This window comes from Mycobacterium adipatum (assembly GCF_001644575.1).
Taxonomy (GTDB): domain Bacteria; phylum Actinomycetota; class Actinomycetes; order Mycobacteriales; family Mycobacteriaceae; genus Mycobacterium; species Mycobacterium adipatum.
The window spans coordinates 2335328-2390775 of sequence record NZ_CP015596.1; the positions used below are offsets into that span (position 1 = coordinate 2335328).

Below are 55448 nucleotides of genomic sequence, written 5' to 3' on the forward strand. Positions count from 1 at the left end.
GACGGCCGTTCCCGGTACCGAGGGCGGGCCGAGTCCCTTGACAGACGTCATCGCGAGAGTGATGCTCTATAGATAGTGCACATAGATGTCCGATATTAGCACACATGATTACGCAATAGCGAGAATGAGATTTCCGCAGTGCGGAATCGGTAAGGAGCGGGATGGCCGTCCACGAAAGCATCTGGAGTGATCTCCAGGGCGTTTCGTTTTCCCAGGGCTACCTCGACGCACGGGGTGTCCGCACCCGTTACCTGCACGCCGGTGACCCGGCCAACCCCGCGTTGGTGCTGTTGCACGGCTCCGGCGGGCACGCCGAGGCGTACGTGCGGAACCTGGAAGCGCACGCCGCGCACTTCTCCACCTGGTCGATCGACATGCTCGGCCACGGCTACACCGACAAGCCCGGTCGCCCGCTCGAAATCGCCCACTATGTCGACCATCTGCTGGCAGTCTTCGACACGATCGGCGCGCAGCGGGTGCACTTGTCGGGAGAGTCTCTGGGCGGGTGGGTGGCCGCGCGCGCGGCATCCGATCATCCCGATCGCATCGAGCGGCTGGTACTCAACACCGCCGGCGGTTCGCAGGCCGACCCGGAGGTGATGAAGCGCATCATCACGCTGTCGATGGCCGCCGCGCAGAATCCCGACTGGGACACGGTGCAGGCCCGCATCAAATGGCTGATGGCCGACAAGTCCAAGGGCTACGACGATATCGTCGCCAGCCGCCAGAAGGTCTATCAGCTACCAGGTTTCGCCGCCGCGATGAGCGACATCATGGCGCTGCAGGATCCGGTGATCCGCGCTCGCAACCTGCTCGGCCCCGCGGAATACGGTGCGATCACCGCGCCCACCCTGGTGCTGTGGACCAGTGACGATCCGACCGCGGATGTCAGCGAGGGCAGGCGTATCTCGGAGATGATTCCCGGCGCGCGTTTCGAAGTCATGCCCGGCTGCGGGCACTGGCCGCAGTACGAGGACGCCAAGAGCTTCGATCGGTTGCACATCGACTTCCTGCTGGACAGGTCATGACCGCCCGCCGCACCACCGACCAGGTCGACGTCCTCATCGTCGGTGCCGGTCCCGTCGGCTTGACACTGGCCAATATCCTCGGCTTGCAGGGTGTTCGGACCGTCATCGTGGAGGACCGCGATACCCTCATCGACTATCCGCGCGGGGTGGGGCTCGACGACGAGTCCCTGCGCACCTTCCAGTCGATCGGCCTGGTCGACCAGATCCTGCCGCACACCGTGCCCAACCAGATCCTGCGCTTCTTCGACGGTAAGCGTCGACTGCTCGCCGAGATGGCACCGCCGGACGCCCGATTCGGCTGGCCCAAGCGCAATGGGTTCGTGCAACCCCTCGTCGACGCCGAATTGTTGCGCGGGTTGGACCGCTTCGATCACGTCGAGGTGCGATGGGGCACCCGGATGGAGCACTGCGTCGCCGACGAGGCCGGGGTGAGCACCGAACTGGTGGCCGCCGGCGCCCCGCTGCGCCTGCGCGCGCAGTATGTGGTCGGTTGCGACGGCGGGCGCAGCACGGTTCGCCGTCTGATGGGCGTCTCGTTCGAGGGCACCACCTCGGCGACCCGCTGGCTGGTCGTCGACCTCGCCTCCGATCCGCTCGGGCACCCCAACAGTGAGGTCGGCGCCGACCCGCACCGGCCCTACGCCTCCATCTCGATCGCGCACGGAATCCGCCGCTTCGAGTTCATGATTCACGCCGACGAGACCGACGAGCAGGTGGAGAAGCCGGAGTTCATCGCGCGCATGCTGGCACCGTTCGTGCCGCACCCCGAGCGGGTCGAGATCATCCGGCACCGGGTCTACACGCATCACTCGCGCATCGCCGGCGCCTTCCGGCAGGGCCGCATGCTGCTCGGTGGCGACGCCGCCCACCTGATGCCGGTGTGGCAGGGCCAGGGATACAACAGTGGGATCCGGGATGCGGCGAATCTCGGGTGGAAGCTCGCCGCAGTGGTCAACGGAGACGCCGGTGACGGTCTGCTCGACAGCTACGATGCCGAGCGCCGTAAGCACGCACGGGCCATGATCGACCTCTCCACCCTGGTGGGCCGGGTCATCTCGCCGACCAATCCGCGTGTCGCGACGCTGCGGGACAGCGTGATCCGCGGGGCGTCGGTCGTGCCGACGTTGAAGCGCTACATCCTGGAGATGCGGTTCAAGCCCATGCCGCGTTATGACGCCGGCGCCGTGGTGCACACCGCGTCCACGTCGGCGATACCGCCCGCGGGCACGCTGTTCATCCAGCCGACCGTGGACACCCGCGATACCCAGAACGTTCTGCTCGACGAGGTTCTCGGCACCGGGTTCGCGGTGCTGGCGTGGAACAACAATCCGCGCGCGCTGCTCTCGGACAGCACCTTCGCCCGCTGGAAAAGTCTGGGCGCCAACCTCATCGAGGCCCGGCCGAACACCCAGCTGTATTGGACGGGACATGATGACCCCGATGTCACCGTCGTCGGTGACCGGACCGGGGCGCTGAAGAGGTTCTTCGACGCCCACGCCGAGTCGGTGCTGTTCGTGCGGCCCGACCGCTGCATCGCGGCGGCCTGTCTGGCCCAGTTGTCCGATGAGACGAGCACCGCGCTCTTCGACGTGCTCTGCCTCACCGAGGGAGGTGAAAGCCATGTCTCAGATCGCCCTGTGCTGCATGTCGCACAGCCCCCTGCTTAACTTGCCCGGGCCGTCGGACGAGCTGCTGGAGGACATCGGTACGCAGCTCGCCGCGGCGCGTGCGTTCGTCGCGGACTTCGACCCGCAACTGGTCGTCATATTCTCTCCGGACCACTACAACGGGTTCTTCTACCGGCTGATGCCCCCGTTTTGTATCGGTAGTGCTGCCAACGGTGTCGGAGACTATGGCAGCTATGCCGGGGCCCTGGATGTACCGGCGCGGCTCGCCGAGCAGATGGCCGCCGCGGCGTGGGAATCCGGGGTCGATGTGTCCCTGTCGGCCGCCATGGATGTCGACCACGGCACGGTGCAGCCGCTGGAAGCGCTCTTCGGCGACGCGGGTTCACGCCCGGTCATCCCGGTGTTCATCAATTCGGTGGCCACCCCGCTGGGTCCGCTGAAACGTGCCCGGGCGCTCGGCACGGCCATCGGGGCCCACCTGGGGACCCTCGATCGACGGGTGCTCGTGATCGGATCGGGCGGGCTGTCCCATGATCCGCCGGTTCCGACGCTGGCGACGGCACCGCCGGCGGCGCTGGCCCGGATCGTCGGCGGAGCCCCGATGACGCCGGAAGCCCGGGCGGCCCGGCAGGAAGCGGTGATCTCGGCCGCGCACGATTTCGCGCACGGCCAGAGCGCGCTGCAGCCGCTGAACCCGGACTGGGACCGGGCCCTGCTGGACCTGATCGACACCAACCGGCTGACCGAGGTGGACGGCTGGAGCAATGAGTGGATCGCGCGCGAGGCCGGCAGTTCGGCGCACGAGATCCGTACCTGGGTGGCGGCATTCGCCGCACTGGCGGCCCAGGGTCCCTACCAGACACGGCAGCGCTACTACCGCGCTGCTCCCGAGCTGATCGCGGGATTCGCGATCCGGACGGCGGTGCCGCAGTGAGCAGCCAGTTCGACCACACCGTCGACGTTCTCGTCATCGGCTCCGGGGGCGGCGGAATGACCGCCGCGCTGAAGGCCGAGGCGGCCGGGCTGTCCACCCTCATCGTGGAGAAGTCGGCCAAGTTCGGCGGTTCCACCGCCTTGTCCGGCGGCGGTATCTGGGTGCCCGGGGCGCCGGCGCAGCGACGCGCCGGATACACCCCAGACCCCGAAGGCGTCTTCGACTACCTCAAGAACATCACCGGCGGGCTCGTCAGCGACGCCCGACTGCGCGCCTACGTCGACGCCGCTCCCGAGATGATGGACTTCCTGGAGCACTGCAGCGACTGGTTCGAATTCGTGTGGAAACCCGGGTATGCCGACTATTACCCGGAGTTGCCCGGCGGATCCGAACGGGGCAGCACCATCAACGTTCCCGAGATCGACCTGCGCAAGCTCGGTGCCGAGGAACAGAATCTGCTGGCGCCGCTGGCGCTCGCACCGAAGGGAATCTGGTTCGCGCCCAAGGACCTACGACTGTTCTACCAGGTACGGCAGAACTGGCGGGGCAAGGCGGTGCTGGTGAAACTGATCTGGCGGATGTTCCGCGCCCGGGTATTCGGGGACCGAATGGCCGCCATCGGACAGTCGCTGATGGCGCGGATGCGGCTTGCCCTGCAGGAACACGACATCCCGCTGTGGCTGTCGGCCCCGATGACCGAACTCATCACCGACGTGGACGGGCGGGTGGTCGGCGCGGTGGTGGAACGCGACGGTGCGGCGATCCGGATCGCCGCCCGCGGCGGAGTGGTGTTGGCCACCGGCGGATTCGACCACGATATGCAGTGGCGACGTCGATATCTGCCGCTGCTGGAGCGGGATTGGAGTTTCGGTAATCCCGCGGCCACCGGGGACGGTATCCGGGCGGGGGAGAAGGTCGGCGCTGCGACCGACCTACTGGACGAGGCGTGGTGGTTTCCCGCGATGTGCTGGCCCGACGGGCGGCTGCAGTTCATGCTGAACGAGCGGATGATGCCCGCCCAGTTCGTTGTCAACGGTGCGGGCAAACGCTTCATCAACGAGGCCGCGCCCTATATGGATTTCGCGCACGCCATGATCGAGGGACAGCGGTCGGGGGTGGATCACGTCCCGTGCTGGCTGGTCACCGACATCGGCTCGTTCCATCGCTACGTGGTCGGCGGGCACCTGCCCATCCCGAAGGTACCGTTCGCTCCGGTGCCGACCGGTCGCAAGATCCCGCAGGCATGGCTGGATTCCGGCATCGTGGCCGCGGCGGCAAGCTTCGAGGAGCTGGCCGCCAAGATCGGGGTACCGGCGGGCGAATTATGCGATACTGCAGAGCGATTCAATGACCTGGCCCGGCGCGGACACGATGACGACTTCAACCGCGGCGACAGTGCGTATGACAACTACTACGGCGACCCGACCCTGCCCAACCCCAATCTGGCGCCGCTCGGCAAGCCACCCTACCTGGCCTTCCAGATCATCCTGGGTGACCTGGGCACCTCGGGCGGACTGCTGACCGACGAGCATGCCAGGGTGCTGCGCGAAGACGGCAGCGTCATCGCCGGCCTGTATGCGACCGGCAACACCTCGGCGGCGGTGATGGGGCGTAGCTATGCCGGTGCCGGCGCCACGATCGGACCTGCCATGACGTTTGGCTACGTTGCGGCACAACACATATCTGAGAACTCCCATAGAGAGGTAACCGCATGAAGATCTCGCTGTTCTACGAATTCCCGTTGCCGCGGCCGTGGTCGGAGGACGACGAGCACCAGCTGTTCCAGCACGGGCTGGACGAGGTCGAGGCAGCCGACAAGGCCGGGTTCTCCACGGTGTGGTTGACCGAGCACCACTTCCTGGAGGAGTACTGCCACTCGACCGCGCCGGAGATGTTCCTGGCCGCGGCAAGCCAGCGCACCAAGGACATCCGGCTCGGCTTCGGCGTGATGCACCTGCCCCCGCCGATCAACCACCCCGCACGCATCGCGGAACGGGTGGCCACCCTGGACCACCTGTCAGGAGGCCGCGTCGAATTCGGCACGGGTGAGGGCTCCTCGGTCGCCGAGCTCGGTGGATTCGATATCGATCCGGCCGACAAGCGCACCATGTGGGAGGAGGCCCTGGAGGTCTCCATCCGCTGCATGACGGAGGCGCCGTTCACCGGTTTCAAGGGCGAGCACGTCGAGATGCCGGCCCGCAATGTCATCCCCAAGCCGCTGCAGTCACCGCACCCGCCGGTCTGGGTGGCCTGCACCCGACCGTCCTCGGTGCAGATGGCCGCCCAGAAGGCGATCGGGGCTTTGAGTTTCGCCTACACCGGCCCGGAGGCCCTGAAGGACCGGGTCGATGGCTACTACAAGGAGTTCGAGGAGGCCGGCGCCCCGGTCACCCCGGCGGTCAACCCCAACATCCTGGCCATCGGCGGCGATCTGTCGATGATGGTGGCCAAGACCGATGACGAGGCACTCAAGCGGCTCGGAACCGGCGGCGGGTTCTTCTCGTTCGGCATCATGCACTATTACCTGACCGGAATGCACACCCCCGGCCGCACCGGGGTGTGGGACCTCTACCAGGACGCGGTCAAGGAGGATCCGACGCTGGCCTACGGCCCGGGTCGCGGGGCCATCGGTTCTCCGGACACGGTGCGCGAGTTCCTGCGCGGTTACGAGGCCAGCGGCGTCGACGAGATCATTCTGCTGCTCAACCCCCGCAGCCACGAGGGCACCATGGAATCGATCGAGATCATGGGCAGGGAGATCCTGCCTGAGTTCATCGAGCGGGATGCAAAGGCCGTGGCGGACAAGGCCAAGCGACTGGCCCCGGTGATCGAGAAGGTGGAGGGCCGCAGGCAGCCCTCGAACGCGCCGATGTTCGACGAGACGTACTCCTTCGGTGGTCTGCCCACCGGCCGCGGTGGCAAGTTCACCGCCGGTGAGATCCCCGAAGCGATGGCCGAAATCAACGAGGGCCGGGTCAAGGCCGCCCAGCTGGAGAAGGAACAGCGCGAGGCGGCGCGATAGGTATGTCGGCGCAGCGGTGGCGCTACGACGGGCGCCGAGTGGTGGTGACGGGGTGCGCGTCGGGGATCGGTGCGCATCTCAGCGCCCAGCTGGCCGACCTCGGTGCGCATGTCACCGGGCTCGATCTGCGCAGGCCCGATCGGCCTCCGGCGGCGTTCGTCGAGGTGGACTTCGCGGACGGCGCGTCGATCGACGCCGCGGTGGCCGCCATCGACGGTCCGGTGCACGCGCTGTTCAACGTGGCCGGGGTGTCCTCGGGAATCGGCAACCCACTGCTGGTGGTGACCGTCAACTTCCTCGGCATGCGGCACTTCACCGAGGCGTTGTTGCCGCAGATGCCTGCCGGGTCAGCGATCGCCAATGTGTCCTCGTTGGCGGCAGCCAACTACCTTGCCAACAGGTCTGTCACCGCCGGATTGTTGGCGACACACTCCATGTCGGAGGGCATCTCGTGGTGTGCGGGCCATCCGGAGGCGCTCGCCGACGGCGGCTACCGGTTGTCCAAGGAGGCCATCATTCTCTACGGCATGACCCGTGCGCTGGACCTTGGCGAGCGGGGCATCCGGATCAACTGCACCGGTCCGGGCGTCACCGAGACACCCATTCTGGACCAGTTGAAGTCGGCCTACGGCCAGAATTATCTCGACGCGTTCCCGACGCTGCTGGGCCATGTGTGCGGGCCCGATGAGCAGGCGTCGGTGCTGGCCTTCCTGAACAGCCCAGCGGCAAGCTACATTTCGGGACAGGTGATTTGGGTGGATGGCGGCAGCGTCGCGAACCGGATCGCGGAGGAACTGCTGTCGGCGCAGGCGGCACGGGAAGGAACCGACTAGATGTCCACCATGAAGGATTTTCGGCGGGTCGCCGACGACGTGCGCAACTGGGGCCGCTGGGGCGACGACGACGAACTCGGCACCCTCAATCTGATCACCGACGACAAGGTTGCGGAGGCCGCGTCGTTGGTCAAGCGCGGCAGGGTTATCTCGTTGGGCGGCGACTTCGGGTCCAACGGGCCGCAGGGGGCCTTCAAATTCCGCATCAACCCCATCCACGTCATGACGGTCGACGGTGGCGACGCCGAGACCCTGGTCAAGTATGCGCCGGAATGGGCGCGCAAATCCGTTGCTCAGGAGCTCAGTTCGTTCTTTGTCGACAACCCGTTCCGGTTCAACGACGACATGATCACCATGTCACTGCAGGCGGCAACGCAGTGGGATGCACTGTCGCATGTGTACTACGAGGACAAGCTCTACAACGGCTTCCCAGCCGATTCGGTCACCAGCTTCGGCGCCTACCGCTGCGGCATCGAGAAGGTGGACGGTAAGGGCATCGTGTCTCGCGGCGTGTTGCTCGACGTCGTGGCCCACCGCGGGGAGGAGGTCTTCTGCGAGCCCGGGCGGCCGATCACACCTGCCGAGCTCGACGACATCGCCGCGAAGCAGGGTGTTCGGATCGGGCGCGGCGACATCGTCGTCGTGCACACCGGGTGGTGGACGCGTTTCCTGTCCACCGGCGACGGGCACGAGGCCGGCTCCGGTTTGCACTGGACCTGCGCATCGTGGCTGCATGACCACGAGGTGGCTGCCGTTGCCTCTGACAATCTGATGGTGGAGGATCCCGACCCGGCGAACGGCGTGGAGGGGACCTTCCTGCCGATGCACATGATCTGTCTGCGCGACATGGGGCTGATGTTGGGCGAATACTGGGATTTGACCGGCCTGGCCGCGGACTGCGCCGCCGATGGTGTCTACGAGTTTCAACTCATCGCGCCACCGCTGAAGGTTGTCGGCGCGGTCGGTGCCCCGGTCAGTCCGATCGCGATCAAATGAGCTTCGAGCGCAGGACCATCCACGTCGACGGGCTGACAACCAGCTACCTGGAAGCCGGCACCGGCGAGCCGGTGGTGCTGCTGCACGGCGGTGAGTTCGGCGGTGGCGCCGAGATCGCCTGGGAGAACACCATCGGCTCGCTCGCCGAGCACTACCGGGTGCTCGCGCCGGACATGCTGGGATTCGGCGAGTCCGCGAAGGTCGTCGACTTCACCGACGGGCGCGGTATGCGGATCCGGCACATCGCCCGGTTCTGTGAGGTGCTGGGTGTGAGTTCGGCCCACTTCGTCGGCAACTCGATGGGGGCGATCAACCTGCTGGTGGATACCACCTCCGAACATCCGATGCTGCCGGTGCGGTCACTGGTGGCCATCTGTGGCGGCGGGGACATCCAGCGCAACGAGCACGTCGCCGCGCTGTACGACTACGACGCCACCTTCGACGCCATGCGTGCCATCGTGGCCGCCCTGTTCGCCGGCCCGGGCTACCCGGCCGACGATGCCTACGTGCAACGACGATACGAGTTCAGCATCGCGCCCGGGGCGTGGGAGTCGTTGGCGGCGGCGCGGTTCCGCCGGCCCGGCCTGGAGGCCCCGCCGACCCCATCCAGTGCGCGGGCCTACGACAGGATTTCGGTGCCGGTCTTGATCATCGAGGGCGCCGCCGACAAGCTACTGCCCCTGGGGTGGTCCGCCGACATCGCCGGCCGGATCCGGGGCGCGCGCTCGGCGGTGGTCGCGGACGCCGGCCACTGCCCGCACATCGAGTCGCCGGACGCCGTCAACGAACTGCTGTTGGACTTCCTGAAAGGTGTTTCATGAGCGACGAATTGGCCGGCAAGGTCGCCGTCATCACCGGAGGGGCATCCGGGCTCGGTGAAGGTCTGGTGCGGCGGTTCGCTGCCGAGGGGGCACAGGTCGTCTTCGGTGACGTGGACGCCGAACGCGGCAAGGCGGTGGCCGAAGAACTGGGCTCCGCGGCACGGTTTCTCCCCTGCGATGTGACCGATCTGAGCCAGATCACCGCGCTGGTGGGCACCGCGGTCGGCGAGTTCGGCGGTCTGCACGCGATGGTGAACAATGCGGGCATCTCGGGCACCATGCACCGACGCTTCCTCGACGATGACCTGGCCGACTTCGACGCGGTGCTGCGGATCAACCTGCGCGCGGTGATGGCAGGAACCCGAGATGCCGGCCGCCACATGGCCGAGAACGGCGGCGGATCGATCCTCAACCTCACCTCGATCGGCGGTATCCAGGCCGGTGCGGGAGTGCAGACCTATCGTGCGTCCAAGGCGGCCGTCATCCAGTTCACCAAGTCCGTCGCGATCGAGTTGGCTCACCACGAGATCCGGGTGAACGCGATCGCGCCGGGCAACATCCGCACGTCGATCGTGCGCAAGAGTGCGGCCGGTGAGGATCGCGAACGGCTCGAGGCGTTCGAGGCCAAGATCCGCACGCAGATGCGTGATGACCGGCCACTCAAACGCGAGGGCACGGTCGATGACGTCGCCGAGGCGGCACTGTACTTCGCTACCGACAGGTCACGTTATGTCACCGGAACCGTGCTTCCGGTCGACGGCGGCACGGTGGCCGGGAAGGTCATCGTCCGCAGGTCGTGACGGCGCCGGCGAGCGTCGCGTCCCGAGGCGTACGCGCAGAATGAAGTAAATCAACCGCTTGACTTAATTACAGAAGGGGCGTTGACTGTAACGATGACGGCTGCCAGACCCCTGCGGACCGACCGGGCGAGCACGACTCGCGAGGCAATCTTGACCGCGGCCGAACGGCTCTACGCCGAACATGGCGTCTTCGCGGTATCGAACCGTCAGGTCAGTGAGGCTGCCGGACAGGGGAACAACGCCGCCGTGGGTTATCACTTCGGCACCAAGACCGACCTGGTGCGTGCCATCGAGCAACGGCACCGGGAGCCGATCGAGGAATTGCGACAGCGACTCGTCGCCGATACCGACGAGCACACCGACTTGCGGGGGTGGGTGACGTGTCTGGTGCGCCCGCTGACCGACCACCTCGACGCGCTGGGCAACCCCACCTGGTACGCGCGATTCGCCGCGCAGGCGATGGCCGATCCCGCCTACCACGGGATCGTGGTCAAGGACGCGTTGAGCTCGGCCTCGCTGGTGCAGGTCATCGACGGTATCAACCGGTGCCTGCCCGAGCTGCCCGTCATCGTGCGCTACGAACGAAACATCATGGCCCGCAACCTCTTGATGCACAGCTGCGCCGACCGTGAACGTGCGCTGACCGCGGGTGGCACCGCTGTGGGACGGTCCTGGCGTGCGGCCGGAGCCGGGCTGATCGACGCGATCGTCGGACTCTGGTTGGCACCGGTGACGGGGGACGCCGCGTGAAAGTAACGGTGGATCAAGACAAGTGCGTGTCGTCAGGTCAATGCGTGCTGAACGCCATGGACCTGTTCGACCAGCGCGACGAGGACGGAGTCGTCGAACTGCTCGACGCGGAGCCCGGCCCGGACCAGTACGACAATGCCCGCGCCGCCGCCGCGGCCTGCCCAGCCCTAGCCATCGACATCCAAGACTGAGGACCCATGTCTGACACGCTGACCGAAACCGACACCCCGGAATATCCCATGGAGCGGGAGGCCTCTTGCCCGTTTTCGCCGCCGCGGCAGATGCTGGGCAACCCCAAAGGGCTTTCCCGGGTGCGTATCTGGAACGGCGACACACCGTGGTTGATCACCGGTCACGAAGAGGCCAAGGCGTTGTTCGCCGACGCGCGGATCAGCGTCGATGACCGACGCGTCGGGTTTCCGCACTGGAACGAGCATATGGCGGCCACCGTGGACAAACGCCCACGTTCGGTGTTCACCGCCGACGCCGAGGAACACACCCGGTTTCGTCGGATGCTGTCCAAGCCGTTCACCTTCCGCCGCGTCGAGGGCCTCCGGCCGGTGATCCAGAAGATCACCGACCAATGCATCGACGAGATCCTGGAAGGGCCGCAGCCCGCCGATATCGTCGACAAGCTCGCGCTCCCGGTGCCGACGGTCGTGATCAGCGAAATGCTCGGTGTCCCTTACGAAGACCACGAGTTCTTCCAGGAGCACGCCAACGCCGGGCTGGCCCGTTACGCCGCGGCGGACGCGATGCAGAAGGGTGCGATGAGCCTGCACCAGTATCTGATCAACCTGATCGAGAAGAAACAGGCCGAACCGGCCGAGGATGCGGTGTCCGACCTGGCCGAGCGGGTGACCGCCGGCGAGATCAGCGTCAAGGAGGCCGCGCAGCTGGGGACCGGTCTGCTCATCGCCGGGCACGAGACCACGGCCAACGTGATCGGCATCGGTGTGCTGGCGCTGCTGGAGAATCCCGAGCAGGCCGATTTCCTGCGTAATGCCGACGATCCCAAGGTGATCGCCAACGCCGTCGAGGAATTGATGCGCTACCTGTCGATCATCCAGAACGGACAGCGCCGCGTCGCCATCGAGGACATCGACATCAGCGGTGAGACCATTCGGGCCGGTGAGGGTGTGATCATCGACTTGGCTCCGGCCAACTGGGACCCGAAGGCCTACCCCGAGCCCGACAAGCTCGACCTCACCCGCAACGCAAGCCAGCAACTCGGCTTCGGTTACGGCCGGCACCAATGCGTCGGACAGCAGCTCGCGCGCGCCGAACTGCAGATCGTGTTCCACACGCTGCTGCGCCGCATTCCGACCATGCGCCTGGCGATTCCATTTGCTTCGGTGCCGTTCAAGCACGACCGTCTCGCCTATGGCGTCTACGAGCTTCCGGTGACCTGGTAGGTCGCTCGAACCACCCCTCAGTCCACCGCCCACCCGATCGGAGACATGAAATGTCCAGCGCCACTGCCCTCTACCCGCCGGAAGGATTCGGCGCTCCCAAAGACCGACGCGGCCACGCGTCGCCGGACGGACTGGCCGGATTGCCCCAGGGCACCGAGATCTTCTCGGCCGACAACCACATCTCCGTCGCCGATGACATCTTCTATGAACGTTTCCCCGACGAGTTGAAGGGCGCTGCGCCGCGCATCTGGTACGAGGACGGCGCCTATATGGTCGGGATGAAGGGCAAGGCCTGGACCGGTGGTGACTTCGGCCGGGTCCTCATGCAGTACGACGACCTCGCCGGCGCCGCGTCGAACAATATCGAGGCCCGTATCCGTGAGCTCAAGGAAGACGGTATCGACAAGGAACTGGCATTCCCCAACGCCGTGCTCGCGCTCTTCCACTACCCGGATAAATCGCTGCGCGAGCGGGTATTCCGGATCTACAACGAGCACATCGCCGATCTGCAGGAGCGCTCCAACGGACACTTCTACGGTGTCGGGCTGATCAACTGGTGGGACCCCAAGGGCACGAGAAGCACACTGGCCGAGTTGAAGGCTCTCGGACTCAAGACGTTTCTGCTGCCGCTGAATCCCGGCAAGGACGACGACGGCAATATCTACGATTACGGCGGCGCGACACTGGACGCGGTGTGGGACGAGATCGAGGACGCCGGCCTGCCGGTCAGCCACCACATCGGCGAGACCCCGCCCAAAACCCCGTGTGAGAACAACAGTGTCGTCGTGGGCATGATGGTCAACGTCGACTCGTTCCGGGAACAGTTCGCCAAGTACCTGTTCTCCGGCATCCTCGACCGCCACCCGAGGCTCAAGATCGGATGGTTCGAAGGTGGAATCGCTTGGGTGCCGACGGCGCTGCAGGACGGCGAGCACATGCTCGCTTCCTACCGTCACATGTTCAACCACGAACTGCAGCATGATATCCGGCACTACTGGGACAACCACATGAGCGCATCATTCATGGTGGATCCGCTGGGCCTGCGGCTGATCGACGATATCGGCGTGGACAACGTGATGTGGTCCAGCGACTACCCGCACAACGAGTCCACGTTCGGGTATTCCGAGAAGTCGCTGGCGACCGTCGTGGATGCGGTCGGCCCGGAGAACGCCGCCAAGATCGTGTCGACGAACATCCAGAAGTTCCTCGGTCTGCAGTCATGACGGCGGCGACAGTGTCCGGGGTCACTCAGATCGCCCGCACCGGGTACAGCCGGCTGGACATCCCGGACGAACCCGACCTGGACCGGATGCGCCGTGAGGTCTCGGCGCGCTTGCAGGCGGCGATGGCCGATCACGGCGTCGATGTCCTGGTGCTGTTGGGCAACAGCAACGTCATTTACGCGACGGGGATCAGCTGGCCGCTGGCCGACGCCGGGTTGTCGCATATCGAGCGGCCGGTCGCGGTCGTGGTGGCCGGCGACGAGCATCCGCATCTGTTCCTCCCGTTCCGCGAGGGGTCTGCCAGTGAGTCCGGCCTGCCCGCCGATCACCTCAACGGGCCGGTGTATCTCGAGTTCGAGGAGGGCGTCGGGGATTTCGCCCGGATTCTCGGCCGGTTGCTCCCGGCCGGTGCCACCATCGCGGTCGACGAGCTGACCGGCGCGATGCGCCGGGCCGGCAGCGCACTGTTCCCCACCGAGCCGGTGGATGCCGCGCCGGTGATCGGCGCGGCCAAACTGGTCAAGACCATTGACCAGATCTCCTGTATCCGCCGGGCCTGCCAGATCACCGAGCAGGCTGTCGCCGAGATCCAGAAATCACTGGTGCCGGGCGTGCGCCAGATCGACCTGTCCGCCGAATTCGTGCGTCGCACCTTCGAACTCGGCGCGACGACGAACATGTTCGATTCCATCTGGCAGGTCATGCCGACCTCCAAGGCGGCCGGCACCTGGACCACCACCGGCGATCTCGCCCTGCCACTGCTGACCACCGAGCGTGAAGTCGCCGAGGGTGACGTGTTGTGGACCGACGTCTCCATCGCCTACCGCGGATACTGCTCCGACCACGGTCGCACCTGGATCGTCGGTCAGGATCCGACCCCGGCGCAGCAGGCGCAGTTCGACAAGTGGCGCACGATCGTCGACGCCGTCCTGTCGGTGACCAAGGCCGGTGCCAGCTGCGGTGACCTCGGACGCGCCGCCACCGCGGCCGCCGGCGGGCAGAAGCCCTGGCTGCCGCACTTCTATCTGGGTCACGGGATCGGGACCAGCGCCGCCGAGATGCCGATGATCGGCACCGATCTCGGCCAGGAGTGGGATGACAATTTCGTCTTCCCCGCCGGGATGCTGCTGGTGTTCGAGCCGGTGGTCTGGGAGGACGGCACCGGCGGCTACCGCGGTGAGGAAATCGTGGTGGTCACCGACGACGGCTGGATGCCGCTGACCGCGTATCCGTACGACCCCTACGAGGTGTCCAATGGGAACTGAGATCGAGGCCGACGGCCGGGCGCTGCGACTCAGCCGCCGTGCGCGCGCCATCGCGCAGATGGAGGCGCACGACCTGGACATCCTGGTGCTGGGGCGGCAGGCCAATGTGCGCTACATCTCCGGTGCGCCACAGCTCTGGGTGGTGGGAACCCGGCCGTTCGGGCCCATCTGCTCGTATGTGCGGGCCACCGGGGAGATCCACCTGAACAGCACCTGGGATGAGGGCATCCCCGAGGAGATCCCGCACGAGAACCTCTACGGGTTCGCCTGGAACCCGATGACCCTGGTCGGCATCATGGCGAAGATGAAGGGTGCCGACACCGCGCGACGGGTCGGAACCGATGCGCTGACACCCATGTTCGCCAAACTGCTGCCGATGGTGTTCCCTCAAGCCGAACTCGTCGATGCCGAGCCCGCCATGCGGGCCGCCCGGCGGGTCAAGACCTCCGAGGAGATCGCCGCGCTGCGGCGGGCACTGACCGTCGCCGAGGAGGCCCTGGCCAAGGGGGCCGCCGAGCTGACGCCCGGCACGACCGAACAGCACCTTGCCGGGGTGATCCTGGAGGCCGAGGCGGCCGGCGGGGTCAGTACCCCCGCCACCCAGGACGCCGCGTGGGTGACCTCCAAGGATCACCCGTGGCGGCGCGAGCGCGGCGACGGCACCGTTCGCGCGGGCGATCTGGTGGCGCTGTCGGCCGGGGTGCTCGCCGACGGGTATGTCGCGGAGGTGGCGCGCACGTTCTACATCGGCGAACCGACCGATGCGGTCCGGTCGTTGTACCGACGCCGAGACCACCTGTGGGACAGGTTGATCGACGCCTGCCGGCCCGGAAACCCGGCCAGCGCCCTGCTCGATGCCTACGCACAGGCGGGTGAGCCGCTGCCGGCGATGCCGGTGGCGCACGGCCTCGGCCTCGGATTCGACCCGCCGGTGGTGTCACCGGCGCTGCGTGCCACGGCCGAACGCGACGTGCTGGCCGACGGCAACGTGCTGGCGGTGACCGGCTATGTCTGGGAACCCGGCGTCGGCGCGGTGTTCACCCGCGACGCCGTGGTGATCGGCGCGGACGGACCCACGGTGCTGACCCAGACGAGCAAAGGAGCGTGGTGATGGCCGATCGGCCCACCCCGGAGGAGATCATCCGCTACGAGAAGGACCGCAGCACCAAGATCGCGACCATCACGTTCGACCGGCCTGAGTTCCTCAATGCTCCGACGTCGATGGCCCGGCTGCGCTACGCCGACGTCCTGCGCGCCGCCAACGCCGACAACGACGTCAAGGTGGTGATCATCCGCGGTGTCGGGGACAACCTGGGAAGCGGTGCGGATCTGCCGGAGTTCATGGAAGGTAACGACAATCCGGCCGCCCGGTTGGCCGAATTGCGGCTGGAGGATGACGGAGTCGGTGAGGTCAGCTATCCGCCGAAGGGCACCTTCCGCAACGGGGCCACCATCAGTTCGTGGTACGCGAACTCGCAGGCGGGCAACCGTGCGCTGCAGGATTTCAAGAAGATCAGCATCGTCGAGGCCAAGGGCTACTGCTACGGCTGGCACTTCTATCAATGCGCCGACGCCGATCTGGTGATCTCCAGCGATGACGCGCTGTTCGGTCATCCGTCCTTCCGCTATCACGGTTGGGGTCCGCGGATGTGGACCTGGGTGCAGATGATGGGTCTGCGCAAGTTCCAGGAGATGGTGTTCACCGGGCGTCCGTTCACCGCCGCCGAGATGTATGACTGCAACTTTCTGAACAAGGTGGTGGCCCGCGATCGGCTGGAGGCCGAGACGCAGAAGTACGCACAGGCGTGCGCCCGGAACCGGCCGGTGGACACCGTGTTTCAGCAGAAGATGTTCTTCGAGATCTTCAAACAGCACCAGGGCGAGTACATGGGCAGCCTGCTGAGCGCCTTTTTCGAGTCGATGGGCAACGGCGTGGCCAACGACAGCGAGGACGACCTCGACATGTTCGATTCCATCGACTCCGGACTGTCGGCGGCGGTCAACGACAACGACAGCAAGTTCCCGCCCGACTTCCGGCTGTCGAAGAAGAACCGGAACAAGCCCGAGTAGACATGAGCGCACCGCTTTCCGGCTACACCGTCGTCGACCTGTCCACCGGCATTGCCGGTGCCTACTGCACCAGGATCCTGGCCGACGGGGGTGCCGACGTCATCAAGGTGGAATCACCCGGCGGAGACCCGCTACGGCAGTGGTCGGCCTCCGCAGCACCCATCGCGCCCGGCGACAGCGGTGCGTTGTTCACGTTCCTCGGCGGTGGTAAACGCAGCGTGGTGATCGATCCGGACAGCGGAACCGCCCTGCTCGACCGGCTGGTGGCTGCCGCAGATGCCGTGGTGTGGTCAGCGGGGTCTGCTGTCGCCGAGATGATCTCGCCAGAGGAGCTGCACCGCCGCCACCCCCATCTGATCGTCACCGCGATCAGCCCGTTCGGGTTGGACGGCCCCTGGCATGACCGGGCGGCCACCGAATTCACCCTGCAGGCCTGGTCCGGTGGCGCGATCGGGATCGGTCGCGGATCCCAGGACCGGGCGCCGGCCCACGTCGGCGGTCAGGTGGGGGAGTGGGTGACCGGCGCTTACGCCGCGGCCATGACGCAGGCGTTCCGGGTTCGTGCGCTGCGGGACGGGTACGGCGAGCTGATCGACCTGTCGGCGTTGGAGACGCAGATCCTGTGCCTGACCTACTATCCGGTCACCTACTTTCAGATGCTCGGCCGCCCGTGGCGCACCGAGCGGCGGCCCACTGTGCCAGGTGTCGCTGAGGCCGCCGACGGTCTGGTGGCGCTGGGGTGTGGCACGGCCCAGCAGTGGCATGATCTGTGCGTCATGTCAGGTCACAGCGAGTGGATCGACGAGGACACCAGCCTGACCATCACCGAGCAGGCCAACCTGCACGCCGAAGAGCTCTATACCTGGCTCCGCGACCAGAACGTCGACGATATCCGCGACCTGGCCTCGGCCTTCCGCATCCCGAACGCCCCGGTCGGCAACGGTGAGAATGTCACCGCGATGGATCATTTCGTCGAGCGGGCAGCGTTCGTCGACAACCCGCACGGCGGGTTCACTCAGCCCGCGCATCCCTACCGCATCGGTGGCGTATCACTGCGCCCGCCCAGCCCCGCCCCGGCTCTCGGCGAGCACACCGCAGAGGTGACCGCGCAGACTCCGACCGCACGCCCGGAACCGCAGCAACCGTGTGACCGGGACCGCCTGCCGTTCAGTGGCATGCGTGTCCTGGACATGACCACCTTCTGGGCCGGCCCGTCGTGCACCCACATCCTGGGCATGCTGGGCGCCGAGGTGATCCATCTCGAGTCGACCGCGCGCCCCGATGGCACCCGGCTGATCGCGGGCATTCCGGCCAGTGAGGAATTGTGGTGGGAGCGCTCGCCGATCTTCTCGGCCCTCAACACAAACAAGAAGGGGTTGACACTCGACTTCCAAACCGAGCAGGGCCGCGATCTGCTTCGCCGCCTGATCGGTACCTGCGATGTGGTGGTGGAGAACTTCACTCCTCGGGTCATCGACCAGATCGGTTTGGACTTCGAGGCCGTGCGCACCATGCGCGACGGCATCATCATGCTGCGGATGCCCGGTTTCGGCCTGGATGGTCCGTGGCGGGACAACCCGGCCTTCGCCTACATCATCGAGGACGCCACCGGTCTGAGTTGGCTGACCGGCTTCCCGGATCGCACCCCGTTCGAGCCGTATGCGGTGGGCGACCCGAACGCCGGGGTGCACGCCTTGAACGCGCTGCTGCTGGCACTCGAGCACCACCGCCGCACCGGCGAGGCGGTCCTGGTCGAGGCGGCGATGGCCGATGCCGCCCTCAACATCGCGGCCGAACAGGTGATCGAGTTCTCCGCGTACGGGGCTCTGTTGCAGCGCGACGGTAACCGTGGACCGGCCGCCGCGCCGCAGAACATCTACCGCTGCGCCGATATCGACGAGTTCGGCCGCGCCGACAGTTGGGTGGCGATCGCGGTGGCCACCGACGCGCAGTGGATCGCCCTGCGGGACGCATTGGGCGCACCCGACTGGGCCGCGGCCGGGGCGTTGACCACCCGCGCCGGCCGAGTGGCGCAGCACGACCTGATCGACGGACACCTCGCCGCGTGGTGTGCGACCCGCGCCGGCGACGAGATCGTCGAATCACTCTGGCCGGCGGGGGTTCCCGTGGCGAAGGTGATGCAGCCACACCGGCAGACCGAGCTGCCGCAGCTACGGCACCGCCGGTTCTTCGAGTTCGTCGGCCACCCGGTGAACCCAGCCGCGCCACACAGCACGTTGCCGATCGCGCTGTCACGAGGACCCGCGGAACTTCACCGCACGGCGGCACCGTTGCTCGGCGAGCACAATGACGAACTGCTCACCCAGCTGGGCCTGTCGCCCGAAGAGATCCGGGCACTGCGGGAGGACGGCGTGATCGGCTCCGAGCCCGGTGCCCGCCGGACGGCGGCACGCTAGCCGGACCGGCTCTCACTGTTCAGTTTTCAAGGGGCGTCGAGGCTCTGGTTATGCGGCGGCCGATAGGTCGGTCATGGTGCGCCGGGCGTGTGAGCGCAGATGCTCCGGTTCGGGCTCACCCGGCTTGTGCGGTGGGATGAACCAGGGGTGGCGGTCGCGGCCGAGGTAGACCTGCCAGCCACCGTGGTGGATCAGGCTGTGGTGCAGCCGGCACAGCAGCACCCCGTTGTCCAAACTCGTTGACCCACCGTCGCTCCAGGGTTGGATGTGGTGGGCGTCGCACCAGGACACCGGACGACCGCACCCCGGATGCGCGCAGCCCCCGTCGCGCACCCCGAGCGCTTTGCGGATCGCCAGGGTGAACAGCCGCTCCGCGCGGCCGACATCAAGCGGCACCCCGGAGAAGTCGACGATCACATTGGTCAACGTCGAATCGCATGCGATCAGATCCGCGGTCGCGGCGCTGACCGGTCCACCGAACCCGAGGGAATCCACCGCCTCCTCACCGCGCTGCCCCGGGCGAATGAGCGTGACGTGCGGTAGCACCCCACCGGACATCGGTCGCGTCGACTGCGACAGATAGGTGCGCAGGATCTGCCCGACCGCATCGCCACGGCGTTTGTCGATGGAGCGGGGGTCCGGCGACCCGTCGGGCAGTGGGACAGGCCGGCATAGCGGATCCAGCGCCGCACACAGCCCTTCCCCGGTTCCGACGTCGAGGTTGAGGGTGGCCTCGTATCGGCCTTCCTCGTCCAGGACGAGGGTCATCGTGTTGAGGTCGGCGTCCTCGGCTACCGGTACCGCACGCTCCTGCGGCGGTAGATCTGCGGTGCGGTCGATGGCGATCGCCCGCGCCTTCTTCCCCACCTCGGCCGGGGTCGTCTGGGTCATCAGCTTGGTCACCACACTCGCCCGATCATCCTCGGACAGCTCGGTTCTGGCATTGATATGCGTAACGCCTTTGCCGACGGCGTCGGCGAACTCGATCCCGATCCCACCCAACCGTTGCGCGGTGGTCATCGCCGGCAACAGGTGCGCCGCGCGGCCCACCCGCACCGCCCGCACCGCCGCCCCAGGCGCCATCCCCAGCAGACTGAGCAGATCGGTGCCCGTCTTCAGGTGCCGCCGGGCCGGGATCCCGGCCCGCTCCGCAGCGGCCACCGCCGAGGCGATGACATGGTCGGCCAGGTTGCGTACCGTCACCGCCCCGGCCAACACCGCCAACAGCGCGTCGTCATCGATCATTGGCCGCGGACACTCCAACAGATGAAACAACGTCCGCTGCGCATCGTCGGCCGGCATCTCAGCCGGAGCCAGATCATCGATCAACGCATCAACAAAACAATTCACATCGGTGGCGTCCATAAGGGACCCAACCTTTCGGACAAGGCCAACACACACGCTCCACAGGGGCACTATGGCTCGATCACACCCTCGTCAGGGTCGGTCGAACCTTCTCGACGGCGTGGTGCCGCCGACACGGGCTCACCTGGAGAGTGGGAGCCACTTCGCTTCGAACTTGTGTTCGAGTCTACGCTGGAAATGCAAGCCGTGCAAGTACTTTCTTGAAGACCTCGGTGACCGGCCCGAGTCAAGACTGCGAAGCGCTTTCTGCGCAGATTCCGGTGTGCCTATTGCTGAGTCCACTGTGTGCGCGTTGTCCGGGCGGCCGCGACGCGACTCGGTATGCGCCGGGCGAACCCGTCGACCCCGGCGTCGGCCACAGAGTCGCGGCGCGGATCGTCGAAGTCGCGGGAGAACTTGACGAACAGCTCGGTCGGCGGTTCGGGTTGCAGATACTCGACGTCCAGCTGCGCGTTGCGCCCGGTGCTGCTGCCGCCGCATTCGGAGAACCGGGTCACTGTCGTGATCCGGTTGTCGGAGGGCAGCGCCCCGAGCCGATGCATCGCGGTGGTCAGAAAGTCGGCGCCACCGACCCGTAGCGCATCCGGTTCGGCAGGGAAGAGCAGGCCGTCGGCGGAAGCCCAGCGTGTCATCGGCCTCGGTCGGCGAAGAAGCGGACGGCCCGCTGGATGGAGTCGCGGACAGGTTCGGGCTGCCAACCCAGCTCGCGCACCGCCTTGGAATGGTCCAGCCTGCCCATGTTCTCGACGATGCGCAGGCCGGCGGTGGCGAACGGCAGGTCACGGTTCACCACCCGGGCGGCGAGATCATTGATCCGGGCACCGGCGTAGAGCACCGGAAGCGGGATACCGATGCGGGGAGCTCGCACACCGCCGGCCTCGGCCGCCACGGCATGCAGTTCCTGCGAACTCATGAAGCGATCAGAAATGATGTAACGCTCGCCGATTCGGCCTTTCTTGGCGGCCAACAGCATGGCGCGGGCGGCGTCCTCGATGCCCACCACCTCGAGGGAATAGCCGAAGTAGAACGGAAATCGGCCGGCGGCCACCATGGCCAGTGCTCCGCCGTGTGGCGTCGGCTGCCAATCACCGGGACCGTAGGTGGTCGAGACGCACATCGCCACGGCGGGCAATCCGCGGGTGCGGGCGTACTCCAGTACCAAAGCCTCGGCAGCCCGGCGGGATTCGATATAGGGCCCGCCGCCGGTCCAGTCGGCTTCGTCCTCTTCGGTGACCGGTCGGTCGGTTCCGGCGGCCAAGGTGCCGACGGTACTGGTGAAGACGAACTTCTCGATACCGGTCGCCAGGGCCATGTCGAGGACCCGGCGCAACCCTTCGACGTTGGTGCTGAACAGCGTGCCGGGATCGCGTAGCCACGCCCGGGCATCGACCACGCAGTAATAGAGGACGTCGACGTCCGTCATCGCGGCACGCAACCCGTCATCGTCGAAAAGGTCGCCATAGCAACGCTCTACGTCCAGGCCGTCGATGCCGCGGGTGTCGCTGGTGCGGCGCAGCAACACCCGGACACCGTCACCGCGCCGGGCCAGTTGACGGGTGACGTGGGATCCGAGGAACCCGCTGGCGCCCATCACCAGGGCGGTCATACCGGCGCGGAGTCGATGCTGGTGTCCCCGAGCCGGGCGCTCAGCGCCCCCCACGGATCGGCATACCGACCGGGTGCACCACGGTAGGCGCCCTGCCGTTTCACGAACGCCCGCGCGAGCGGGGCGATCAGCCGGGAGGGGTACCGCTTCCAACCGGTCTGTACCCGGATCTCGTCGAGCATCTCGGGCCAGGAATGGTGTTGGAACTTCAGCAGTTCCTGCGCCCTGGTGGTGTCCATCCAGTCGGTGATGAACCAGTCGTCATCACTGTCCGGATCACCCGGGCGGCCCGCAGGCAGCACCCCGGGCATCCCGCGCGCCGCCGCCAACGCCGCGCCGACATCCCCTTGGCGCATACGGTGGGTTTCGTCACCGGCGATCAGCAGTATCTCGCCGACCGCATCGGCGACCGTGGCCGCGGCGAACGCACTCGCCACATCCCGGACGTCGACCATGTGGATGCGATTGTCGGTCGGCAGCGCACTCTCGAAGTACAGCGCGTCCATGGTGAACGGAAGCGCGGACAGATCGGTGCTCATCACCCCGCCGAGCCGCAGCACGATCCACGGCAACGACGAGGCCCGCACGTACGCTTCGGATTCCAACTTGTGCTGCCCGTACAGTTCGGTCGGCCGCGGGGGAGTGTCCGCGCGCACCGGGTCCGGATTGCGGTGGGGATTGCGGGATCCGTACACGGCGTTGCTGGACGCCTGCACGAACCGTGGAGGTTCGGCGGCGGCCGAGGCGATGTCGACCAGGGTTCTGGTGGCATCGACGTTGACCCGACGGGCCAGTGCCCGGTTGCGGTAGATCGGCGGCGGGATCACCGCGGCCAGATGGACGATCGCCTCCGGAGCGATCTCGTCGATGAGCCGCTGCACCTCGCCAGGTGCGGTCAAGTCGGCCCACTGCGCGCGGGCGCCGCTCGGAAGGTCTTGCGCCTTGGCCCGATTGGCCTCGGTGCCGAGGTCGGTGGCGACCACGGAGCGGCCCTCGGCTGCCAATGCCCTGACAGTCGCCGACCCGACCAGTCCGAACGCCCCGGTGACCAGGACGGTGTCGGACATCGGCTACTTCAGGCAGCTACCGGCGTCGACCGGCAGCGTGACGCCGGTGACATACCGTGCCTCGTCGGACGCCAGGAACAGCACCGCGTTGCTGATGTCCACGGCGTCCACCCAGGGGATGGGCAGGGTGTGGAACAGCTGGCAGATGGGTGCCATATCGTCGGGGCCCGGGTTCTCCAGGTCGGGCCGGAACATCTTGAACGTGCCCTCGTTGTGCAGCATCTGGGTGCTGACGTGGGTGGGGTGCACCGAATTGGCTCGGATGTTGTGCTGGCCCAACTCGACGGCGAAACCGCGCATCAGACCGACGACGCCGTGCTTCGCGGCGACGTAGTTGCCGCAGTGCGGGTAGGCCTTGAGGCCGCCGACCGAACTGGTGAGAATGATGGAGCCGCCCCGCCCGCCGGCGATCATATGCGGCACAGCGGCTTTCACTGACTTCCAGACGCCCGAGAGGTTGATGTCGATCATCTCGTCCCAGTCCAATTCGCTGGTCTCGTGCAGCACGTCACCACCGTTGCCGATGCCGGCGTTGGCCACCACGATGTCGAGGCGGCCGAGTTGTTCGACGCCGCTGTCGACGGCTGCCTTCACCGCGGCGGCGTCGCGGACGTCGACCTCGGCGGTGACGATGCGTCGGTTGAGACCCTTCACCAGGTTCGCGGTTTCGGCGAGATCATCCGGTGTGGCTGCGGGGATTGCGGTCTCCACGCCCGGACGCCAAGGCCCGGCGATGTCGATCGCGATGATGTCGGCACCCTCTTCGGCCAGCCGCACGGCGTGGCTGCGGCCCTGCCCCCGCGCCGCACCGGTGACGAATGCAACTTTGCCTTCTACCCGCCCTGCCATCTGGTCCTCAATTCTCCGACGGTTCCTGCGAAACAGTTCTTGTGCACTTGCTCAGCACTCTGTCATCGGCGCCGAGCTCTGTCAATGAAAGACTCAAATCCGAATATTTCTACTCTTCGCCTAGGAGAATCCGATTCTCGCGTGGACGCGCCGGTGGGGGTTTCCGCCCGCTGGGCGCCCGGCTGCGAGTCGTCGCTACGCGCGCGCTGCCGGTGGCATGCACCGGCGCGGCATCGAAGGTGGTCGGAATCGTCGGGGGTCTACGGCGTCTGCGCCCAGACCGCCCATGATGGTGGATCTACACGGTCGAGAACCAAGTTCTCAATCTGCGGTGGCGAACCCGTGCGCCACGAAATCCCACACTTCCTCGGCACTGATCGGTTTGTTGGCGATGTCCTCGCTACCGCTGGATTGTGCGACGAACATCACGGTCTGCATCGTCATGGCGGCCATTCGGCGCGGGCTCACCGTCGGCCGCAACTTGCCGGCGGCGGCCGCTTCCTCCATCAGCTCTGTGAGCAGCACCAACAGTGGTGCATGCGCCACCTTGACCTCGGAGGGATGCGACACCAGCAGCCGCGGGGCGAAGTCGGTGAACAGCGGCCGCTTTGCGGTCGGGTCCGGTCGTGACGATTCGAAGAGCAACTCGATGGCGACCTTGAGCCGCTCGATGGGATCGGTCTGGCCGGCGGTGGCCGCACGGATCTGGTCCGCCGAACGGCTCAGGGCGTCCTCGAAGAGGGCGAGCAGCAGCTCGTGTTTACCGTCGAACTGCAGGTAGAAGCTGCGCAGCGACTGGCGGGAGCGGTCGACGACCTCTTGCACGGTGAAGTCTGTGCTGCCCTTCTCGATGATGATCGACTGGGCGGCATCCAAGAATCGCTGGACGCGCTGAGCGGCGCGCAGTTTCGCCGTCTTGATCGATCGTTCGACCGCGCGCTGCTTCCAGGCGGGTTCTTCGCTGGCGCTGGTCACCGGCGCCTCAGACGCGTGCCGAGTGGGAAGGACATGAATGGACTGTACCGGAGAATGCCTGGGCATCGCCGTCCTCCACCCCCTCGCGACCTACGTGTCGGAGACTCTAGCTTCCTCATGACGAGAATACTATTCTCATTTTCGCATTTTCATAAGGTCTACCGGAAAACGACCTTTCCCGCGCACGAAGGTGTGCCCGGCCTGCGGCTATTGCCGCAAAGATGTGCTCTGAACAGGAAGAACCGCATTCACGGCCGAGTCATGGGGTCAGAGCTGGGCCAGTCGGGGCGCCGATCCGCGGGCACGTAGGCCCGCGCCGGCCTTGCGGGTCAGCTCGCGCGAACTGCCCAGCAGTCCGTCCAGGACGAGGACCCGCTTCACATGGTGGTGCAGGTCGTGCTCCTCGGTGAAGCCGATACCGCCGAGCACCTGCTGGCAGTGCTTCGCCGCGGTCAGCGCGGCCTTGCCCGCCGCGGCCTTGGCCAGCAACGAGGTCAGGTCGGGGCTGTCGGAGTCGGGGAGGTTCAGTGTCGCCTCGGCACCCTCGATCGCGACCAGTGTCTCGGCCAACCGGTGGCGCACAGCCTGGAATCCTGCGATCGGCTTACCGAACTGGATACGGTCCAGCGCGTGCCGGCGCGCCAGGGTCAGCATCGCCCTGGCCGAGCCGATCAGCCACCAGCTCACCGCGACGCGGGCCTCGGCAACCCGGATCGGATAGCCTTCCTCCTCGCGGCGCAGCGGCAGGCCGCCCAGCGTGGGATCGACGGTGTCGGCGGAGATGCGGTCCCAGATCACCCAGGAATTGCCGGTGTACGGCAGCGGCAGTTCGACGGAGTCACCGATGGTGTTGCCGGTGGCATGTAGCACCACGTCGACGAGAACAGATGCGTGCGAACCGGTTTCGCCGAGCAGGCGAAACACCATCGGCACGGCGATATCGGGCATGTCGGTGAGCATGTCGGCCCAGCCGAGCTCGGTCAGTGCGGCATCCAGCGCCGGACCGGAAGAGGTCAGCATGGTCTTGCGCAGGCCATCCTCCAGTAGCTCGAGGGAATCGCGATCCATCGTCTTCACTCCTTCCCGAGGTCCAGCAGCCGGCGGGCGATGATGTTGCGCTGGACTTCGGCGGTACCGCCGTAGATGGTGGCCGCACGCGAGTACAGGTATTCGGTGCGCCAGGGCGTTTGGTCCAGTTCGATCGCACCCGGCAACAGATCGTGGACGGTGTCGAAGAGACGCTGTTCGGCGGTGGCGAGCAGCACCTTGTCGATGGAGGTATCGGGGCCGAGCTTCTCGCCGTCGGCCAGTCGGTGCTGGGTGGCCCGGGACCGGCACCGCAGCGTATGCAGCGCCAGATACGCCTCGCCCATATCGGTATCGATGATCTGGCCGTCCCGTTTGACCTCATCGATCAGCGCGTCGAAACGCGAGTACAGATAGGCGATACGCTGCCAGAAACAGGTCGAACGCTCGTAGGGCAGCAGGTCCATCGCGAGTTGCCAACCGTCACCGGGCTTTCCGAGCATGCGGTCGGCGCCGACGATGACGTCGTCGAAGTACACCTCGCAGAACTCGTCGACACCGTGCATCGTCAGCAACGGGCGGATGGTGATTCCCGGCGTGTCGGTGTCGACGAAGAACGCGGTGATGCTCGCATGGGGTGAGCGCGGCGAGGTATCGGCCGCGCCGTCATCGGTACGGGTCAGCAGGATGCAGCGGTGCGAGAACTGCGCGAAGCTCGTCCACACCTTCTGGCCATTGATGATCCAGCGGTCGCCGTCCGGTACAGCCTTGGTGGTCAGTGACGCGAGGTCGCTGCCCGACCCGGGCTCGGAGAAGCCCTGGCACCATTGCTCCTCGCCGGACAACAGCTTGGGCACCATCTCGGCGGCCAGTTCGGTTGTGGCGTAGTCGATCATCGTGGGGGCCAGCACCTCGAGCATCGAATAGGGCCCGGGTTCGGCGAGCCTGCGGCCCACGATCTCCTCGCCGACGATCGCCCGCAGGATGGCCGGGCCGCCGAGCCCGCCCGCGTGCTCGGGCCAGCCGTACCGGCTCCAGCCGGCGTCATACAGCGCCTTCTGCACCCGGGCGAACTGGCGCATGTGGCCTGCCAGGGAATGATCATCGGGTGGTGTGAGGTCGTTCTCGGCGAGCCATTCCTGCAGCGAAGTGCGAAAGGTGGCGGGTTCGTGGAGCTCGCTGCGCTCGCTCATGCCGACGGCCGTCCGATCGCGTGCGGCTTGCCGTGGTCGTGATCGCCGCTGCGCCGGATGAATGTCATGGCCCTGGTCCGCAGCCGCCAGCCGGCGTCGGTGCGCAGATAGGTGTCCCGGTAGTACCCGATGCGCATGTCATGAGCGGAGTGCTCGATGAAACACAGCGGTTGAGTCCCGGTGGCACTGTCCGCGCCCTCGACGAGGTCGATCAGCGCGGTGCCCGTCATGAACAGGCCCTTGGGTGCGGCATCGACCAGCACCGGAAAGCGTTCCAGCGCATAGGTTTCACCGAACGCACTGTAGGTGCCGTCCGCGGTGAAGACGCTGACCAGGCCCTCGATGTCACCCTGGGTGATGGTGACGGCGTATTTGGCCAGCAGCTGCTGGATTTCCACCAGGTCGTCAGTTCGGCTAGGAGCCATTGGCGTACTCATTCTTGTAGACCTTACCGCCCTTCATTACAAAAGTGACATCCCGTGTAACGGTGATGTCCTCCAGCGGGTTGCCCGGGACCGCGATGATGTCGGCCAGCAACCCCGCGGCCAGCCGCCCGCGGTCGGTGACATTGATCAAATCGGCGGCGATGGTGGTCGCCGAGCGCAGCACCGCGGCCGGGGGCATGCCCCACTCCACCAAGGTGACGAGTTCGTCGGCGTTTTTCCCGTGCGGGATGGCCGGTGCGTCGGTGCCGACCGCGATCTTGACCCCGGCCTCATAGGCGGCCTTGATCGATGTCTCGGCCTTCGGGAACATCTCGGCGGCCTTGTCCTGCAGGACCTTCGGAGCCTTCGAGACGTCCATGGCCTGGGCCAGCCTGCGGGTGGTGACCAGAAAGCGGTCGTTGTCGACGAGTGCCTGGATGGCCTCGTCGTCCATCAGGAAGCCGTGTTCGATGCAGTCGATACCGCAGGCCACCGCGTGCTTGACGGCCTCGGCGCCGTGGGTGTGCGCGGCGACCCGCAGACCGCGGCGATGTGCCTCGTCGACGATCGCGCGCAGTTCCTCGTCCGAATAGTGTTGGGCACCGGCCTCTCCGGTCAGCGACATGACGCCGCCGGATACGCACACCTTGATCAGTTGGGCGCCGTGTTTGATCTGATAGCGCACCGCCTTGCGGATCTCGTCGACCCCGTTGGCGATGCCCTCCTCGACGGTGAGTTCCAGGGCGCCGGGCATGAAGGCGGCGAACATGGTCGGGTCCAGGTGGCCGCCGGTGGGCGTGATGGCGTGACCCGCGGGGATCACCCGTGGCCCCTCCACCCAGCCCGCGTCGATGGCCTTGCCCAGTGCGACGTCCAGCAGGTAGCCGCCGGTCTTGACGAACAGTCCGAGGTTGCGCACGGTGGTGAATCCGGCGCGCAGCGTGCGCCGGGCATTGCCGACCGCGCGCAGCACCCGCGTCGGCGGGTCGTCCTGCACCTGGGACAGCCCGGGGTTCTCCCCGCGACCGCCCATGAGCAGGTTGACCTCCATGTCCATCAGGCCGGGTAACAGGTAGGCGTCGCCCAGGTCTATGACCTCGCCTTCGTCGGAGCCGATGACGGAATCTGATGCGCCGTCTCCGACGGCGACAATGCGGTCTCCGGAGACACGAACGATGCCGGGGCGAATGATCGCCCCGGCATCGACGTCGACCAGACCCGCGGCTTTGAGGGTCAGTACGTCCGACACGCCTAGACCACCGGCTCCTTGATGAGCTGGATATAGGCGGCGCCACTGTCGAGCACACGCGGCTGCTTCCACACCTCGATCGGGAAGCTCACCATGACGATCGACTGCCCGAGGTGCACCAGTGCCTTGGCGTCGTCGGGCATGCTTGCCAGCGGAAAGCGGGCGTCGACGTAGACCATGATGTCCTCAAGGCGCGCCATGCCGGCGTCGTAGAGCTCCTGCATCTCGGCCATGGTGGAGTTGAGGCGCTTGGAGTAGCGCTCCTCCTCGGTCGGCAGGCACCAGTCCGAGAACCGCTCCAGGTCGGCGAATTCCGCGGGCAGCTTAGACATTTGCTGATTCCTTCACGCTCGATGCGGCGGTCGGCTTGCCGGACCCGTTGGACTGTGCCGCCCGCTCGGCCTGGTATCTGTCAACGTACTGGTGCGCGGTCATGTGCAGATGGCGAAGCAGGATTTCCTGGTCGCACAGCGGGAATTCGGTGACGGCGCGCGTGCCGATCTGGCTTTGGGTGGCTTCCAGGGTGTTGGCGTCCTGGAAGGCGTACTCCTTGAACGTCACCGCCGCCAACTCCTGCGAGAGGCGTTCGCGCAGGTTCTTCGGCGGCACGAAGTACAGGTCGGCCTCGAAGATGTGGCTGTCCACGCCGGTCGGCCAGTAGTTGTACGTCAGGTACCAGCCCGGCGCCCAGAACAGCAGGGTCCAGTTCGGGAAGAACTCGAAAGAGTCGGTGCCCCAAGTCTTGTGGCGACCCGGGTTGATGGCCGGCGGCAGCTCGTCGGGCAGGATGCCTTTGATGTCCGGCCGGTCCCACGGTCCGAACAGTCCGCTGTGCAGGATCCGCTCGATGGGTTTGACCATGTTGAGATCCTTCGGCGGTGACATGCCGCCCCAGGACGACACCATGGAGTGATCGCCCTTGATGTCGTAAGCCAGTGCTTCGAAGCCGAACTGGGCCAGCTTCTCGGCCTCCTCCTTCTCCGCCTGCTTCATGTGCAGGATCGGTGCGTGGTAGAACTCGGTGAACGCGTCGATGAACAGCTTCCAGTTCGCCTTGATCTCCGAGCGGTAGCTGTAGTGCTCGGTCATCTCGTGGAACGGGTAGCCCTTCAGGCCTTCGCCGAACTCGCCGAGGTATTCCTGCAACGACACGGCGTCATCGTCGAAGTTGACGAAGATGAAGCCCTCCCAGACCTCGCAACGCACCGGCTTGAGCGGATAGTCGGCCTTGTCGAGGTCGAAGAACTCGCTTTCCTGCTGGACGAAGGTCAGGTCGCCCTTGAGGTCGTAGCGCCAGGCGTGGTACTTGCAGACGAACTGCCGACAGCTTCCCGAGACCTCCTCGCCCGGGTAGTCGTTCCAGACCAGCTTGTTACCTCGGTGTCGGCAGAGGTTGTAGAAGGCGCGAATCTGATCGCCGTCGTTGACGATGATGATCGACACGCCGGGGCCGACCGACGGCAGTTCGCGGGTGACGTAGCGGCCCTTCTTCGGGACCAGTTCGACCCGGCCCATCTGCAGCCAGGTCTTGCGGAAAATGGCCTGCTGTTCCAGCTTCCAGTGCTCGGGATCGATGGAGTCGGTGTAGTCGACCGGTGCCGTGCCGAGTTCCGGCCAGTTCTCGGTCCAGCTTCCCGCCGCTGGTTTGGGGAAAAACGCCACGGTGCAACCTCTCTGAGTGTGGGTCTGTCGGTTCCGTCGCTCGCTGCCGTGTGCTGGATTGGCCAGCGCGGCGTCCGCGTCTTCTCCGGTACGAGAATCATATTCTCATAACTGACTAACAGATTTCCACTGTTTGGCCGTAAGGTCAATGACAAGCGCCCGGAAACCGGCCGTCTCGTGCCGGGTCGGGGAACCGAAACGCGCGGTCAGCGCCACCAAGCGCGGTTCCGGACGTTGATTCTCGTACTGAGAGAAGTTAGTTTGCAGGTATCGAGAATCTCCAGCGCGGAACCGGATGCGACCCCGAAGGACGGCTCATGCACCAAGACGACATGATTCTGATCAGCGTCGATGACCACATCATCGAGCCGCCGGACATGTTCAAGAATCATCTGCCGGCCAAGTACGTGGATGAGGCGCCGCGGTTGGTGCACAACCCGGACGGCTCCGACACGTGGCAGTTCCGGGACACGGTCATCCCGAACGTCGCGCTCAATGCGGTGGCCGGACGGCCCAAGGAGGAGTACGGGCTGGAACCCCAGGGTCTCGATGAGATCCGCAAGGGTTGTTATGACGCCGCCGAGCGGGTCAAGGACATGAACGCCGGCGGCGTGCTGGCAACGATGAACTTCCCGTCCTTCCCGGGGTTTGCCGCCCGGTTGTTCGCCACCGAGGACACCGAGTTCTCGCTGGCGCTCGTGCAGGCCTACAACGACTGGCACATCGACGAATGGTGCGGATCGCATCCGGGTCGTTTCATCCCGATGGCGATCCCGGCGATCTGGGACCCGAAGCTGTGTGCCGACGAGGTCCGCCGGGTCTCCAAGAAGGGGGTGCACTCGCTGACCTTCACCGAGAACCCCTCGGCGCTGGGCTATCCGAGTTTCCATGACCTGGAGTACTGGAAGCCGCTGTGGGATGCGTTGGTGGATACCGACACGGTGATGAACGTGCACATCGGGTCCTCGGGCCGGCTGGCCATCACCGCGCCGGACGCCCCGATGGACGTGATGATCACCCTGCAGCCGATGAACATCGTCCAAGCCGCGGCCGATCTGCTGTGGTCGGCGCCCATCAAGGCCTATCCCGATCTGAAGATCGCCTTGTCCGAGGGCGGCACCGGCTGGATCCCCTACTTCCTGGACCGGGTGGACCGCACCTACGAGATGCACTCGACGTGGACGCACCAGGATTTCGGGGACAAGTTGCCCTCGCAGGTTTTCCGCGAGCACTTCATGACGTGTTTCATCTCCGATCCTGTCGGGGTGAAGAACCGGCACGCCATCGGGGTGGACAACATCTGCTGGGAGATGGACTACCCGCACTCGGATTCGATGTGGCCCGGGGCGCCCGAGGAACTGCACGCCGTGTTCGACACCTATGACGTCCCCGATGACGAGATCAATAAGATCACCCACGAGAACGCGATGCGGCTGTACCACTTCGAGCCGTTCAAACACATCCCGCGCGAGCAGGCCACCGTCGGCGCGCTGCGCAAACAGGCCGAGGGCCACGACGTTTCGATCCAGGCGCTCAGCCACCATGACAAGCGCGGCGGCTCCAGCGTCGCCGACTTCACCGCGAACGCCCGTGCGGTCACGGGCGTCAAAGACTAACCGCAGAGCGCATATTCGGCGGACGGTGCAGGGCACACCTGTACCGAGGACGTCGCGCGCACGGACCGAGGAGAAACTGTGTCTGAGGGAATGAACTTCGAACTCACCGAGGATCAACAACTGATCCGCAAGTCGGTCGCCGAGCTGGCAGCCAGGTTCGACGATCACTACTGGATGGACAAGGACCAGGCGCACGAGTTCCCGACCGAGTTCTACGACGCCATCGCCGCCGGCGGCTGGTTGGGCATGACCATCCCGGAGGAGTACGGCGGACATGGTCTGGGCATCACCGAGGCCACCATCCTTGCCGAAGAGGTGGCCCGCTCCGGTGGCGCGATGAATGCCGCCAGCGCCATCCACATGTCGATCTTCGGGATGCAGCCGGTCGTGGTGTTCGGATCCGAGGACATGAAGAAGGCGACGCTGCCGCGCATCGTCAACGGCGACCTGCACGTCTGCTTCGGCGTGACCGAACCCGGGGCCGGGCTGGATACCTCCCGGATCACCACCTTCGCAAAACGCGGTCACGATTCGGCGGGCGACCACTATGTGGTGAACGGCCGCAAGGTGTGGATCTCCAAGGCGTTGGAGTCGGAGAAGATCCTGCTGCTGACCCGCACCGAGAGCCGCGAGGATGTCGAGAAGCGGGGCGGCAAACCCACCGAGGGTCTCACCCTTTTCCTCACCGATATCGACCGTGACCACGTCGACATCCGGCCGATCAAGAAGATGGGCCGCAACGCCGTCAGCTCCAACGAGGTGTTCATCGACGACCTGCGCGTACCGGTCGAGGACCGCATCGGGGAAGAGGGCAAGGGTTTCTCCTACATCCTGCACGGACTCAACCCGGAACGGATGTTGATCGCCGCCGAGGCGCTCGGAATCGGACGGGTGGCACTTGATCGCGCGGTCAAGTACGCCAACGAACGGGTGGTGTTCGACCGTCCGATCGGCCAGAATCAGGGCCTCGCGTTCCCGCTGGCCGATTCGCTGGCGCGCCTCGATGCCGCCGAGCTGGTCCTGCGCAAGGCCACCTGGCTCTACGACAACGGGCGCTCCTGCGGCCGCGAGGCGAACATGGCCAAGTATCTGTGCGCCGACGCCGGGTTCGGCGCCGCGGACCGGGCGCTGCAGACCCACGGCGGGATGGGCTATTCCGAGGAGTACAACATCTCCCGGTTCTTCCGGGAGTCGCGCTTGATGAAGATCGCGCCGGTGAGCCAGGAGATGATTCTGAACTTCCTGGCCGCCAACGTGCTCGGCCTCCCCAAGAGCTACTGACCTGAAGAGTCACTCGAGGTTGCGGTTATCGTCATGTCCACTCGCACTTTGTCGCGATAACGGCAATTTCGCGTGCAGACAGAGGGGATCATTGTCATGACCACCACCGGGCCGGCATTGCCGCTGGCCGGAATTACCGTCATCGCCATGGAGCAGGCGGTCTCCGCGCCGATGTGCACGAGGGTGCTCGCCGATTTCGGCGCCCGGGTGATCAAGATCGAGAACCCCAGGGGTGGTGACTTCGCGCGGGACTACGACGACGTGGTGAACGGGCTGGCCGCCCACTTCGTATGGGCGAACCGTGGCAAGGAGTCGGTGACCCTCAACCTGAAAGCGCCGGCGGGTTTGGAGGTGTTACACCGCTTGCTCGACGGCGCCGACGTCTTCGTGTCCAATCTCGCCCCCGGGGCGACGGCGCGCCTTGGGCTGGGCGCGGCGGACCTGCGGGCGCGGCACCCACAGGTGATCCCGCTCGAGATCGACGGCTACGGCCCCGGTGGGCCGCTGTCCGACAAACGCGCGTATGACCTGCTGGTCCAAGCCGAGTCGGGGTCGTGCGCGGCCACCGGATTCCCCGGAATGCCGGCCAAACCCGGGGCGCCGGTCGCCGATATCACCACCGGTCTGTACTCGGCCCTGTCGATCATGGCGTTGCTGTTGGGCCGGGCGCGCTCCGGCGCCACCGATGCCGCACCCGCCGTGGCGGTCAGCCTGTTCGACACCATGACCGACATCATGGGTTACCAGCTCACCTACACCCAGCACTCCGGGATCGACCAGGAGCCGCTGGGTATGAGCTCACCCGCGGTCGCGCCATACGGGTCGTTCGGTACCCGCGACGGGCAGACGGTGGTGCTCGGCACCACCAATGACCGGGAGTGGCAGCGGCTTGCCCGAGAGATCATCGAACGGCCCGACCTCGCCGAGGACCCGCGCTTCGCCACCAATCCGCAACGCTGCACACATCGTGACGAGCTCAACGCCGCCATCCAATCCTGGTGTGCACAGCACGATCTCGACGAGATTCAACGTATCGCGGACGCCGCGGGCATCGGCAACTCGCGCTACAACAAGCCCAGTGAGGTGATCGCGCATCCGCATCTGGCGGCGCGCGACCGCTGGCGGCGGGTCGGCACGCCCAACGGCGAGATCTCCGCGCTGCTTCCACCGCCGGTGATCAGCGGCCTGGACCTCGGCATGGGTGCGGTGCCCGGACTGGGTGAGCACACCGATACCGTCCTGGGTGGCCTCGGCTACAGTCGGATCGAGATCGGTGATTTGCGTGTCGCCGGGGCGATCGGCCCGGAGTACGCGCATGGCTGACTCGTTGTTGGTCGAGGACCGTGACGGGGTGCGGACCCTCACCCTGAATCGGCCGCACCGCAAGAACGCCATCGATGTCGAGCTCTGGCACGCCCTGGCCGAGGCGCTGCGCGCCGTCGACAGCGACGACTCCGTGCGCGCGGTGGTGCTCACCGGGGCGGGTGGCGCGTTCTGTTCCGGTGCCGATATCGGCACCGGTGAGAACGTCCATCCTCGCCGGAAGCTGCAGCGGCTCACCGATGTTGCGCTCGCGCTGCACAACGTGACGGTGCCGACCATCGCCAAGGTGACCGGCGTGGCCGTCGGCGCCGGCTGGAATCTGGCGCTGGGCTGCGATCTGGTGGTGGCCACACCGGAGTCGTCGTTCTGCCAGATCTTCGCGCGGCGGGGATTGTCCGTCGATCTCGGTGGCTCATGGCTGCTCCCGAAAATCGTCGGACTACAACAGGCAAAACGTCTTGTCCTGCTGGCCGATATGATCGACGCGGCCGAAGCTCATCGGCTCGGGTTGGTCACCTGGGTGCAGGAATCGCACGCTATCGACGGGTTCGTCGACGCCTTGGCGTCCCGGCTGGCCGACGGGCCGCCGTTCGCGCTGGCGCAGAGCAAAGCATTGCTCAACGACGGCGCGGCAATGACTTTCGCCGAGGCACTTGGCAACGAGGCGCGGGCTCAGCCCGGCAATTTCGCCACCGCGGATTCGGCGGAGGCCTATGCGGCGTTCGCCGCCAAGCGCGATCCATCATTCACCGGAACCTGGGCCGTCCCACCCGCCTCCTCGGGTGCAGGAGCGGAGCGGCCTGGGGGAACAACACAGTAGGAGCAATTCATGCGCGAGACCGTCATCGTCGGAGCCGTGCGCACCCCGGTCGGGAAACGCAACGGCGGATTGTCCGATCAGCACGCCGCCGACCTGTCCGCCGTGGTGCTCAACGAATTGACCGAGCGAACCGGGGTCGACCCGGCGCTGATCGATGACGTGGTGTGGGGCTGCGTCTCGCAGGTCGGTGATCAGTCCAGCAATATCGGCCGGTACGCGGTGCTGGCCGCCGGCTGGCCCGAGTCCATCCCCGGCACCACGGTGAACCGGGCCTGCGGCTCGAGCCAGCAGGCGTTGGATTTCGCGGTGCAAGCCGTCATGTCCGGCCAGCAGGATGTCGTGGTGGCCGGCGGTGTCGAGGTGATGAGCCGGGTCCCGCTGGGTGCCGCGCGGGCCACCGGGCAGCCCTATGGTCCGAAAGTCTTTGCCCGCTATGACAATTTCTCCTTCAACCAGGGAATCTCGGCCGAGCTGATCTGCCAGAAATGGGATCTGTCGCGGACCCGCTGTGACGAGTATTCGGCCAGGTCCCACGAGCTCGCCGCCGCCGCGCAGGACTCAGGCGCCTTCATCGACCAGATCGTGCCGGTGTTCACCCAGGACAGCGTGATCACCGATGACGAGGGCATCCGGCGCGGGACCACCGCCGAAAAGCTGGCCGGGCTCAAGCCCGCCTTCACCGACGACGGTGTCATCCATGCCGGGAACTCCTCGCAGATCTCCGACGGTGCGGCCGCGCTGATGGTGATGACCGCTGATCAGGCGCTGAACCTGGGGTTGACGCCGCTGGTGCGCTACCGCGCCGGCGCGGTGACCGGCGCCGACCCGGTGTTGATGCTGACCGGGCCGATTCCCGCGACGGAGAAGGTGCTGCGCAAGGCGGGTGTCGGTATCGACGAGGTCGGCGTGTTCGAGGTCAACGAGGCGTTCGCGCCGGTTCCGCTGGCCTGGCTCGCCGAGACCGGAGTGGACGAAGCCAGACTCAACCCGTTGGGTGGGGCAATCGCGCTCGGGCACCCGCTCGGCGCCTCCGGTGCGGTGTTGATGACTCGGATGATCCACCACATGCGCGACAACGGGATCCGTTACGGACTCCAGACCATGTGCGAGGGCGGCGGCACCGCCAACGCCACTCTGGTCGAGTACGTCTTCTAGTCGAAAGGACGACACGTGCAACGCAATCTGTTCAACGAGGACCACGAGGCGTTCCGTGAACTCGCGCGCAACTTCGTCGAGAAGGACGTGGTGCCCGCCTATCCCGACTGGGAGAAGGGCGGCCGGATGCCGCGCGCGGTCTTCGAGAAGATGGGCGCCCTTGGCATGCTGGGCATGGCCATCCCCGAGGAGTACGGCGGCGGTGGCGCGCCGGACTACCGCTACAACGTGGTCCTGCAGGAGGAGGCGGCCCGCGCTTTGGTGACGCTGTCGACCGTGCGCACCCAGCTCGAGGTGATCCTGCCGTACTTCCTGCACTACGCGAACGAAGAGCAGCGCAAGCGCTGGTTCCCGGGTCTGGCCGACGGAACCCTGCTGACCGCGGTGGCCATGACCGAACCCGGGACCGGGTCGGATCTGGCGGGCATGCGCACGACGGCCGTGCAGGACGGCGATCACTGGATCGTCAACGGCGCCAAGACCTTCATCACCGGCGGGATGCAGGCCGACCTCGTCGTCGTGGTGGCCCGCACGTCCACCGACCCCGACAACCGGCGCAAGGGTCTGACCCTGTTTGTCGTCGAGGACGGAATGGCGGGGTTCACCCGCGGCCGCGAGCTGGAGAAGATGGGCTGCAAGGTGCAGGACACCGCGGAGCTGTCCTTCGTCGACGTGCGGGTGCCCGCGGCCAACGTGCTCGGCGAGGTGGGGGAGGCGTTCAGCTACCTCGGCCACAATCTCCCGCAGGAGCGGTTGACCGTGGCGGTGGGGTCGGTGGCGCAGGCGCGTTCGGCGATCGCGGCGGCCATCGACTACACCAGGGATCGCAAGGCCTTCGGCACACCCGTCGCGTCGTTTCAGAACACCAAGTTCGAACTGGCGGCCTGCTCGACGGAGGTGGAGGCCGCTCAGGCGATGCTGGACCGGGCCGTGGCACTGCACGTCGACGGTGAGCTGTCCGCGCCGGACGCGGCCCGGGTGAAGTTGTTCTGCACCGAGATGCAGGCCCGGGTGATCGACCGCTGCCTGCAGTTGTTCGGCGGTTACGGCTACATGATGGAATACCCGATCGCCCGGCTGTACACCGACGCCCGGGTGGCGCGGATCTACGCCGGGACCAGCGAGGTCATGAAGGTGATCATCGCCAAGTCGCTCGGCCTGTAGTCGGCGCGATCCGTGACGCCGAGCGTTACAGATCGCGCACGGATTGCATCGTCCGACGCTCTGACCAGGCACCTGACACCCGTCCAGAAATTTGTTAACTGAGACCCTTGTCACAGCCCGCCAACCAACCTACTGTTTGTTCAGTTGGTTGGTTCGTCGGCGATCGGAGTGCGGTGTCAGCGGTATCGGCGGCGTCCGGTCCTCGGCCCTACGAGGCGCTGTTGGCCAAGGGGGAGGACCGTAAGCAGCGCATTCTCGCCGCCGCGGAGAATCTCCTGGCACGTAACGGTTGGCGCAACACCTCGCTGGCCCAAATCGCCAGGGAGGCCGGCGTGAGCGCCGCCGGCCTGCTGCACCACTTCGAATCGAAGGAAGCGCTGCTGCACGCCGTCCTGGATGCTCGCGATTTCGACGATGACACCCACGCCGATCGCGGCGGCGATCTCATCGCGAACATCGGCCGGGTGGCCGAGCGCTTCGACCGTGCCCCCGAACTCGTGGGCACCTTCACCGTCCTGCTGGTGGAGAACATCCAGCCGGACGCACCGCTGCACGACCGGCTGGTGGCCCGGCAACAGGCCGCCGTCGCGATCGTTGCCGACGCGATCCGGCGCGGCCAGAGCAGTGGCCGCTACCGCCCAGACCTCGACCCGGCCGCCAAGGCCGTGGAGATTCTCGCCTTTGTCAATGGAATGGAGACCGCATGGCTACTCGATCCTTCAATCCCACTGGCCGCAGTGTTCAAGGGGTATACGGAGTCGCTGGCCCGCGACTTCGCACCGGCTCCCGCCCGAGCAGTCGAGGAGAGGAATTCGATATGAGGTATCGACTCGATGTGGTGGCACCCAGTGTGGCCGAGGTGGTGCGCAATGCGGGTGGCTGGCTCGTCGACCGTGTGATGGCCGGCTGGGACGTCACGGTGCTCGTCACCGGTGACGACGATATTCGGCCCCTGCAGATCCTCGGCGTCGAAACCGCCGACCTGGAGGCCGTGATGGCGCTGTGGGAGGAGCGGCCGCACCCGCAGACCGTCGCAGTGGCGGCCGAACTGTTCGTCAGCGATGCGCGGGTCCGCGCAGGGGTGCTCGGCGCCTTGGAGCAGGGCTTCACCGAGGTGACGCTGTGGGGCGAGCAGTGGCCCGAAGAACTGGACAGCACCATCGATTCGGTGCAGCACGAACTGAGCGCCGCGGCGCGTGCCTTCAAAGTTCAAGCGTTGGCGGCCGTGGGGGACACCGACCCGTTCGGTCGGACCGAGGCATTCCGTTGCGGCGTGATGTCCTGTCCATCCGTCGCCGCAGATTTGGTGCCCGCCAGCTGAATTCGCCGCGGCGCAGCGCGCTTCAGAACTGGGTTGTCCGGCCCGGCCGTCACACCGGTGCACACACGTCCACCACCACTTTTCCGATCGCGCGCCCGTCGGCCACGTGCCGCAGGGCGGCGGCGGCTTCCGTCAGCGGATAGCTCGCGCCGACAAGCGGGGCGACGGTGCCCGAAGCCAGCAGGTGGCGCAGTTCGGTCTCATTGCGGGTGAACTCGTCGGCCGGTATGTCCTGGAACTGGAATCCGAGCACCTGGATCCCCTTGACCAGCACCAGATTCAGCGGGATGCGCGCAACGGATCCCGATGCGAAGCCGATGGTGACGAAACGCCCACCGCGCGCCAGGGATCGCAGCGCAGGTTCGGACAGCTCGCCACCGACCGGGTCGAGCACGGCCGTGGCGCCACCGGGCAGTGCCTCACGCAGCGCCGCGCGCAGGTCCTCGGTGCGGTGGTTGATTCCCCGGACTGCGCCGTGACGGGCAGCCGCGGCCAGCTTCTCGGGATTGGACGCCACCGCGGTGACGCGCGCACCGAGCGCGGTGGCCAGCCCGACAGCGGCCAGCCCGACCCCGCCGCCGGCGCCCAGGACCACGATGTCGTCACCGGTGGTGATGCGTGCGACCGAGCGCAGTGCGTGATACGCGGTGCGGAACGCCACCCCCGAGGCCGCCGCCGTGTGGTCGTCCACACCGTCGGAGATGGGTGTCAGAGCGTCAACCGAGATGCACACCTGCTCGGCGAACGCACCGAACATGGCGGTCCCGGCGACTCGGTCGCCGACCGCGAAAGCGTCTATGCCCGGTGAGATTTCGGTGACGACACCGGAGAACTCGCTACCCGGGACGAACGGCGGCGTCACCTTGACCTGGTAGGTCCCGGCAACCAAGAGGACATCGGGGAAGTTCACCGCCGCCGCGGCGACCCGCACCCGTGCCTGCCCGGGAGCGAGATCCGGGCACGGGAGCTCCCGCACACCGACCACCTCGGGGGGACCATAGGCCGGGCAGACCGCAGCTCTCACCGGTAGTCGCTGCTCTCGGCGAGCTCGGCGGCCGAGCGCATCAGATCGGTGACCACCGGGCCGAACGCCAGCAGTTTCTCGTCGTTTCCGGCGCGCTGGTAGCCCTGCTCCAGCACGATGGCCAGCTTCCACTTGGCGAGCACCAGATAGTAGTCCAGATCGTCGACCTGGCGGCCGGACACCTGGCTGTAGTGCGCCACCACCTGATCGCGGCTGGGAGCGCCTCGCATATCGACGTAATCCATCGCGGCGCGGTCATTGTCGTGAGCCGGCCAACTCTGCACCATCCAGCCGAGATCGAGTTTCGGGTCCCCCACGGTGCCCATCTCCCAATCGACGATAGCCGCCAGCCGTGCGGGAGCCCCATGGCGGTACATGACGTTGGCGAACTGATAGTCGCCGTGCATCAGGCCCGGGATGAAGTCGAGCGGCTTATGCTCCCGTAGCCATGCCGTGGCGACCTCCTGGCCGGGCAGGTCGCGCCGCTTGATGCGCTCCAGGAAGCCGATCCAGCGGGTGACCTGGCGCTCGTGGAAGCCCTCCGGACGGCCGAGATCGTGCAGCCCCTTGCCCTTCCAATCGACCTTGGAGAGCAGGGCAATACCCTCGGCCAGTTGGTAACTCAGCTCGGCGCGGATGCTGAGATCGCTGTCGAACGGCTCGGGCCAGCGGGCGTGCCGGTCCATCGGAGACCACCCGTCGACGAAGCCCATCAGATAGAACGCTCTGCCCAGCACGCTCGCGTCGTCGCACACTCCGACGGCTTCGGTGTGCGGCACGTCGGTGCCGTCGAGTGCCTCGATGATGCGCCATTCGCGCAGGATGCCCTTATCGCGGTCGGCTGGTGCGCCCGGAGGTGGCATTCGGATGACGCAGCGCTCGTCGCCGCGGGTCAGTTCGTAGATGACGTTCTGCGTCCCGCCGGACAGGAAACGTGCCCGCAGCGGGGCACCCTTTCCGGGCAGTCCGGCATCGTCCATCCAGTCGGCAAGGCGGGCAACATCGATCGTCGGGTCGCTCACAGGTTGCCCACCTCGGCCTCCAGATACTCGGCGAACCGGGCCCGGGCGGCGTCCCGTTTGCCGGGGATCCACTGGGTGGGCCAGAGCCCGTCGGTCCCGGTGTACTCCCGCAGCACCTGCTTGGCGACGGTGGTCTTGTGCACCTCGGTGGGCCCGTCGGCCAGGCCCATCACCGCGGCCCCGGTGACCATACCGAGGAACGGCATCTCGTTGGTGACGCCGAGCGCACCGTGGACTTGCATTGCGCGCCAGGCGATATCGTGCAGCACCGTGGGCATGACCACCTTCACCGCGGCGATGTCCTTGCGGACCCGTTTGTAGTCGTTGTATTTGTCGATCTCCCATGCGGTGAACAGCACCATCAGCCGGAACTGTTTGAGCTGGGCGTAGGAGTCGGCGATATAGCCCTGCACGGTTTGCTTGTCGGCGAGCAGGCTTCCCGCGGTATGCCGGGACAACGCGCGTTCGCACATCATGTCCAGCGCTCTCTGGGCCAGGCCGATGGTGCGCATCGCGTGGTGGATGCGGCCACCGCCCAATCGAGTCTGGGCGATCACGAACGCCTGGCCCTCACCACCGAGCAGCGCGGCGTTCGGCACCCGGACGTTGTCGTAGTGGATCAGGGCGTGCGAACCCTCGCCGTCGGCCTCTCCGTACAGCCCACAGTTGCGCACGATGGTGACACCGGGCGTGTCGGTGGGCACCAGGAACATCGACATCCCCTGGTAAGGGCTGACATCCGGGTTGGTCACCACCATGACGATCAGGAACGACGCGGTGGAGGCGTTGGAGGAGAAGAACTTGTGTCCATTGATGATCCAGTCGTTCCCGTCGCGCACCGCGGAGGTCGTGAACTGGGTGGGATCGGCACCGCCCTGCGGCTCGGTCATCGAGTAACAGGAGAACACCTCACCTTCCAACAGCGGACGCAGGTAGCGGTCCTTCTGATCCGGGGTGCCGTAATGGGCGATGATCTCGGCGTTGCCGGTATCCGGGGCCTGACAGCCGAACACGATCGGTGCCCACTGGGACCGGCCGAGGATCTCGTTGAGCAGGGCCAGTTTCAGCTGCCCGTATCCCTGGCCGCCGAGTTCCGGGCCGAGATGGGTGGCCCACAGTCCTTTTCGGCGCACCTGGTCCTTCAGCGGGTCCACCACCGCACGGCGGGCGTCGTCCAACGGTGTGAACTGCAGGTGCGGCCAGATCAGGTCCAGTGGTTCGACCTCATCGCGCACGAAGGCGTCGGCCCAGTCGAGGAGTTCGGTGAACTCCGGGTCGGTCTCGAAATCCCATGCCATCACGGTCTCCTTTGTCCGGTGCTGCCTGCGATCAGGGCGGTGATATCGGTGCCGACGACCTCGACGAACGAGCGTGCGCCGAATGAGCCTGCGGCCCAGTGCCTGGCACCCTCACTGACCAGCATCATGGCCAGATAGGCCAGATGGTCGGTATCGGTGCCGGCGGGCAGTTTCCCGTCGGTCAGTGCCCGTTGGAACAGGGCGGTGAACATTCCGCCGTCCAGATCGGGGGTGGCCTCGCCGGTGCTGAGCAGACGGTGCTCGTGGCGGTAGCCCTCCAAGATTGTCTCCACGATCAGTTCCGGCGGGTTGCGGGCCATGGAACGTTCCAGTTCGGCCAGGGCCGCGGTGATGACGGCGGTCACGTCGTAGTCGCGGTCCAGCAGGGTGGCGATGGTGCGCTGCGCGGACCGGGTCGACATCACGCCGACCTCGAAGAGCACATCCTCTTTGCGGGGAAAGTAGAAGTAGAACAACGCTTTCGAGACTCCGGCCGCGGCGCAGATCTGGGCAACCGTGGTGCCGGAGTAGCCGTTGGTGCGCCACAGTGCCATGGCGGCCTGGACCAGCATGCGCTTTGTCGCGCGTGAGTTGGCGCGCTGGAAGGTGGCCCTGCGCTGACCGCGGTCAGCTTCTGCGTTGCGCGAAGGATTGGGCATAGCGCGACCGTACCGCGTGTCCGTCAAGCTGACCAGAGTGTAACTAAAACGAGTGGCAGACTGGTCTGATGGCGTTACGCGCGGCCGCGCTGGCCTTCGGTCTGCTCGCCCTGATCGCAGGCGGGTTGCAGCTGTGGGCCTTTGGCGCGTCCGGCGGTGTGCGGCATGGCGTGCTCGGAATGTTCGCCTGCGCCCTCGGAGCGAGCGTCGTCACTGCGGCGTGGCGCCGGCGGGGCTGATCAGAGCGGACCGGCGCGGCGGGTCAGGTGATCGATCTGGCGGTGTATCGCCAGGAGCGCGAAGAACGGCAGGATCATGAACGGCACGTTCTCGGCAATGAACTTGAACCAGAGGCCGAAGGCACCCTGGCCGATATCGCCGAAACCGGCCCGGACCTCGGACAGGAAGTACACGCCGGTGCTGCTGATCAGCATGGCGCAACCCGTGAACGCCAGCCACAGGCACCTGATGCGCGATTCGGTCGGCAGGTCGGTACGCATCAGCCGCAGCCACACGATGAAGAGCATGGTGCCGGTGATGACGCCGATCAGCTCCAGGCCGAAAATCCAGGCATTGGCACTGGTGTAGCGGGTGTCGGCGAGACCGTACTGCCACCACAGCCACTTCCAGCCGGGGTCGGCGGTCGGGGTCCACCAGTGCAGCGGATGGCCGATGAGGAAGATGGTCTCGTACCCGAGTTGGCTGCCTGCGGTGTAGGGCAGGTAGATCATCGTCAGCTCGGCGGCCCGCTGCAGCCGTGAGCGCCGCTCGCCCCGGGCGGTCCAGAAATACACCAGTGGCAGCACGATGACCGGCAGTCCGAACGCGAGGTTGGCCGCGACGTCGACGGTGAAGCTGGGGGGTAACAGCCCCGTGCCGACGCCGATGACTGCGGTGCTGAAGGCAATGCCGGTGATCGCGGTGAGGGCGATATACGCCCGACGCCGGTGGGGCGCCCACGGACGGGCGAGCTGGGCGTCCCCGTCGGCCGGGGCCTGGATATCGGCGTCCGCTGTCATCGCCCATCCCGTCCTTGCCGAATCCTGCACCTCAGCGCAGGATAGGGCTCCGGCGCCGATGTGTTGAGCGAATGCTCAACATTTTGAGAATATGGTTCTCCGAGATGGTGCTTTGAGCGCATCGATCAGGCGTTCGCCCTCGTTGACGACAAAGCGGCACTGTGGAAATGTAATACTCATAGATGAGAGGCACGTTCTCATCGGCTGGGCACTGCCCGTCAGAAACGGAGTGAACGATATGGCGATCGATCCCGCCGGCATCGATTGGTTCAAGGACCCGCGTCTGGTCGCCGATCCCTACCCGTACTTCAACGCGTTGCGCGACCAGTGCCCCGTGCAGCCCGAGGACATCTACGGCGTCACCATGGTCACCGGCTGGGAAGAGGCCGTCTCGGTGTACAACGACGAGGAGACGTTCTCGTCGTGCACGTCGGTCACCGGCCCGTTCCCCGGCTTCCCGGTCCCGCTGGAGGGCCGCGACGATGTCGCCGAGCTGATCGAAAAGCACCGCGACGAACTGCCGTTCAGCGATCAGCTGCCCACCCTCGACCCGCCCGTGCACACCAACCACCGCTCGCTGATGATGCGGCTGATCACGCCCAAGCGCCTCAAGGAGAACGAGGACGCGATGTGGCAGCTGGCCGACGAGGTGCTCGACGAGTACCTGGCGCCCGGCAACGGCGAGTTCATCAAGGGCTTCGCCAGCCCGTTCACGCTGCTGGTCATCGCTGACCTGCTGGGAATCCCACCGGAGGACCGCACCGCCTTCGTCGACGGCATCTCGCAGAACTCCGGCGGCGGTATCGGCAACACCGGCGGGGATTCGTTGTCGCACAGCCCCTTGGAGTTCCTGTACGGACAGTTCGAGGCGTATATCGAGGATCGGCGCAGCAATCCCCGCGAGGACATCCTGACCGGTATGGCTACGGCGGTGTTCCCGGATGGCACCACGCCGACCCCCGGCGACGTCGCACGGGTGGCCACCAACGTGTTCTCGGCCGGACAGGAGACCACGGTCCGGTTGCTCGGCACCGCACTCAAGGTCCTCGGGGACCGTCCGGACATCCAGCAACAGCTGCGTGCGGACCGCAGCCTGCTGCCCAATTTCATCGAGGAGGCGTTGCGCTTCGAGAGCCCGGTCAAGGGGGATTTCCGGCTATCGCGATGCCCGGTGATGGTGGGGGACCAACAGTTACCGTCGGGGCGCACCGTCATGGTGGTCAACGGCGCCGCCAACCGGGATCCGCGCCGCTTCGACAATCCCGACGAATTCGATCCGGCACGCAAGAACGCCCGCCAGCATCTGGCGTTCGGGCGGGGCATTCACAGTTGCCCGGGTGCCCCGTTGGCCCGCGCCGAGACCCGGGTGGGCTTGGAGCGGCTGCTGGACCGCACCACCGATATCCGCATCTCCGAGGAGAAGCACGGCCCGGCGGGCAACCGCGACTACCACTACATCCCGACGTTCATCCTGCGCGGGCTCACGCACCTGCACCTGGAGTTCGACGTCAAATGAGGGTAGCCGTCGACGAGGACCGGTGTGCCGGGCACGGGATGTGCCTGACGCTGTGCCCGGAGGTGTTCGACCTGTCCGACGACGGGTGGGCGGTGGCCGCACCCGGAGATGTACCGGCCGAGCATGAGGCGGCGGTGCGGGAGGCCATCCAGTGCTGCCCGGAGAACGCCATCCACGAAGTCTGAAGCAATCATCCTCGACCACAAGGAGTTTCGTCGATGCCCAAGGGCTATGTCATCATCACCGAAGATATCAAGGATCCGGCCGGCATGGCCGAGTACGGCAAGCTGGCCAGCAAGGCGATGACCGGCGCCACCGTACTGGGATTCGGCCCGGCCGTCGAGACACTCGAGGGGCAGTGGCACGGTACCCAGACCGTACTGCTGGAGTTCGAATCGGTCGAGGCGGCCAAGCAGTGGTATCACTCCGACGAGTACCAGGCCGCCGCGAAGCTGCGTCAGGCCGCGGCCGACTGCAACGGCGCGATCATCTCCGGCTTCTGACCTCCCGCGAGCAGACACAAAGGGCCGCAAAACAGCTCACTTTTGCGGCCCTTTGTGTCTGCTCGCGAGGTTATCCCCAGGCGGGAATGCCCGAGGCTGTACCGATGATCCGCTTTGCGCGACCATCCAGGGATGTCCTGGCACGAGCTACTGGCGGACAGCGGCGTCGCCAGCACCCGACAACTGCTCGCGGTGATCTCACGCAGACACTTGCGCACGCTGGTCGACAGCGGCCGGCTCATCCGCGTCCAGCACGGCATCTACGCAGCGGTGGCACCGGACCATCTCGCCCGCCTGCGCGCCATGGACCTCCGGATCGGCGAGCGTGCCGTCGCGTGCCTGCACACCGCCGCCACGCTGTACGGATTCGACACCGACCCCGACACCCGACTGCACATCCTCGACCCCGGTGTCCGGATCCGGCCGTCGACCGATCTGATGGTGCACCAACGCCTGGGTGCACCGCTCGCGCTGGTCGATGGCCGGCTCGCCACCGCGCCGGCGTGGACAGCGGTCGAACTCGCCCGGACGCTTCGCCGCCCACGTGCGCTGGCGGTCCTCGATGCCGCGTTACACAGCGGGCGGTGCACAGCCGCGGACATGGCATCGGCGGTAGCTCAGCAGAAGGGCCGCCGGGGCATCGTCGCGGTGCGCGCGTTGCTGCCGCACGCGGACGGGCGCGCGGAGTCGCCGATGGAAAGTGAGGCACGCCTGGTGTTCATCGACGGCGGATTGCCCTTGCCCGAACTGCAATTCGAGATCGTCGACCGACAGGGCAGACTGTGGCGCGTCGACTTCGCCTGGCCCGAATTCGGCGTGGTGGCCGAGTACGACAGTATGCAGTGGCACGCCACGGCGGCCGCGCTCGTCCACGACAGGATGAAGGTGGCGCGGCTCCAGGAGGTCGGGTGGGCCTCGGTCCCGCTGGTCGTCGACGAGGTGCGCAAGCACCCGGGGGAGCTGGTGGCACGCATGCAGACACTGTTCGAACGTGCGGCCCTGGCCGGGTGAGCAGACACAAAGGGCCGCAAGATGAGCCCTGAGGGCGGCCCTTTGCGTCTGCTCGCGGGAGAAACGCGGGCCGGCTACTCCACGATGGCGATCGCCTGCCGGGGGCACTGCCGTACCGACTCGCGCACTCGTTCCTCGTTGTCGGGCGTGACCTCGTCGGTGAGCACGTGCAGGTAGTCCTGATCGTCGAGGTCGAAAACCTCCGGGATGATGCCCATGCACACCCCGTTGCTCTCACAGAGCCCGAAATCGACCACGATCTTGCTCATTGGGCAAGCCTTCGCACCGGAACATGCGAATAGCCGGCCACATTCTGCATGTGAACCCGTTGCAGGCCATCCCATTTCACCTCGTAGCGGGGCATGAACTCGAGCAACTTCTCCAGCGCGATGACGCTCTCCATGCGGGCCAGCGCCGCGCCCAGACAGCTGTGGATGCCGTACCCGAGCCCGAGGTTCTGCGCCTCGGTGCGGTCGCGCTCGATATCGAAGGTGTCGGCGTCGGTGAACGCGTCGGTGTCGCGGTTGGCGGCCGCACTGAGCAGGAACACCGGCTTGCCCGCCGGGATGACCCCGCTGGGAACGTGCGCCTCCTTGAGCGTGTAGCGCACGTTGTATTGCACCGGGCCCTCGAAGCGCAGCAGTTCCTCGACGGCCGCGGGCACCAGTTCGCGGTTGTCGAGCAGCTTCTGCCACTGCTCGGGGTACCGCGCGAACAGCACCATGGCGGTACCGATCAGCTTGGTCACGGTTTCGGCGCCCGCGCCGCCGAGCAGGGTCGCGAACCCGGTGATCTCGATATCGTCCAGCTTGTCCAGTCGGCCGTCCTCGCGCTGGATCTCCGCGGCGATGAGGCGGCTGATCATGTCGTCCTGCGGATTCTCCCGGCGCTTCTGCACCAGCGAGTAGTAGTAGATACCGGTGTCGATATTGGCCTGCATCCCGGCCTCGGAGGTGCCGAACTGGCCGGGTTCGCGGGACAGGCTGGTATCGATCCAGTGCCGGACCATCTGGCGGTACTCGGGCTCGACGCCCGCCATCCGGGTGATGACCTCCACCGGGAACGGACCCGAGAAGTCCTGCACGATGTCGAATTCGTCGGACGTGATCTGCCCGAGGTAGCGGTCGATCTGCTCGACGATGGTGTCCCGCTGGGCCTGCACCGCGCGCGGGGTGAACGCCTTGTTGAGCAGGCTGCGCATGTGCCGGTGATCCGGCGGGTCCATGAAGATGATCGACTTCTGCGGCGGTGTCTCGCTCTGCACCATCGCCAGGTCGCAGCCGCGTGAGGACGAGAACGCCTCGTAGTCCTTGAGCGCGGCCGACACGTCCTCGTGCCGGGTGAGAGCGTAGAAGTCCCGGTCGGCGCTGTAGTAGAGCGGTGCCTCATTGCGCATCCGCCGGTAGATCTCGAACGGGTTGTTGAAGTACTCCTCGGAGAACGGATCGAAAACGAGTTCCGCGGTGGTCATACGGGTCCTCCTCGAGGGTGGCTGTCCGAGGGTGCGGCTGTCACCCGGAACGTTACGGAAGGCTTTTAAACTGTAACGCTAACAGTAGCCGCATCGGCATATTGGTGAAACTGCCAATTTCGGCCGCACTCAGCGGCCGAGCCCGGCGTCCACGATCGCGTCCAGTTCGCCCAGATCGGCCCCCAGTTCGGCGATCGTCTGCCGGATCACCGCGACATCCTTACCGATGAATTCGCCTACGGCGGCGACGAATGCGGCGGCCGAACCGGCCCGTGCGACGTTGTCGAGTGCCCGGCTGGCACCGCTGCCGTGCGACAACGCGCGCAGCAGTGCGGCCTCGTCGACCCCCAAGCTGTCCGCCAGCTGGGCCGCCCGTGCCAGCAGGCCGAGCTGTGCGGCGAATACGGTGTTGTTGATCAGCTTGACCTTCTGGCCGGACCCGAGTGCGCCGACGTGCAGCACCGGGTCGCCATAGGTGGCCAAGACCGGCCGCGCGCGCCGCAGCGCCGCCTCCGAGCCGCCGACAAAGAGCGTGACCGTCCCGGCGGCGATATCGTGCGGACCGCCGCTGACCGGCGCATCGACGACCTCGATATGCGGTGCCAGGCCGTGCAGCTGCTCGACGGTGCGGGGGCTACCGGTGGTGTGCACGATCAGCACCGCCCCGGCCGGGATCGCGGCCAGCAGTTGCGCATCGGCGACGGCATGTACCTGTTCGTCGGTGAACAGGCAGAGCACCACCGCGTCGGCGCCCTCGGTCACCGCAGCGGCCTCGGCGACGGCGGTGGCGCCGAGGTCGGTGATGGCCCGGCGGTGCTCCTGGGTGCGGCCGAGCACACGGACATCGTGGCCGGCCCCCACGAGCCGGCCCACCATCGGGGCGCCCATCCGGCCGGCGCCGATGAACCCGACCCGCATCAGGACCGTCTGTTCTTCGCGCAAGCGCTCATCGGTGTTGTCTGTTCGTCGCGCAAGCGCTCATCACCGCGGATGGTCCATCAGGTGCAGCGCGGCATCGGCGGCGTCGAACACCGCCCCCTCGGCGGCCGAGGCCTTGGCCGCGAGCGTGGCGGCGTGCCGGCAGTCCTTCTGCAGTAGCGCGCCGGCAATCGGGGCGAGGTTGTCCAGGCTGCCGCCGAATGCGGCGATACTGCCCAGCGCCTTGCTGTTGGCCGAGCCGCGGGTGACCACCTCGCACAGACGCTCGCGCGGCACCCCGAGGGACTCACCGAGTGCCAGTGCGCTCATCGCGCTACCCAGGTTGGCGGTGAACAGCAGGTTGTTCAGGATCTTGGCGACTTGACCACTGCCCAGCGGGCCGAGATGCACGATCGGGTCGGCGTAGGTCGCGAACACCGGCCGGGCCCTTTCCGCATCGGCCTCGTCGCCGCCGACCATCACCAGCAGGGTTCCTGCCTCGACGGCGGGTCCACCACCGCTGACGGGTGCGTCGATCACCGATACCCTTTTGGCGGCAGCCAATTTCCCGATCTCCGAACAGGTATCGGGATGCACCGTGCTGTGGATCGCGATGATGCCGCCGGGAGCCATCCCGGCCAGCACACCGTCATCGCCCGAGATCACCTCGCGGACATCGTCATCACCGACGACGCACAGGCACACCAGATCGCTCGCCGCACCCAGTTCGGCCGGCGTGCCCGCCGTCTTGGCCGCGGTGTCGGCATAGGGTTCCAGCGACGCCGCCCGCCGCGCCCACAGCGTCAGTTCGAAACCGCCCTCGACGATGCGGCGGGCCATCGGCCCGCCCTGACTGCCCAGTCCGATGAATCCGACGCGCATCATCCAGCCTCCGCTTCCTTCGCGCCGCCGCAACGGGCGGCGACACATTCCTCGACAAAAGACAACACCTGTTGGTGGTAGCTGCGCGCCGACAAGCCGACGCTCAAATTGTGTCCGCTGGAAGGCATCTCGTTGATCGAGATCGCCGCACACCCGAACAGCGCCGTGATCTCGCGCAGCGCTGCGGCCGAGGTATCCCAAACGCGTTCGTGCTCGGCGGCGCTGTACTGCACCGGGACCTGAACCCGTGCCGCCAGTTCCGGGAAGTCCCGGCGCGACCAGTTCGAGGTCACCGGACCCTCGTAGGCGACTCCGGGCGCGGACAGCGCGCCGGTCAGCACCTCGGCCGGATACAGTTCCGCGGGCTCCCACAACAGCTCCCGTAACCCGGCAGGCCGGCGTGTCAGCGTCGCCTGGCTCAGGATCTCTTGAGCCGCGCGGTGGTAGCGCAGCCCGGTGCCGGCGATCTCGACGCCGAGCACGTCGGCGTACTCGATCGCCATGCGCAGTGCCAGTTCACATCCCAGTGAGTGCGCGAAGACGAAGACGCCCGCGCCGCGGGGGCCGTCGCCGAGGATCTTGTCCACCGCCCCGGACGCAAGCGCCACCCGGTCAGCCGGCTCGGCCATGGTGTCCTGGTACAGCGCGGACGCACCGTAGCCGGGACGGTCCAGGGCGATCGCGGTGAAACCCTGTGCCGCGGCGGTCCGCAGCAGCGACAGATCGGGCCGGCCCGGGCAGTCGAAATACACCGAGGAGGTCGCGCCACCGTGGATGGCAACGATCACCGCACGCGGCTCGGCGACGGTGGCGACCAGAGCCGACATCGGGACCCCGCCGACCATCACCACCCGCGGTTCAACCATCGGTTCGCAGCAGCATCACACCGCTGGGGGTCAGGCCGCCACTGCTCACCACGGCGACCCGGGCGTCGGCAACCTGACGCTCGCCGGCCTCCCCGCGCAGCTGGGACACCGCCTCGTGCACCAGGCCCATGCCGTGGGTCCGGCCGTGCGAGAGCTGGCCACCGTGGGTGTTCACCGGGATCACGCCGTCGCGGGCGATGGCGGTCCCGCCGTCGAGGAAGTCCTTTGCTTCGCCGATGCCGCAGAAGCCCAGTGCCTCCAGCCAGGACAGGCAGTTGAAGGTGAATCCGTCATACAACTGCGCGACGTCGACATCGCCGGGACGCAGCGAGGTTCGGGTCCACAGATGGGCGGCCTGCCCGAGCACCTGCGGCTCGTGGGTCAGGGTCGTCTGGTCCCAGTCGGTGCGTTCGATGATCTGGGTGCCGACCGCCTCGAAGTACACCGGTTTCTTCGGGGCGTCCGCGGCGGCGTCGACGGCCGAGACGACGACGGCCACCGCGCCGTCGCACGGCACATCGCAGTCGTAGAGTCCGAACGGTGTGGTGATCGGGCGGGCGTTGAGATAGTCCTCCATGGTCATCGGATCGCGATAGATCGCGGTCGGATTCAGCGCCGCGTTGGCCCGCTGGTTCAGGGCGATCCAACCGAGGGTCTCCTTGGTGGTGCCGTACCGGTGAAAGTGCCGCTGCGCGTTGAGCGCCAGGGTGTGCGCGGCCGATGTCGCCCCGAACGGCGCCTGCCAGCTGTTGACCCGGGCGCCGCCGGGTGGCGAGACCTTGCCCTCCTTCATCAGCTGGTTGAAGGTGGCCTCCCACAAGGTTCGGAAGCACAGCACGTGACGGGCCATCCCGGTCGCGACCGCCATCACCGCGGCGATCACCGAACCGCCCGGCCCGAAGGTGTCCATCCCGCCGTTGATCCAGGTCGGCCGGATGCCCAGGGCGTTCTCCAGGGCCGTGCACCCGCCCTCGCCCATCCCCATCGCATCCATGGCCGGGTAGGTCGACAGACCATCGATATCGGCCAAGGTCAACCCGGCATCGGCGATCGCGGCCTCACTGGCCTCGATCGTCAACGACAGCGGCGACACCATCAGACGACGGCCGATCCTGGATGCCCCGATACCGGTGATGGCTGCCGCGTCCTCGAACTTCTTCTCGGTCAACCGCGGCCGGACGAACATGCCGAAGTCCTGCGGGGCGATCTCGTCGTCGGGCAGTGGCCCAGTCTCGGGTTCGGCCGTCGGCCGGAACAGCGGCAACCACACGTCGTCGTGTTGCTCGAAGACGACTTCCACGACGCGACCGAGTTCCAGCGCGGCGGGTTCGGCGTCGACGATATTGGTGGTCAGTCGGACCCGCGGATCCTCCTCGATCGCGACCTGCGCGACGACGTAGGGCGCCGGCAGCCCGGGGATGGAGAACCGCTCGTTGACGGTGAAGGCCGACAGCACGGCCCGGCCGGACACCGCGTGCGGGCTCAGATTGTGGCTGCGGCAGTACCGGCACACCGGCTGCGGCGGGTGGATCAGCGACTTGCAGTCGTCACAACCCTGGATGCGCAGCACCCCGTCGGCTCCCGAGGTCCAGAAGAACTCGTTGTCGAATGTCAGCTGCGGCAGCGGAAGCCGGCTCATCGCGTCATATCCCATTGGGCTGCGCCGGTGTCGACCCGCAGGTTGTCCAAGTCCGGTTCAGCCAGCGACGGCGGCGGCGGATCGTCGGGACGACGTTCGGCGATCTCCAGGATCGCGTGCACCGGGCAGTCCAGTAGAGCGCGCTGCACGGCCGCGCGATCCTGCTCGGGGATGACGCCGTCACCGACCAGCACGGCGTACCCCCAGTCGTCGAGCGAGAAATAGTCCGGGGCGTGCTTGGCGCAGATTCCGAAGCCGTCGCACAGTGTGCGGTCGAGCTTGATCCGCATCCGCTCGTTCACAGTGCCTCCACTTCGAAGGGGCGCAGCGGCCGATAGGTCGACGGGCTACCCGTGCCGTCGAGCATGCGAGCAATGTCGTCACCGAACATCGCGAGCAAGCTGGCGGTGATGTTGCAGGCGGCATCCAGGGTCGCGCAGGCGCCGCGGCCGCGCAGCACCACCGACCACCGCCGCAACCGGGCGAGGTCCTCGGCGTCGGCGGTGCCATCGCGCAGCGCCGCCGCCACCGCGGCCATCGCCGCGGTGCCGTTGAAACACGAGCCGCACTGGTCGGCGTTCTCCCGGTCGTAATAGGCCAGCACAGCGGCGGCGACGGCGATCGGGTCCTCCTCGGTGATCACCGATACCGCGCCGCAGCCGAGCCCACTGCCGAGTGCCTGCAGCGACCGATGGTCCAGGGTGGCTCCCAGGACCCGCCGGTCCAGCATGCCGGCGAAATATCCGCCCATCAGGGCTCCGCGCACCTGTTCGGCCGGGATACCGTGCAGGGCGATCAGATCGGCTGCGGCGACACCGAATGGCACCTCGTACAGTCCCGGTGCGCGGCCGCCGCCGGTCAGGGTGGCCAGGAACGTGCCGGGGGAGTCGTCGGTGCCGGCCGCGCGGTATGCGGTGGCACCGTGTCGTTGGACGAAGGGCAGGTTGGCCAGCGTCTCGACGTTGCAGACGGCGGTCGGCAGCCCGCCGACGCCCACCTGGAAAACCCTCGGCGGCTTGTCGGTCGGTTTGGCCGGCCCGCCGTTGATGGCACGGACGGCCGCTGACTCCTCGCCGGCCACATAGCCCGGTTGCACCGTTCGCACGCTGACCGTGACACCGTCGAGCGCATCGGAGGGGAGTTCGCCGAGCGCCGCGCGCACCGCGTGTTCGGCAGCACCGTCGGAGACGTAGACATGGGCGTGCCGGGCTCCGATGATCTGCGCCGCCAGACGCACCCCATCGAGGACCAGATGCGGCCGGTTGCGCAGCAACCAACGGTCCTTGACCGACGCCGGTTCGCCTTCTTCCCCGTTGGCCACCAGCACGGTGTCCACACCGCGCAATGCGGCGTTGCGCACCGTGGTCAGTTTGACGGCCATCGGGAAGGCCGCGCCACCGCGGCCCAGCACACCCGCGTCGGCGATCACCGCCAGCAGTGCGGCGGTGTCGCCGCATGCCTGATAGCCACCCGAATCGAGGTACTGCGCCCGCGACTCGGCGCCGTCGCCGGCCCACAACAGCCGTGGTGTCAGACCGGGCCACGTCGCCACTGTCAGTTCGGTGTTCATCGCCGTGCTCATATCCGGCTACCCTTCCCTGCATGCGGACGGCAGTGGTACGGATCGGCGTCGACCCGGAGGGCCGGCTGAGCGCCGGCCAATTGCGCAGTGGGATGGCTGAGCTGACCCGGCTGGCGGCCGGAATCGGTGCCCGGGTGATCGGCAACGACCTGTCGGTTCTGCCGGCGGCCCGGCGGGAGGCGGAGTTGCTGATGGACGGACCCGACGCGGTGGCGCTGCAAGAGGCGGCTCTCTCGCTGTGCACCAAAGCATTCGGTACCGAGCCCGTCGCGGGCGTGGTGACATTCGTGAGCCACGGCACCGACGACGACGCGCACGGTGTGCTGGCCGGGTTCGGGTTGACCGGGCAGGTGCATCGGTATCCCAGTGGTGCGGGCTGGGATGTGGTCGAGGTGACGCTGCGCCGCGCCGATCTGCAGCGGGTGCCGGAGAGTCGGATCCATACCGCGCTGGAGGCTTCGCTGAACAGTGAGGTACGCATCCTGGTGACCTGAGGTCATCGGGATCCGCCTGCGGCACGCAGAAACTCGAGGATCCGCGGCGCCGCCTGGACCCAGGTGTCGAACAGGCAGAACGTCTTTCCGCCGCTCTGCGCGAACTTCTCGCCGGCCCGTTCCCAGGCGTCCTCCGGCCACGGTGGATCGATCAGCGTGGAACCCTTGATCAGGCAGCTCACCTCCAACGACGTCCGCTTGGGATGATCCCAGTCGTTCTCGCCGCCCCGGATGATGAGGGTGGG

General features: G+C 66.7%; 58 protein-coding genes (2 of these 58 running past the window's edge). 31 read left to right on the plus strand and 27 right to left on the minus strand.

The genetic code is table 11. The features are described 5' to 3' along the window. Nucleotides 1–51 carry the 5' portion of an IclR family transcriptional regulator gene (locus A7U43_RS11105; RefSeq protein ID WP_082902094.1) on the minus strand. The gene continues 684 nt to the left of window position 1, outside the view, so 51 of the gene's 735 nt are visible here — the first part of the coding sequence; its start codon is at nt 49–51; its stop codon lies beyond the left edge, outside the window. Between the two features lie 110 nt (nt 52–161). Between A7U43_RS11105 and A7U43_RS11110 the strand changes: the two genes are divergently transcribed. From A7U43_RS11110 to A7U43_RS11190, 17 genes are all read left to right on the plus strand, one after another. After that, nucleotides 162–1028, plus strand: a complete 867-nt coding sequence (locus A7U43_RS11110) for an alpha/beta fold hydrolase (protein ID WP_067994763.1) — start codon at nt 162–164, stop codon at nt 1026–1028. Then, entirely contained in the window at nt 1025–2695 is a 1671-nt protein-coding gene (locus A7U43_RS11115) for a bifunctional 3-(3-hydroxy-phenyl)propionate/3-hydroxycinnamic acid hydroxylase (protein ID WP_067994766.1), read from the plus strand. Before A7U43_RS11110 ends, A7U43_RS11115 begins: the two co-directional genes overlap by 4 nt. Continuing rightward, nucleotides 2649–3590: a 3-carboxyethylcatechol 2,3-dioxygenase gene (locus A7U43_RS11120; RefSeq protein ID WP_082902095.1), complete on the plus strand. Its 942-nt coding sequence runs from the start codon at nt 2649–2651 to the stop codon at nt 3588–3590. Before A7U43_RS11115 ends, A7U43_RS11120 begins: the two co-directional genes overlap by 47 nt. 56 nt (nt 3591–3646) lie before the next feature. Beyond that, the gene (locus A7U43_RS11125; RefSeq protein ID WP_231963628.1) at nt 3647–5305 is read left to right on the plus strand and encodes an FAD-binding protein; all 1659 of its coding nucleotides are present in this window, start codon (nt 3647–3649) and stop codon (nt 5303–5305) included. Beyond that, a complete protein-coding gene (locus tag A7U43_RS11130) occupies nt 5302–6612 on the plus strand; it encodes an LLM class flavin-dependent oxidoreductase (protein WP_067994774.1) in 1311 nt (436 codons plus the stop codon). The genes A7U43_RS11125 and A7U43_RS11130 overlap by 4 nt, the downstream gene beginning before the upstream one ends. 2 nt (nt 6613–6614) lie before the next feature. Next, the gene (locus A7U43_RS11135; protein WP_067994775.1) at nt 6615–7445 is read left to right on the plus strand and encodes a coniferyl-alcohol dehydrogenase; all 831 of its coding nucleotides are present in this window, start codon (nt 6615–6617) and stop codon (nt 7443–7445) included. 9 nt (nt 7446–7454) lie between these two features. Further along, nucleotides 7455–8441, plus strand: a complete 987-nt coding sequence (locus A7U43_RS11140; RefSeq protein WP_068002448.1) for a cyclase family protein — start codon at nt 7455–7457, stop codon at nt 8439–8441. Next, nucleotides 8438–9262, plus strand: a complete 825-nt coding sequence (locus A7U43_RS11145; protein ID WP_067994778.1) for an alpha/beta fold hydrolase — start codon at nt 8438–8440, stop codon at nt 9260–9262. The genes A7U43_RS11140 and A7U43_RS11145 overlap by 4 nt, the downstream gene beginning before the upstream one ends. Beyond that, nucleotides 9259–10062 carry an SDR family NAD(P)-dependent oxidoreductase gene (locus tag A7U43_RS11150; RefSeq protein WP_067994781.1) on the plus strand — a complete coding sequence of 268 codons (804 nt, stop codon included), beginning with the start codon at nt 9259–9261 and terminating at the stop codon, nt 10060–10062. The genes A7U43_RS11145 and A7U43_RS11150 overlap by 4 nt, the downstream gene beginning before the upstream one ends. A gap of 93 nt (nt 10063–10155) precedes the next feature. Beyond that, nucleotides 10156–10812, plus strand: a complete 657-nt coding sequence (locus tag A7U43_RS11155; RefSeq protein ID WP_067994784.1) for a TetR/AcrR family transcriptional regulator — start codon at nt 10156–10158, stop codon at nt 10810–10812. After that, nucleotides 10809–11003, plus strand: coding sequence for a ferredoxin (locus tag A7U43_RS11160; protein WP_067994787.1), 195 nt, complete (start codon nt 10809–10811; stop codon nt 11001–11003). Before A7U43_RS11155 ends, A7U43_RS11160 begins: the two co-directional genes overlap by 4 nt. A gap of 6 nt (nt 11004–11009) precedes the next feature. Further along, nucleotides 11010–12227, plus strand: a complete 1218-nt coding sequence (locus tag A7U43_RS11165; RefSeq protein ID WP_067994791.1) for a cytochrome P450 — start codon at nt 11010–11012, stop codon at nt 12225–12227. A 50-nt stretch (nt 12228–12277) separates the two neighbouring features. Then, the gene (locus A7U43_RS11170) at nt 12278–13450 is read left to right on the plus strand and encodes an amidohydrolase family protein (RefSeq protein WP_067994794.1); all 1173 of its coding nucleotides are present in this window, start codon (nt 12278–12280) and stop codon (nt 13448–13450) included. Further along, nucleotides 13447–14715 (plus strand): M24 family metallopeptidase, encoded by a 1269-nt coding sequence (locus tag A7U43_RS11175; protein ID WP_067994797.1) that lies wholly within the window; start codon nt 13447–13449, stop codon nt 14713–14715. Before A7U43_RS11170 ends, A7U43_RS11175 begins: the two co-directional genes overlap by 4 nt. After that, a complete protein-coding gene (locus A7U43_RS11180; protein WP_067994800.1) occupies nt 14705–15826 on the plus strand; it encodes a M24 family metallopeptidase in 1122 nt (373 codons plus the stop codon). Before A7U43_RS11175 ends, A7U43_RS11180 begins: the two co-directional genes overlap by 11 nt. Further along, a complete protein-coding gene (locus tag A7U43_RS11185) occupies nt 15826–16785 on the plus strand; it encodes an enoyl-CoA hydratase/isomerase family protein (protein WP_068002450.1) in 960 nt (319 codons plus the stop codon). Before A7U43_RS11180 ends, A7U43_RS11185 begins: the two co-directional genes overlap by 1 nt. A gap of 2 nt (nt 16786–16787) precedes the next feature. Then, a complete protein-coding gene (locus A7U43_RS11190; RefSeq protein ID WP_067994804.1) occupies nt 16788–19202 on the plus strand; it encodes a CaiB/BaiF CoA transferase family protein in 2415 nt (804 codons plus the stop codon). A 48-nt stretch (nt 19203–19250) separates the two neighbouring features. Here the strand turns inward: A7U43_RS11190 and A7U43_RS11195 are convergent, their stop codons facing one another. From A7U43_RS11195 to A7U43_RS11250, 12 genes are all read right to left on the minus strand, one after another. Beyond that, nucleotides 19251–20567 (minus strand): HNH endonuclease signature motif containing protein, encoded by a 1317-nt coding sequence (locus tag A7U43_RS11195; RefSeq protein WP_067994807.1) that lies wholly within the window; start codon nt 20565–20567, stop codon nt 19251–19253. Between the two features lie 266 nt (nt 20568–20833). Beyond that, a complete protein-coding gene (locus A7U43_RS11200) occupies nt 20834–21199 on the minus strand; it encodes a hypothetical protein (RefSeq protein ID WP_067994810.1) in 366 nt (121 codons plus the stop codon). After that, on the minus strand, nt 21196–22173 hold the full coding sequence (locus A7U43_RS11205) for an NAD-dependent epimerase/dehydratase family protein (RefSeq protein WP_067994813.1): 978 nt from the start codon (nt 22171–22173) through the stop codon (nt 21196–21198). Before A7U43_RS11205 ends, A7U43_RS11200 begins: the two co-directional genes overlap by 4 nt. After that, on the minus strand, nt 22170–23240 hold the full coding sequence (locus A7U43_RS11210) for an NAD-dependent epimerase/dehydratase family protein (protein ID WP_067994816.1): 1071 nt from the start codon (nt 23238–23240) through the stop codon (nt 22170–22172). The genes A7U43_RS11205 and A7U43_RS11210 overlap by 4 nt, the downstream gene beginning before the upstream one ends. A gap of 3 nt (nt 23241–23243) precedes the next feature. Then, complete coding sequence (locus A7U43_RS11215; RefSeq protein ID WP_067994819.1) at nt 23244–24089, minus strand: mycofactocin-coupled SDR family oxidoreductase; 846 nt, start codon at nt 24087–24089, stop codon at nt 23244–23246. A gap of 321 nt (nt 24090–24410) precedes the next feature. Next, entirely contained in the window at nt 24411–25130 is a 720-nt protein-coding gene (locus A7U43_RS11220) for a TetR/AcrR family transcriptional regulator (RefSeq protein WP_082902096.1), read from the minus strand. A gap of 201 nt (nt 25131–25331) precedes the next feature. Then, on the minus strand, nt 25332–26132 hold the full coding sequence (locus A7U43_RS11225) for an acyl-CoA dehydrogenase family protein (protein ID WP_068002452.1): 801 nt from the start codon (nt 26130–26132) through the stop codon (nt 25332–25334). 5 nt (nt 26133–26137) lie between these two features. Then, nucleotides 26138–27283, minus strand: a complete 1146-nt coding sequence (locus tag A7U43_RS11230; RefSeq protein WP_067994825.1) for an acyl-CoA dehydrogenase family protein — start codon at nt 27281–27283, stop codon at nt 26138–26140. Beyond that, entirely contained in the window at nt 27280–27720 is a 441-nt protein-coding gene (locus A7U43_RS11235; protein ID WP_067994827.1) for a nuclear transport factor 2 family protein, read from the minus strand. Before A7U43_RS11235 ends, A7U43_RS11230 begins: the two co-directional genes overlap by 4 nt. Next, entirely contained in the window at nt 27698–28957 is a 1260-nt protein-coding gene (locus A7U43_RS11240; protein WP_067994830.1) for a metal-dependent hydrolase family protein, read from the minus strand. The genes A7U43_RS11235 and A7U43_RS11240 overlap by 23 nt, the downstream gene beginning before the upstream one ends. Before the next feature lie 2 nt (nt 28958–28959). After that, the gene (locus tag A7U43_RS11245) at nt 28960–29289 is read right to left on the minus strand and encodes a hypothetical protein (RefSeq protein WP_067994833.1); all 330 of its coding nucleotides are present in this window, start codon (nt 29287–29289) and stop codon (nt 28960–28962) included. Beyond that, nucleotides 29282–30619: an aromatic ring-hydroxylating oxygenase subunit alpha gene (locus A7U43_RS11250; protein ID WP_067994836.1), complete on the minus strand. Its 1338-nt coding sequence runs from the start codon at nt 30617–30619 to the stop codon at nt 29282–29284. Before A7U43_RS11250 ends, A7U43_RS11245 begins: the two co-directional genes overlap by 8 nt. Nucleotides 30620–30936: 317 nt before the next feature. Here A7U43_RS11250 and A7U43_RS11255 point away from each other — a divergent pair, with 317 nt between their 5' ends. The 8 genes from A7U43_RS11255 to A7U43_RS11290 all read left to right on the plus strand — a co-directional run bounded on the left by A7U43_RS11255 (nt 30937) and on the right by A7U43_RS11290 (nt 39299). Beyond that, nucleotides 30937–32235 (plus strand): amidohydrolase family protein, encoded by a 1299-nt coding sequence (locus tag A7U43_RS11255; RefSeq protein ID WP_067994839.1) that lies wholly within the window; start codon nt 30937–30939, stop codon nt 32233–32235. A 90-nt stretch (nt 32236–32325) separates the two neighbouring features. Continuing rightward, entirely contained in the window at nt 32326–33516 is a 1191-nt protein-coding gene (locus A7U43_RS11260; RefSeq protein ID WP_067994841.1) for an acyl-CoA dehydrogenase family protein, read from the plus strand. Between the two features lie 96 nt (nt 33517–33612). Continuing rightward, nucleotides 33613–34839, plus strand: a complete 1227-nt coding sequence (locus tag A7U43_RS11265) for a CaiB/BaiF CoA transferase family protein (RefSeq protein WP_067994844.1) — start codon at nt 33613–33615, stop codon at nt 34837–34839. Next, entirely contained in the window at nt 34832–35659 is an 828-nt protein-coding gene (locus tag A7U43_RS11270) for an enoyl-CoA hydratase/isomerase family protein (RefSeq protein WP_067994847.1), read from the plus strand. Before A7U43_RS11265 ends, A7U43_RS11270 begins: the two co-directional genes overlap by 8 nt. 9 nt (nt 35660–35668) lie before the next feature. Beyond that, a complete protein-coding gene (locus tag A7U43_RS11275) occupies nt 35669–36814 on the plus strand; it encodes a thiolase family protein (RefSeq protein ID WP_067994850.1) in 1146 nt (381 codons plus the stop codon). Nucleotides 36815–36829: 15 nt separating this feature from the next. Then, nucleotides 36830–37978, plus strand: a complete 1149-nt coding sequence (locus tag A7U43_RS11280; protein WP_067994853.1) for an acyl-CoA dehydrogenase family protein — start codon at nt 36830–36832, stop codon at nt 37976–37978. A gap of 173 nt (nt 37979–38151) precedes the next feature. Continuing rightward, nucleotides 38152–38799 carry a TetR/AcrR family transcriptional regulator gene (locus A7U43_RS11285; protein WP_067994857.1) on the plus strand — a complete coding sequence of 216 codons (648 nt, stop codon included), beginning with the start codon at nt 38152–38154 and terminating at the stop codon, nt 38797–38799. Continuing rightward, a complete protein-coding gene (locus tag A7U43_RS11290) occupies nt 38796–39299 on the plus strand; it encodes a hypothetical protein (RefSeq protein ID WP_067994859.1) in 504 nt (167 codons plus the stop codon). Before A7U43_RS11285 ends, A7U43_RS11290 begins: the two co-directional genes overlap by 4 nt. 49 nt (nt 39300–39348) lie before the next feature. Here the strand turns inward: A7U43_RS11290 and A7U43_RS11295 are convergent, their stop codons facing one another. The 4 genes from A7U43_RS11295 to A7U43_RS11310 are packed head-to-tail and all read right to left on the minus strand — an operon-like array spanning nt 39349 to nt 43302. Beyond that, a complete protein-coding gene (locus tag A7U43_RS11295; RefSeq protein ID WP_067994862.1) occupies nt 39349–40323 on the minus strand; it encodes an NADPH:quinone oxidoreductase family protein in 975 nt (324 codons plus the stop codon). After that, complete coding sequence (locus A7U43_RS11300) at nt 40320–41303, minus strand: phosphotransferase family protein (RefSeq protein ID WP_197500050.1); 984 nt, start codon at nt 41301–41303, stop codon at nt 40320–40322. The genes A7U43_RS11295 and A7U43_RS11300 overlap by 4 nt, the downstream gene beginning before the upstream one ends. A gap of 38 nt (nt 41304–41341) precedes the next feature. Further along, nucleotides 41342–42643: an acyl-CoA dehydrogenase family protein gene (locus A7U43_RS11305; RefSeq protein WP_067994867.1), complete on the minus strand. Its 1302-nt coding sequence runs from the start codon at nt 42641–42643 to the stop codon at nt 41342–41344. Further along, on the minus strand, nt 42643–43302 hold the full coding sequence (locus tag A7U43_RS11310) for a TetR/AcrR family transcriptional regulator (RefSeq protein WP_067994870.1): 660 nt from the start codon (nt 43300–43302) through the stop codon (nt 42643–42645). The genes A7U43_RS11305 and A7U43_RS11310 overlap by 1 nt, the downstream gene beginning before the upstream one ends. A 68-nt stretch (nt 43303–43370) precedes the next feature. Between A7U43_RS11310 and A7U43_RS30060 the strand changes: the two genes are divergently transcribed. Then, nucleotides 43371–43541 carry a hypothetical protein gene (locus tag A7U43_RS30060; RefSeq protein ID WP_197500000.1) on the plus strand — a complete coding sequence of 57 codons (171 nt, stop codon included), beginning with the start codon at nt 43371–43373 and terminating at the stop codon, nt 43539–43541. On the opposite strand, the gene A7U43_RS11315 is transcribed toward A7U43_RS30060, so the two are convergent. Next, nucleotides 43542–44321 (minus strand): emopamil-binding protein, encoded by a 780-nt coding sequence (locus tag A7U43_RS11315; protein WP_067994872.1) that lies wholly within the window; start codon nt 44319–44321, stop codon nt 43542–43544. Between the two features lie 238 nt (nt 44322–44559). Between A7U43_RS11315 and A7U43_RS11320 the strand changes: the two genes are divergently transcribed. The 4 genes from A7U43_RS11320 (at nt 44560) to A7U43_RS11335 (ending at nt 47351) form a co-directional block, all read left to right on the plus strand. Beyond that, entirely contained in the window at nt 44560–45837 is a 1278-nt protein-coding gene (locus tag A7U43_RS11320) for a cytochrome P450 (protein ID WP_068002455.1), read from the plus strand. After that, entirely contained in the window at nt 45834–46022 is a 189-nt protein-coding gene (locus A7U43_RS11325; RefSeq protein ID WP_067994875.1) for a ferredoxin, read from the plus strand. The genes A7U43_RS11320 and A7U43_RS11325 overlap by 4 nt, the downstream gene beginning before the upstream one ends. Before the next feature lie 33 nt (nt 46023–46055). Further along, nucleotides 46056–46340 (plus strand): DUF1330 domain-containing protein, encoded by a 285-nt coding sequence (locus tag A7U43_RS11330; protein ID WP_067994877.1) that lies wholly within the window; start codon nt 46056–46058, stop codon nt 46338–46340. A 132-nt stretch (nt 46341–46472) separates the two neighbouring features. Next, a complete protein-coding gene (locus tag A7U43_RS11335) occupies nt 46473–47351 on the plus strand; it encodes a type IV toxin-antitoxin system AbiEi family antitoxin domain-containing protein (RefSeq protein WP_067994880.1) in 879 nt (292 codons plus the stop codon). Between the two features lie 74 nt (nt 47352–47425). Here the strand turns inward: A7U43_RS11335 and A7U43_RS11340 are convergent, their stop codons facing one another. From A7U43_RS11340 to A7U43_RS11375, 8 genes are all read right to left on the minus strand, one after another. Continuing rightward, on the minus strand, nt 47426–47620 hold the full coding sequence (locus A7U43_RS11340) for a ferredoxin (protein ID WP_067994882.1): 195 nt from the start codon (nt 47618–47620) through the stop codon (nt 47426–47428). Continuing rightward, the gene (locus A7U43_RS11345) at nt 47617–48822 is read right to left on the minus strand and encodes a cytochrome P450 (protein WP_067994887.1); all 1206 of its coding nucleotides are present in this window, start codon (nt 48820–48822) and stop codon (nt 47617–47619) included. The genes A7U43_RS11340 and A7U43_RS11345 overlap by 4 nt, the downstream gene beginning before the upstream one ends. 129 nt (nt 48823–48951) lie before the next feature. Further along, entirely contained in the window at nt 48952–49740 is a 789-nt protein-coding gene (locus tag A7U43_RS11350) for an NAD(P)-dependent oxidoreductase (RefSeq protein WP_068002459.1), read from the minus strand. A 63-nt stretch (nt 49741–49803) separates the two neighbouring features. After that, the gene (locus A7U43_RS11355) at nt 49804–50622 is read right to left on the minus strand and encodes an NAD(P)-dependent oxidoreductase (protein WP_068002462.1); all 819 of its coding nucleotides are present in this window, start codon (nt 50620–50622) and stop codon (nt 49804–49806) included. Then, nucleotides 50622–51488 (minus strand): alpha/beta fold hydrolase, encoded by an 867-nt coding sequence (locus A7U43_RS11360; RefSeq protein ID WP_067994889.1) that lies wholly within the window; start codon nt 51486–51488, stop codon nt 50622–50624. The genes A7U43_RS11355 and A7U43_RS11360 overlap by 1 nt, the downstream gene beginning before the upstream one ends. After that, nucleotides 51481–53127 (minus strand): thiolase C-terminal domain-containing protein, encoded by a 1647-nt coding sequence (locus A7U43_RS11365; protein WP_067994892.1) that lies wholly within the window; start codon nt 53125–53127, stop codon nt 51481–51483. Before A7U43_RS11365 ends, A7U43_RS11360 begins: the two co-directional genes overlap by 8 nt. Continuing rightward, nucleotides 53124–53417: a ferredoxin gene (locus tag A7U43_RS11370; protein ID WP_068002463.1), complete on the minus strand. Its 294-nt coding sequence runs from the start codon at nt 53415–53417 to the stop codon at nt 53124–53126. The genes A7U43_RS11365 and A7U43_RS11370 overlap by 4 nt, the downstream gene beginning before the upstream one ends. 8 nt (nt 53418–53425) lie before the next feature. Further along, nucleotides 53426–54709 (minus strand): NADH-ubiquinone oxidoreductase-F iron-sulfur binding region domain-containing protein, encoded by a 1284-nt coding sequence (locus A7U43_RS11375; protein WP_067994893.1) that lies wholly within the window; start codon nt 54707–54709, stop codon nt 53426–53428. A 20-nt stretch (nt 54710–54729) separates the two neighbouring features. Here A7U43_RS11375 and A7U43_RS11380 point away from each other — a divergent pair, with 20 nt between their 5' ends. After that, a complete protein-coding gene (locus A7U43_RS11380; RefSeq protein WP_067994896.1) occupies nt 54730–55203 on the plus strand; it encodes a hypothetical protein in 474 nt (157 codons plus the stop codon). A gap of 2 nt (nt 55204–55205) precedes the next feature. Here the strand turns inward: A7U43_RS11380 and A7U43_RS11385 are convergent, their stop codons facing one another. After that, nucleotides 55206–55448: the 3' portion of an alpha/beta fold hydrolase gene (locus A7U43_RS11385; protein ID WP_067994899.1), read on the minus strand. It continues 648 nt past the right edge of the window; only the last 243 of its 891 coding nucleotides appear in the window; the start codon falls outside the window, past its right edge; its stop codon occupies nt 55206–55208.

What these genes read in the sequence shown, in the direction of transcription:
- A7U43_RS11315 (WP_067994872.1), bottom strand. Translation starts at nt 44,321, where the DNA reads ATGACAGCGGACGCCGATATCCAGGCCCCGGCCGACGGGGACGCCCAG.
- A7U43_RS11215 (WP_067994819.1), bottom strand. Translation starts at nt 24,089, where the DNA reads ATGGCAGGGCGGGTAGAAGGCAAAGTTGCATTCGTCACCGGTGCGGCG.
- A7U43_RS11185 (WP_068002450.1), top strand. Translation starts at nt 15,826, where the DNA reads ATGGCCGATCGGCCCACCCCGGAGGAGATCATCCGCTACGAGAAGGAC.
- A7U43_RS11265 (WP_067994844.1), top strand. Translation starts at nt 33,613, where the DNA reads ATGACCACCACCGGGCCGGCATTGCCGCTGGCCGGAATTACCGTCATC.
- A7U43_RS11245 (WP_067994833.1), bottom strand. Translation starts at nt 29,289, where the DNA reads ATGTCTAAGCTGCCCGCGGAATTCGCCGACCTGGAGCGGTTCTCGGAC.
- A7U43_RS11375 (WP_067994893.1), bottom strand. Translation starts at nt 54,709, where the DNA reads ATGAGCACGGCGATGAACACCGAACTGACAGTGGCGACGTGGCCCGGT.
- A7U43_RS11220 (WP_082902096.1), bottom strand. Translation starts at nt 25,130, where the DNA reads ATGCCCAGGCATTCTCCGGTACAGTCCATTCATGTCCTTCCCACTCGG.
- A7U43_RS11370 (WP_068002463.1), bottom strand. Translation starts at nt 53,417, where the DNA reads ATGCGGATCAAGCTCGACCGCACACTGTGCGACGGCTTCGGAATCTGC.
- A7U43_RS11140 (WP_068002448.1), top strand. Translation starts at nt 7,455, where the DNA reads ATGAAGGATTTTCGGCGGGTCGCCGACGACGTGCGCAACTGGGGCCGC.
- A7U43_RS11205 (WP_067994813.1), bottom strand. Translation starts at nt 22,173, where the DNA reads ATGACCGCCCTGGTGATGGGCGCCAGCGGGTTCCTCGGATCCCACGTC.
- A7U43_RS11270 (WP_067994847.1), top strand. Translation starts at nt 34,832, where the DNA reads ATGGCTGACTCGTTGTTGGTCGAGGACCGTGACGGGGTGCGGACCCTC.
- A7U43_RS11290 (WP_067994859.1), top strand. Translation starts at nt 38,796, where the DNA reads ATGAGGTATCGACTCGATGTGGTGGCACCCAGTGTGGCCGAGGTGGTG.
- A7U43_RS11340 (WP_067994882.1), bottom strand. Translation starts at nt 47,620, where the DNA reads ATGAGCAAGATCGTGGTCGATTTCGGGCTCTGTGAGAGCAACGGGGTG.
- A7U43_RS11195 (WP_067994807.1), bottom strand. Translation starts at nt 20,567, where the DNA reads ATGGACGCCACCGATGTGAATTGTTTTGTTGATGCGTTGATCGATGAT.
- A7U43_RS11130 (WP_067994774.1), top strand. Translation starts at nt 5,302, where the DNA reads ATGAAGATCTCGCTGTTCTACGAATTCCCGTTGCCGCGGCCGTGGTCG.
- A7U43_RS11320 (WP_068002455.1), top strand. Translation starts at nt 44,560, where the DNA reads ATGGCGATCGATCCCGCCGGCATCGATTGGTTCAAGGACCCGCGTCTG.
- A7U43_RS11235 (WP_067994827.1), bottom strand. Translation starts at nt 27,720, where the DNA reads ATGAGTACGCCAATGGCTCCTAGCCGAACTGACGACCTGGTGGAAATC.
- A7U43_RS11325 (WP_067994875.1), top strand. Translation starts at nt 45,834, where the DNA reads ATGAGGGTAGCCGTCGACGAGGACCGGTGTGCCGGGCACGGGATGTGC.
- A7U43_RS11225 (WP_068002452.1), bottom strand. Translation starts at nt 26,132, where the DNA reads ATGGATCGCGATTCCCTCGAGCTACTGGAGGATGGCCTGCGCAAGACC.
- A7U43_RS11150 (WP_067994781.1), top strand. Translation starts at nt 9,259, where the DNA reads ATGAGCGACGAATTGGCCGGCAAGGTCGCCGTCATCACCGGAGGGGCA.
- A7U43_RS11145 (WP_067994778.1), top strand. Translation starts at nt 8,438, where the DNA reads ATGAGCTTCGAGCGCAGGACCATCCACGTCGACGGGCTGACAACCAGC.
- A7U43_RS11335 (WP_067994880.1), top strand. Translation starts at nt 46,473, where the DNA reads ATGTCCTGGCACGAGCTACTGGCGGACAGCGGCGTCGCCAGCACCCGA.
- A7U43_RS11255 (WP_067994839.1), top strand. Translation starts at nt 30,937, where the DNA reads ATGCACCAAGACGACATGATTCTGATCAGCGTCGATGACCACATCATC.
- A7U43_RS11125 (WP_231963628.1), top strand. Translation starts at nt 3,647, where the DNA reads ATGACCGCCGCGCTGAAGGCCGAGGCGGCCGGGCTGTCCACCCTCATC.
- A7U43_RS11260 (WP_067994841.1), top strand. Translation starts at nt 32,326, where the DNA reads ATGAACTTCGAACTCACCGAGGATCAACAACTGATCCGCAAGTCGGTC.
- A7U43_RS11345 (WP_067994887.1), bottom strand. Translation starts at nt 48,822, where the DNA reads ATGACCACCGCGGAACTCGTTTTCGATCCGTTCTCCGAGGAGTACTTC.
- A7U43_RS11305 (WP_067994867.1), bottom strand. Translation starts at nt 42,643, where the DNA reads ATGGCATGGGATTTCGAGACCGACCCGGAGTTCACCGAACTCCTCGAC.
- A7U43_RS11380 (WP_067994896.1), top strand. Translation starts at nt 54,730, where the DNA reads ATGCGGACGGCAGTGGTACGGATCGGCGTCGACCCGGAGGGCCGGCTG.
- A7U43_RS11135 (WP_067994775.1), top strand. Translation starts at nt 6,615, where the DNA reads ATGTCGGCGCAGCGGTGGCGCTACGACGGGCGCCGAGTGGTGGTGACG.
- A7U43_RS11300 (WP_197500050.1), bottom strand. Translation starts at nt 41,303, where the DNA reads ATGGACGATGCCGGACTGCCCGGAAAGGGTGCCCCGCTGCGGGCACGT.
- A7U43_RS11115 (WP_067994766.1), top strand. Translation starts at nt 1,025, where the DNA reads ATGACCGCCCGCCGCACCACCGACCAGGTCGACGTCCTCATCGTCGGT.
- A7U43_RS11170 (WP_067994794.1), top strand. Translation starts at nt 12,278, where the DNA reads ATGTCCAGCGCCACTGCCCTCTACCCGCCGGAAGGATTCGGCGCTCCC.
- A7U43_RS11175 (WP_067994797.1), top strand. Translation starts at nt 13,447, where the DNA reads ATGACGGCGGCGACAGTGTCCGGGGTCACTCAGATCGCCCGCACCGGG.
- A7U43_RS11355 (WP_068002462.1), bottom strand. Translation starts at nt 50,622, where the DNA reads ATGCGCGTCGGATTCATCGGACTGGGCAGTCAGGGCGGGCCGATGGCC.
- A7U43_RS11200 (WP_067994810.1), bottom strand. Translation starts at nt 21,199, where the DNA reads ATGACACGCTGGGCTTCCGCCGACGGCCTGCTCTTCCCTGCCGAACCG.
- A7U43_RS11275 (WP_067994850.1), top strand. Translation starts at nt 35,669, where the DNA reads ATGCGCGAGACCGTCATCGTCGGAGCCGTGCGCACCCCGGTCGGGAAA.
- A7U43_RS11190 (WP_067994804.1), top strand. Translation starts at nt 16,788, where the DNA reads ATGAGCGCACCGCTTTCCGGCTACACCGTCGTCGACCTGTCCACCGGC.
- A7U43_RS30060 (WP_197500000.1), top strand. Translation starts at nt 43,371, where the DNA reads ATGGCGTTACGCGCGGCCGCGCTGGCCTTCGGTCTGCTCGCCCTGATC.
- A7U43_RS11110 (WP_067994763.1), top strand. Translation starts at nt 162, where the DNA reads ATGGCCGTCCACGAAAGCATCTGGAGTGATCTCCAGGGCGTTTCGTTT.
- A7U43_RS11360 (WP_067994889.1), bottom strand. Translation starts at nt 51,488, where the DNA reads ATGGTTGAACCGCGGGTGGTGATGGTCGGCGGGGTCCCGATGTCGGCT.
- A7U43_RS11350 (WP_068002459.1), bottom strand. Translation starts at nt 49,740, where the DNA reads ATGCGGGTCGGGTTCATCGGCGCCGGCCGGATGGGCGCCCCGATGGTG.
- A7U43_RS11310 (WP_067994870.1), bottom strand. Translation starts at nt 43,302, where the DNA reads ATGCCCAATCCTTCGCGCAACGCAGAAGCTGACCGCGGTCAGCGCAGG.
- A7U43_RS11210 (WP_067994816.1), bottom strand. Translation starts at nt 23,240, where the DNA reads ATGTCCGACACCGTCCTGGTCACCGGGGCGTTCGGACTGGTCGGGTCG.
- A7U43_RS11180 (WP_067994800.1), top strand. Translation starts at nt 14,705, where the DNA reads ATGGGAACTGAGATCGAGGCCGACGGCCGGGCGCTGCGACTCAGCCGC.
- A7U43_RS11165 (WP_067994791.1), top strand. Translation starts at nt 11,010, where the DNA reads ATGTCTGACACGCTGACCGAAACCGACACCCCGGAATATCCCATGGAG.
- A7U43_RS11330 (WP_067994877.1), top strand. Translation starts at nt 46,056, where the DNA reads ATGCCCAAGGGCTATGTCATCATCACCGAAGATATCAAGGATCCGGCC.
- A7U43_RS11365 (WP_067994892.1), bottom strand. Translation starts at nt 53,127, where the DNA reads ATGAGCCGGCTTCCGCTGCCGCAGCTGACATTCGACAACGAGTTCTTC.
- A7U43_RS11155 (WP_067994784.1), top strand. Translation starts at nt 10,156, where the DNA reads ATGACGGCTGCCAGACCCCTGCGGACCGACCGGGCGAGCACGACTCGC.
- A7U43_RS11120 (WP_082902095.1), top strand. Translation starts at nt 2,649, where the DNA reads ATGTCTCAGATCGCCCTGTGCTGCATGTCGCACAGCCCCCTGCTTAAC.
- A7U43_RS11230 (WP_067994825.1), bottom strand. Translation starts at nt 27,283, where the DNA reads ATGAGCGAGCGCAGCGAGCTCCACGAACCCGCCACCTTTCGCACTTCG.